We start from the raw sequence: 57,186 nt of genomic DNA, 5'->3' as shown, positions 1-57,186 counted from the left end.
AATCGCTCACCCTTCGCCACCTGCTTGACCCGATTCCGCGGTCATCGACGGTGCCGTCGATGTTTCCTCGTCGGGAACCGCATGCGCCATGCTCGCGCCGGGCTTGCGCGCGACCAGCTTGCTCGGATCGCGCATGTCGAACCGGATCCAGCCGCGCCCCAGCAGCGGCCGGGCGCCGTCCATCTCGGCGAACTTCAGCAGCGCCGCGGGCGCGCCGTCCTCGGGCAGCGCCAGCGTCTCCCCGCTCTCGAAGGTCAGGTCCCAGCGCCGGTTGCCGATCCACGTCGCCGCCTTCACCCGCGGCTTCAACGCCGGGGCCGCCGCCAGCAGCGTCTGGTACGCCGCCTCCTGCCGGTCCGCGCCCGGCCCGATCACCAGCGGCAGATCGGGGATCGCCGCCGGGTCGACCGGCTCCAGCAGCACCCCCGACGCATCGATCAGCGTCAGCCGGCCGCTGTCCTGCCACACCGCCGCCGGCGTCCGCTCGACGATGTCGACCAGCAGCGTATCCGGCAGCCGACGCGATACGTGCGCGTCCGCGATCCAGCCATAGCGCAGCAGCTTCTCGCGCACCGCATCGAGATCGACCAGCGGCATCGCCCGCGATTGCTGGTCGAGTGCCACCGCATAGACCGACATCCGGTCCATCCGCTTCAGCCCCGTAACCTCGATCTGCTCGACCCGGAAACCTGCGCGCCCCGCCCCCTCGGCGATTGCGTTGCCGATCATCCCGGGCACCCCGATCCAGCTCGCGACGACCAGCGCCACGACGCCGCCCGCGCCGGTGATCGTCCAGGTGGCTATCCGCCGCAGCATCGCCTCGCTGACCGGCAGCGCGCCGATCATCCGGTCGAGCCGCGAGACCTTCTTCACCGCCTGCTTGCGGCGCTGGGTCGGCCGCTTGGGCGGCGCGCCGCCGCGCTTGATCGTCTTGGTCACGGCGCCGGGTCCCCGTCCACGGCCGCGCCGATCGCCTCGTCGACGATCGCCTGGACCAGCGCGGGATAGCTCATCCCGACATGCCGCGCCTGTTCGGGCACCAGGCTCAGCGGCGTCATGCCCGGCTGGGTGTTGACCTCCAGCAGGAACAGCCCGTCGACCCCGCGCTCGTCGTCCCAGCGGAAGTCTGACCGCGACGCGCCCTTGCACCCCAGCAGGCGGTGCGCCTCCAGCGCCAGCGACTTGCACGCTTCGGCGATCTCGTCGGGGATCTGCGCGGGAAAGACATGCTCGGTCATGCCGTCGGTGTATTTGGCGTCATAGTCGTACCAGCCGCTCTTCGGCTTCAGCTCGGTGACGCCCAGCGCCCGCGTACCCAGCACCGCCGTCGTCAGTTCGCGTCCGCGGATATAGGGCTCGGCCAGCAGCTCGTCGAACTCCTGCCAGGGCCCGATCACGTCGCGGCCGATCGGGTTGCCGTAATTGCCGCCCTCGGTGACGATCGCGACCCCGACCGACGACCCTTCGTTGACCGGCTTCAATACATAGGGCCGCTGCAGCGGATCGGCCTGATGGATGTCCGCCGACTTGACGATCCGCCCGCCCGGCATCGGGATCCCGTGCGGCACTAACACCTGCTTGGTCAGCACCTTGTCGATCGCGATCACCGAGGTCGCGAGGCCCGAATGCGTATAGCGCAGCCCCATCAGGTCGAGCAGCCCCTGCACGCTGCCGTCCTCGCCCGGGGTGCCGTGCAGCGCGTTGAACACCAGATCCGGCCGCGCCTCCGCCAGCCGCGCGGCGACGTCGCGATCCATGTCGATCCGCGTCACCCGGTGCCCGAGCGATTCCAGCGCGTCGGCCACTCCCGCCCCCGACATCAGCGACACCTCCCGCTCCGCCGACCAGCCACCCATCAATACGGCGATATGGAGCGAGGTCACGCCATCACCCCCACCCGCTGGATTTCCCATTCCAGCGTCACGCCCGACTGCGCCTTCACCTTGTCCCGCACCTCTTCGCCCAACGCCTCGATCTCCGCGCTGCTCGCCGACCCCAGGTTGAGCAGGAAATTACAGTGCTTCTCGCTGACCTGCGCATCGCCACGCCGCAGCCCGCGGCATCCCGCCGCGTCGATCAGCGACCATGCCTTGTGCCCCGGCGGGTTCTTGAAGGTCGATCCCCCGGTCCGCGATCGCAGCGGCTGCGAGGCCTCGCGCTCGGCGGCGATCCGATCCATCTCGGCGCCGATGACCGCGGACTCGCCCGGCGTCCCCGCGAACACCGCCTCGACCACCACCGCACCCGCGGGCAGATCCGAATGGCGATAGGTATAGCCCAGCCGCGCCGCGGGCCAGGTCTCGACCGTCCCGTCGCGCAGCACCAGCGTGACCTCGACCAGGATGTCGCTGGTGTCGCGACCATAGGCGCCCGCATTCATCCGCACAGCACCGCCGACCGTCCCCGGGATGCCGCGCAGGAATTCGAGCCCCGCAACCCCCGCATCGCGCGCCGCCGACGCGACGCTGATCCCCATCGCCCCGCCGCCCGCACGCACGCAGCCGTCCTCGACCGACACCTTCGCCATCGCCTTGGGCAGCCGCACCACCACCCCCGGCACCCCGCCGTCGCGCACGATCAGGTTCGATCCGACCCCGATCGGCAACACCGGCACCACCGGGTCGAGGTCGCGGAGAAAGGCAGCAAGGTCCTCGATATCGGCCGGACGCAGCAATAATTCCGCCGGGCCACCCGTGCGGAACCAGATGAAGTCGGCGAGCGATCCGCCTGGCTCAGTCGTGCCGCGCACCCTCTGTTGTGCTCCCGCGAAGGCGGGAGCCCAGTTCTGGGTCCCCGCTTTGGCGGGAACACAAGGCAACAGATCACTCACCGCCGCGCCTCGATCGCGTCCGCCAGGCCGGCCGCCCATTTGGTGATGTCACCCGCGCCCAGGCACACCACCATGTCGCCCGCCTCGACCGTCGTCGCGAGTTCGTCCGCCAGCGCGTCGGCATCCGCCACCACCGCGACCGAGCGATGCCCGCGCCGTTTCAGCCCGTCGACGAGCGCACCCGCGTCGACCCCCTCGATCGGCATCTCGCCCGCCGCATAGACCGGCGTCACCAGCACCCGGTCGGCGTCGTTGAACGCGGTCTGGAACTCTTCCATCAGATTGCCGAGCCGAGTGAAGCGGTGCGGCTGCACCACCGCGATCACCCGCCCGCGCACGCCTTCGCGCGCCGCCGCCAGCACCGCGCGGATCTCCACCGGATGGTGCCCGTAATCGTCGATGATCGTCGCGACGCCGCCGTCCACCGCGACCTCGCCGACCTTGGTGAATCGCCGCTTGACCCCGCCGAACTTCGCGAAGCCCTGCTGGATCGTGGCGTCGTCGATCCCCAGCTCCAGCGCCACCCCGATCGCGGCGAGCGCATTCTCGACATTGTGGCGACCCGGCATCGGCAGCTCGATCCCCTCGATCGACCGCGTGCTGCCGTCGCGACCGCGGATGATCGCCTCGAACCGGTTGCCGCCCGGGAACGGCACCAGGTTGACCCCGCGCACGTCCGCCTGCGCGGAAAAGCCATAGGTCACCACGCGGCGGTCGCGCACCCGCGACAGGATGTTCTGCACCTCGGGATGATCGAGGCACAGCAGTGCCGCGCCGTAGAAGGGTACGTTTTCGATGAACGCGACGAACGCGTCCTTCACCGCCTCGAACGATCCGTAATGGTCGAGATGCTCGGGATCGATGTTGGTGACGACCGCGATCGTGCCGTCGAGCCGCAGGAAGCTGCCGTCGCTCTCGTCGGCCTCGACCACCATCCAGTCCGACGCGCCGAGCCGCGCGTTGGACCCGTAGCTGTTGATGATCCCGCCATTGATCACGGTCGGATCGACTCCGCCGGCGTCGAGCAGCGCCGCGACCATCGACGTCGTCGTGGTCTTGCCGTGCGTTCCGGCCACCGCGACGGTCGACTTCAGCCGCATCAGTTCGGCCAGCATCTCCGCCCGCCGCACCACCGGGATGCGCCGTTCCAGCGCCGCCTCGACCTCGGGATTGGAGCGCGTGATCGCCGTCGACGTCACCACCACCGCGGCATCGCCCAGATTGTCGGCGCGGTGTCCGATCGCGACCGCGATCCCCTTCGCGCGCAGCCCCTGCACGACATAGCCCTCGGCGACGTCGGATCCCTGCACGCTGTAGCCGAGGTTCTTCATCACCTCGGCGATGCCCGACATGCCGATCCCGCCGATCCCGACGAAGTGGATCGTGCCGATATCGGTCGCCACCCCCTTCATGAGTTCACTCCTCCCCGGCACGGGGAGGGGGACCGCGACCGCAGGTCGGGGTGGAGGGGGTTCTCCACGAACGCTACCTTCTGCGGCGAGCCCCCTCCACCATTCGCTGCGCGAACGGTCCCCCTCCCCGTGCCGGGAAGGAGTGAGTGGATCCTCATCATGCGAACGCCGCCTTCTTCTGCGGGATACCCACCGGCAACCGCGCGAGCGGCGCGTCGAGGCTCTCGACCAGATCGGCGAGGTCGCCGACCGCATCCGGACGCCCGACGCTCTTCGCGCGCCCCGCCGCATTCTCCAGCGCCGCAGGGTCGAGCCCCAGCTTCTGCATCTGCTTGGCGAGCTCGATCGCGGTGAAGTCGCCCTGCGCGATCGTCCGCGCGCCGCCCGCCTTGGTGATCTCGCGCGCGTTGGCGGTCTGGTGATCGTCGGTCGCACTGGGTAGCGGCACCAGGATCGCCGGCCGGCCCGCGGCGGTCAGCTCTGCGATCGTCGACGCGCCCGCCCGCGCGATCACCAGATGCGCCCAGCCGAGCTGTTCGGGCAGGTCGGGCAGATAGGTGGCGAGATCGGCCGCGATCTGATGCCGCGCGTAACTGGCGCGGCAGGTGTCGATATCCTCGACCCGCGCCTGGTGCGTCACCTGCAATCGCCGCCGGAACGACACCGGCAGCATCGCGAGGCCGTCGGGCACCACCTGCGACAACACGCTCGCGCCCTGGCTGCCCCCGGTGACCAGCACCCGGAAGATGCCGTCCTCTTCCAGCAGCGGAAACGGCCTGGCGCGGAGCCGCAACACCGCCTCCCGCACCGGATTGCCGACCAGATGCGTCCGGTCCGCGAGCTTCGCCGCAAGCCGCTCGGTCTGCGCATAGGATGTCGCGATCGCGTCCACCCGGCGCGACACCAGCCGGTTGACCCGCCCAAGGACCGCATTCTGTTCGTGCACCGCGGTCGGGATCCGCTCCGCGAACGCCGCCAGCAGCGCGGGCAGCGCTGGGTAGCCGCCGAAGCCGATCACCGCGGCGGGCTTGAAGTTGCGGTACAACTCGCGCGCCATCGCCCGGCCGCGCGCCATTTGACGCACCGCGCCGAACCAGCCCTGCGGCCGCTTCACCTGGAACCGGCCCGCGGGCAGCACATGGGTCTGCACCCCGTCGAACAGCCCCGGAAACCGCACCCCGCGCGCATCGCTGACCAGCGCCACGCGGTGCCCGCGCCGCATCAGTTCCTCGGCCAGTGCCGCTGCGGGCACCATGTGCCCCCCGGTGCCGCCCGCCGCCAGGACGTAATGCTTGCCCATCACCCGCCCCATTTCACGACCCCCACTTCACGACATAGGGGGATCGCGTCAGGAACGGGTTGCGCCGCGTGAACGCCAGCAGCAGCCCCATGCCGATCGACAGCGCGATCATCGACGATCCGCCATAGCTGATGAAGGGCAGCGTCATGCCCTTGGACGGCGCGAGCCCGGTGTTGACCGCCATCGACACCAGCGCCTGCGCGCCGAACTGCACCGCCAGCCCCGACGCGGCGAGCAGCTTGAACTCGTCCTGCTCGTCGAGCAGCTTGACGAACACCCGCACGACGATCGCCAGGAACACCAGCGCGATGATCGAACACGCGATCAGCCCGAACTCCTCGCCGATGACCGAGAAGATATAGTCGGTATGCGCCTCGGGCAGTCCGAACTTCGCGGTGCCGCCCCCGGGGCCCGTCCCGGTCCAGCCGCCCGCGGTCAGCGTCGAATGCGCGGCGTTGGTCTGGAAGTGATCGCCCGCGCCTTCGCCGTCCACACCCGGAAACAGGAATGCGTCGATCCGCCGCCGCGCGACCCCGTAGAACATGTACGCCGCGACCAGCCCTGCGGGCACCATCGCGACCAGCCCGACCAGCACCCGCGTCGGCGTACCCGCGATCATCAGCAGCGCCATCCATACCGTGCAGAAGATGATCGTCTGGCCGAAATCGGGCTGCAGCATCAGCATGCCGCCGACCATCGCGGTCATGCCGCCCGTGATCAGCACCGTCGGCAGCTCCTGCTCCTTCGATTTGAGCGACAGCACCCAGGCCACCGCGACGATGAACAGCGGCTTCAGGAACTCGGACGGCTGGAACTGCGCGAAGCTGACCCCCAGCCAGCGCCGCGCGCCGTTGACCTCGACTCCCACGAACGGCGTCGCCGCCAGCATCACCGCGAACAGCGCCGCGCCGATCAGCGCGAAGCGTCGCGCAGTCGCGACCGGCAGCATCGACACCCCGAACAGCACCGGCAACGACACTCCGACCCACATCAGCTGGCGCCAGAAATAGTAAAGCGGGGCGATCTTGTGGTGCTCGCCCGAATAGCGGACCGCACTGGCCGGCGACGCCGCGGCGACCGCGATCAGCCCGATCGCGATCAGGAACAGCGTCAGCAGCAGGAGCATCCGGTCGATGTCCCAGAACCAGGTGCCGAGCGCCGACCGGTCGCCGCGCCCGCCGCGCCGCTTCACCTTGGCGATCAGTCCGGCATTGCGGACGTCGGTCATCTAAGCGCCTCCACCGCCGCGCGAAATGCGGCCCCGCGCTCCTCATAGTCGCGATATTGATCGAAGCTAGCACAAGCCGGCGACAGCAGCACGACATCGCCGGCGACTGCGTTCCGCGCGGCCCGTGCGATCGCGACGTCGAGCGTCCCCGCCTCTTCGACCGGCACCTTGCCACCCAGCACCGCCGCGAACCGCGCCCCGGCCTCGCCGATCGTATAGGCGCGCACGACGTTGCCGAAATGCGGCGCGCACGCGTCGAGATCGTCGCCCTTGGCCTTGCCGCCGAGGATCCAGTGGATCTGTGGGTAGGCGGCGAGCGCGGGCGCGGTGCTGTCCGGATTGGTCGCCTTGCTGTCGTTGACGTAAGCGACCCCGCCGATCGTCGCGACCCGCTCCATCCGGTGCGGCAGCCCCGCGAAGCTCGCCAGCCCACGATCGATCGCCGCCTCGTCCAGCCCCAGCGCCTTCGCCACCGCGATCGCCGCCAGCGCGTTCTGCGCATTGTGCGGGCCCTGCAACGCCGGCCAGCGCGACTGATCGAGGCACACCCCCGGCGCGATCTTGGTCAGATGCTCGCCCCGCGCCGACAGGCTGCGCGCGATCGCGGCGCTCGGCGCGTCACCGATCGCGATCACCGCCTCCCGGGTCGGTGACTGCATCGCGAACAGCCGCGCCTTGGACGCGGCATAGGCGTCGAACCCGTCATAGCGGTCTAGGTGATCGGGCGTCACGTTCAGCAGCACCGCAACGTCGCAGTCGAGCGTCTCGGTCAGGTCGATCTGGTAGCTCGACAGCTCCAGCACATAGACGCCGCCGTTGGGCAGCGGCGCCTGCGCGAGGATCGGTAACCCGATATTCCCTCCCATCAACGTCGGCACGCCCGCGGTCTCCAGCAGGTGATGGACCAGCGCGGTCGTCGTCGACTTGCCGTTGGTGCCGGTGATTCCGACCACCTTGTGCGCCGGCAGGCCGACCCGCGCCTGCGCAAACAGCTCGATGTCGCCGACGATCGGAACGCCGGCCACCCAGGCCTCTTCCGCCAGCACATGCGTATTCAACGGCACCCCAGGTGACACGACCAGCGCGTCATACCCGCCAAGGTCGCCGAACTCAGCCACCAGCAAATCCTCCCCGGCACGGGGAGGGGGACCATCCGCAGGATGGTGGAGGGGGCCGTCCACGAGCGCGTCGCCCGGAGGAGAACCCCCTCCACCAGCTTCGCTGGCCCCCCTCCCCGCTCCGGAGAGGATCGCAGCACGCCTCGCCTCATCGCTATCCCAGGCCACCACCCCGGCACCCGCCGCAAGCAGCGCCCGCACCGTCGCCGCACCCGACCGCGCCAGCCCGAGCACCGCGTACCGCTTGCCCGCCCAGTCGCGCGCCGTGATCACCGCAGCTTCAACGTCGACAGGCCGGCCAGCGCCAGCACCAGCGCGATGATCCAGAACCGGATCACTACGGTCGGTTCGCTCCAGCCGAGCTGTTCGAAATGGTGGTGGATCGGCGCCATCCGGAACACCCGTTTGCCGGTGCGCTTGTAGAAGAACACCTGGATGATCACCGACAGCGCCTCGACCACGAACAGACCGCCGATGATCCCCAGCACGATCTCGTGATGCGCGACCACCGCGATCGTCCCCAGCGCGCCGCCGAGCGCGAGGCTGCCGGTGTCACCCATGAACACCGCCGCTGGGGGCGCGTTGAACCACAGGAAGGCGAGCCCCGCCCCCACCACCGCGCCGCAGAAGATCGCCAGTTCGCCCGCGCGCGGCACGTGCGGGATGCCCAGATAATCGGCGAACTTCACGTTCCCCGCGAGATAGACGATGACCATGAACGCGACGCTGGCGATGATCACCGGCATCGTCGCCAGCCCGTCCAGCCCGTCGGTCAGGTTCACTGCATTGCCGAACGCCACGATCGTGAAGGCGGCGAACACCGGATAGAACCAGCCCAGATCCAGATACAGCCGCTGGGTGAACGGAAAATACAGATGCGGCCCGTTCTGCGACATGATGATCGTCGCCGCGATCCCCGCGATCGCGAATTCCAGCAGCAGCCGGACCCGCCCCGAAACCCCCGCGCTGCTCGCTTTGCGCACCTTGTCGTAATCGTCGAGGAACCCGATCGCGCCGAACCCCAGCGTCACGAACAGACACGCCCAGACATAGGGATTGGACAGGTCCATCCAGATCAGGATCGCCAGGCTCATGCTGGTCAGGATCATCAGCCCGCCCATCGTCGGCGTCCCGCGCTTGGCTAGGTGGGTCTGCGGTCCGTCGGCCCGGATCGGCTGGCCCTTGCCCTGGCGCAGCCGCAGCCAGCCGATAAAGCGAGGGCCGATGATCAGCCCGATCATCAGCGCGGTCGCGACCGCCGCGCCGGTGCGGAACGACTGGTAGCGGATGAGGTTGAGCAATCCCTGGAAGCCCAGATGCTCGGCGATCCAGTACAGCATCTACGTCTTTCTGCCCCCGAGCCGTGCGATCAGGCGCGACAGGCCAATTCCGTTAGAACCCTTGACGAGCACCGCGTCGCCCGGCGCCAGCACCGTATCAATCCGGTCGAGCGCCGCCGCGGCATCGGGCACATGGACGACATCGATCCGTCCCTCAAGCCTTTCGGCCAGCACGCCCATCGCTTCACCGACCAGCAGCACCGAATCGACGCGTGCCGCCATGATCGGCTCGGCCAGTGCGGCGTGATAGTCGGCGGACGCGGTGCCGAGTTCGAGCATGTCGCCCAGCACCGCGACGTGCCGGCCTTTCTCCTCCGCGAGCACGCTCAACGTCGCGCGCATCGCCAGCGGGCTGGCATTGTAACTCTCGTCGATCACCAGCGCCTCGCCGCCCGCGACCTTCGCGATGAACCGCGCGCCGCGCCCCGCGAGCCCGCCGAGCTCCGCCAGCGCGAGCCCCGCCAGCCCGAGATCGGCACCCGCCGCATCCACCGCCGCCAGCACCGCCAACGCGTTCGACACCCAGTGCGCACCGGGCTGTCCCAGCGTGAACGACAGCTCGCGCTCGCGCACTCGTGCGGTGACGTAGCTGCCGCCGGTCTGCACCCGCATCACCTCGACGGCACGGACATCGGCATCCTTACCGGTCCCGAACGTCACCACCTGCGCCGCGTTCGCCAGCGCCGCCGCGGTCAGCCGGTCGCGATGTACACTGTCGGCAGGCACGATTGCGGTGCCGCCGGGCTCCAGCCCCTGGAAGATCTCCGCCTTGGCGTCTGCGATGGCAGTCTCGTCGGCAAAGAATTCCATGTGCACCGGCGCGATCGCGGTCACCACCGCGATGTGCGGCCGGACCATCCGGGTCAGCGCCGCCAGCTCGCCGGCGTGGTTCATCCCCATCTCGAACACCGCAAAGCGCGCATCCCGCGGCATCCGCGCCAGGCTCAGCGGCACGCCGACATGGTTGTTGTAGCTCTTGACGGACCGGTGGACCGCTCCCGGCCGCCCGCGATCGAGCGCCGCGAATAGCGCCTCCTTGGCACTGGTCTTGCCCACCGACCCGGTGACCCCGACGATAGTCGCCCCCGACCGCGCCCGGCTTGCGACCCCGAGCGCATCGAGCGCCGCGGCGGTGTCCGCGACCAGCACATGCGGCTCCGCGATGCGCTGCGATACGATCGCCCCCACCGCCCCTTGCGCGAACGACTGCTCAACAAACCGATGCCCGTCGGTCCTCTCCCCGGTCAACGCGACGAACAGATCGCCCGGCCCGACCTCGCGGCTTTGGAACGCCACGCCCTCGACGGCGAAATCACCCGACGCGCGGCCACCGGTAGCATCCGCGATCTCCGCAGAGGTCCAGAGACTCACCAATTCCTCCCCGGCACGGGGAGGGGGACCGCGCTCGCAGAGCGCGGTGGAGGGGGGGAGCCCCTAACGGAACGGCCGTGACCAGAACAACGTGAACGCAAGCGGAAAGCCCCCTCCACCACCCGGCGATGCCGGGCGGTTCCCCTCCCCGTGCCGGGGAGGATTAGGCAGGCACTCACGCCACGCACTCCCGCGCGACCGCGACGTCGTCGAACGGCAGCACCAGGTCGCCCACGATCTGCCCCTGTTCGTGGCCCTTGCCCGCGATCAGCACGATGTCCTGCGTCCCCGCCCCGCGCACCGCGGCGGCGATCGCCTCGCGCCGGTCGCCGATCTCCATCGCCGCCTTGGCACCCTTCAGGATGTCGGCGCGGATCGCCGCGGGATCCTCGCTGCGCGGGTTGTCGTCGGTGACGATCACCCGGTCCGCCTGCGTCACCGCGACCTGACCCATCGCCTCGCGCTTGCCGCGATCGCGGTCGCCGCCGGCACCGAACACCACGATCAGCCGCCCAGACGCGTGCGGCTTCAGCGCTGCGATCGCCGCCTCCAGCGCATCCGGCGTGTGCGCGTAATCGACATAGACCGGCGCCCCGGTGCGCGTGATCACCGCGCGTTCCAGCCGCCCGCGCACCGGCTGCAACCGCGACAGCGCCTGCAACGTCGTGGTCAGCTCGCCCCCGGTCGCGATCACCAGCCCCGCCGCGACCAGCGCGTTGGCCGCCTGATAAGCCCCGATCAGCGACAGCTGCACCTGGTGGTTCTTGCCCCCCGCCTCGATCGTCAGACCCTGCCCCAGCAGCGTCGGGTCGCGGCGCACCAGCCGCAGCGTCTCGCCGCGCTCGCCGATCGTGATAAGCTTGTTGCCGCGCGCCCGCGCCAGGTCGATCACCCGCGCCGCCTCGCGATCGTCGGCCCACACCACCGCGGTGCCGTCCGCGCCGAGCACCTCGGAGAACAGCCGCAGCTTGGCGGTCAGGTAGGCCGCCATGTCGCCATGATAGTCGAGATGGTCGCGGCTGAGGTTGGTGAACGCCGCCGCGGACACGCTCAGCCCCTCGGTGCGGTATTGCGACAATCCGTGGCTCGATGCTTCGAACGCGACATGGGTCACCCCCTCGCGCGCCAGCCCGGCGACGTTGGAGAGGAAGGTGACGACGTCGGGTGTCGTCAGCCCGGTGCTGACGCGATCGTCGGCGGTGGTGACGCCCAGCGTCCCGATCGACGCCGCGTGATGCCCCGCCATTCGCCAGATCTGCCGCGTCATTTCGACGCAAGACGTCTTGCCGTTGGTCCCGGTAACCGCAACGACGGTGCCGGGGAAGGGCGCAAAATAGGCGGAGGCAAGTCGCGCGAACCGCTCGCGCGGGTTGGCGTCGGCGATATAGGCCGCACCCTCGATCGCCAGCCCCGGCCGCGCGACGATCGCGATCGCGCCCGACCGGATCGCATCCGCGATGTAATCCTCGCCGTTGACCCGCGCGCCCTCGAATGCGCCGAAGATCGTGCCCGGCGCGACCTTGCGGTGATCGATCGCGAAGCCGGTGATCACCGCATCTTCGCTGCCGCCGGTCAGCGCACCCAGCTTCATCGCCCGATCCTCATCGGTCGCCGCTCACTGGCCGGTCGGCGGTCTGGTCGGATCCTGCCATAGCGTCGGCAGGATGTCGGACACGTCGACATCGCGCTGTTCGTCCGGCACCACCCCAAGCATCGCGCCCACTCGCGAGATCGTGCGTCCGACGACCGGCGCGGCGTTGTAGGCTGCGGTCTTCCACCCACCGGTCTCCTTGGTTCCGAGCGGCGAATCGAGCATCGCCAGCACCACATAGCGCGGCGCGTCCATCGGGAACGCCGCGGCGAAGGTAGCGACGTTACGCGACCGGTCGTAGCCGCCCGCGATCGCGGCTTCAGCGGTCCCGGTCTTGCCGCCGACCCGGTAGCCCGGCGCGTTACCCTTGCGGCCGGTGCCGCGCATCACGATCAGCCGCAGCATCTGCCGCATCCGCGCGCTGGTCTGCTCGCTGATCACGCGACGGCCGGCGGGCGCATGGCCGGGAGCGACCTTCAGCAGCGTCGCCGGCCGCCAGGTGCCGCCGTTGACCAGCGCGGCATAGGCGTTGGCGAGGTGCAGCGGGGTCACCGCGATGCCGTGGCCATAGGCGGTCGTCATCGTCGTCGTCCGCGCCCAATAGGTCGGCATCAGCGGCCGGCCCTTCTCGCGCAGTTCGATGTCGGGCTTGGTGTCGAAGCCCAGCTTGCGGAACATCGCCTGCATCCGCTGCGGGCCGATCTCGTCGGCGACGCGCGCGGTCGCGATGTTCGACGAATAGATCAGCGTCTCGGCCATGTTCAGCCAGCGCTTGGGATCGCCGCGCTCGTCGTGGATCGTATAGCCGCCGACCTTCAGCGGGTGGGTCGCATCGAAGCGCCGCGCCATCGAGGTGACGACACCGGTGTCCATCGCGGTCGCCATCGTGATCGGCTTGAAGGTCGATCCCAGCTCGAAGACGCTCTGCGTGGTGATGTTGCGCAGTTCCTCGCTGCCCGCCATCCCGACCCGGTTGGGGTTGAAGGTCGGCAGCGAGACCATCGCGATGACCTCGCCGGTATGGACGTCGAGCACGATGCCGCCGGCGCCGCGTGCGGAGAAGGTGCCCATCGCCCGCCCGAGTTCGCTTTCCAGCGCCGCCTGGACGCGGACGTCGAGCGACAGCGCCACCGGCTTGCCCGCCTGGGTCGGGTCGAGCAATTGCTGGTCGAGCACGCGCTCCATCCCGCTCATGCCGTGGCCGTCGGTGGACAGGAAGCCGAGCGCATGCGCCGCCAGCGTCGATTGCGGGTAGAGCCGCTGGGTCTCGCGCGCGAACACGATCGCGGGCTCGCCGATCGCATTGACCTGCTCGACCAGCGCGGGCGACGCGCGGCGCTGCAGATAGGCGAAGTTCACCTTGCGGGTCAGCAGGTCGTAATAATGCGCCTGGTCGCCGCCTTCCGGCATCAGCGCCGCGAGCCGCGCTGCGATGTCCATCGGGTCGCCGATCAGCTTCTTGGGGTGGATCGCGATCGTCCAGCTGTCGATCGTCCGCGCCAGCGGCGCGCCATTGCGATCGACGATGTCCCCGCGCGAGGCGAGCGTCGCGATCCGCGTGGTCGCCTCGGCGCCGGAGGTGATCGCGAGCATGCCGAGCCGCATGATCACCAGCAGAACCGCCGCCGCGAACAGCAGCATCAACATCATTAGGCGCGTGTGCGCCGTCGCGACCAGCGCATAGCGCTGGCCTGCGGTCCGCCGCGTCGGCACCGGGCGGGCCACCAGCACGGTCACCGCAGGCGAGCCTCGCTGCGTGCGTTCTTCAGGATGTCGCCCAGCGTGTTGTCCGACAGCAGCTTGCGGTCGAGCATCGCGACCGCCTGCGGCCGCACCTTGGCGACCGCATCACGACCGCGGGTCGCATCGTTGAGCTTGGCGATCATCGGCGCGCTCTTCTCGACCGCGGCGATCTTGAACACCGCGGGCTTGGCGAGCGGCATCGCCGCGGCGACCTGGACGATCTGCGGCGTCGCCGCCTGCGCCGGGGCTGGCGTCGCGGCGGGGACGGCAGTCGACAGCGAGGGCACCACCAGCGCTGCGGTCTGCACGCCCGGCTGGCCGGGCAACGCGACCTGGTTGACGTCGATCGACGCCAGCGCGGATTCGTTTGGGACGAACTGCGCCGCGGTCGGCGACGCCAAAGCCAGCGTGTCGCCGTTCCACTTCTCCAGCTGCGCCAGGTTCGCGCGCGTCTCGAATTCGGTTTCCAGCGCGCGGATGTCGCGCTCGGCGAGATGGATGCGGCCGTTGAGCACGTCGAGCTTCTTGCGCTCGGAGGCGACCTGCAGCGAGATCAGGTAGAATCCGAGCACGATCGCGACGCACGCCGCGAACCACCCGATCCCCTTGAAACGATACGCCGCCGTCATGCCCTTGCCTCCTGATGCCAAGCGGGCGCCGCCGTCCGCTCTGCCGTTCGTAATGTCGCCGATCGTGCCCGCGGGTTGCGCGCCACTTCCGCCTCGCCCGCGCGGACGCCCCGACCGACCTTCGCGAAGCTCGGCTGGGTGGCGACGCCCGCCTGGGGCAGATGGCGTGATCCGCCGGGCGTCGCGCCCGATCGTTCGCGCAGGAACCGCTTGACCATCCGGTCTTCGAGGCTGTGGAACGTCACCACCGCCAGCCGGCCGCCCGGCTTCAGGATCCGTTCCGCGGCCGCCAGCCCGTCGGCGAGTTCGCCCAGCTCGCGGTTCACATGGATGCGGATCGCCTGGAACGCGCGGGTCGCCGGGTCCTTCTTGTCATGCGGCTTGTGTCCCAGCGCCTTGCGCACCACCCGCGCCAGCTCGCCGGTGCGGGTCAGCGGGCGCGCGGCGACGATCGCGCGCGCGACGCGGCGCGACTTGGGCTCGTCGCCGTAATGATAGAGCACGTCGGCGATCTCGGCCTCGTCGGCCTCGTTGACGAAATCGGCAGCGCTGAGCCCTTCCTGGCTCATCCGCATGTCGAGCGGCCCGTCCGCCTGGAACGAAAAGCCGCGGCCCGCCTGGTCGAGCTGCATCGACGATACCCCGATGTCCATCGTCACGCCGTCGACCGGCGCCTCCACGACCCGGTCCATCGTCGAGAACTCGGCCTGGATCAGCGTCATGCCCTCGTCCGCCGCCGCCCGTCCGGCGGCGATCGCGTCGGGATCGCGGTCGAGAGCGATCACCCGCGCGCCACGCGACAACAGCGCGCGGGTGTAGCCGCCGGCGCCGAAAGTCGCGTCGATCATCACCGCGCCCGCGACCGGCGCCAGGGCCGCGACGACCTCGTCGAGCAGCACTGGGATGTGGGGCGCATCGATCGGGAAGGGGCTCACAGCGCTATCCCCTTTTCCTGGCAGAAGAAGCGGCACGCCGCCGCCATCCGGGAATCCTTCGCCTGGGTCGCGAGCAGCGTCTTCGGGTCCCAGATCTCGATCGTGTCGAACATGCCCCAGAAGAACGCGTGCTCGCCGATGCCGGCATGGAACCGCGGGTAGCCGGGCATGATGAAGCGCCCCGACCCGTCGAACGGCACCGCTTCGCCGTTGGCGCCGTTGCGCATGATGTTCGGGTCGACCTTGCCGTCCTCCCCGCGCGACAGTTCCAACCGGTGCTTCAGCTCGGCCTTGAGCGTCGCGACATAGGCGGGGTCGTACGCGACCAGGCAGGGCTGGTCCTCGTGCGCGGCGATGACGATGGTGCCGCCGTCCTTGCCATCGGCGCGCGGGCTGTTCTGAGCGAGCGTGGCGCGAAGCGCGTTCGGTATGGCGACCCGACCCTTGTCGTCGACAAGAGCGATACCGCTACCCTGATAGTCGCCCCTTTCCGTCACGCCGTACCTCGCCCGCGGCACGCACGATCATCCGCTTCGAACCACGACCATCGTCGCGATCCGACCCTTGCTCACGCAAACGGTAGAACGTGCCCCTTGTTGATCCTGCGTAACTCAGCAGGGTCCGGGACACAACGGGATATTTGGGGAAAGCCGGGGAAATCGAACTCAGATCGGGGCTAATCCGGGTAGTTCATGGGGATAGCCACATCGCTTGGCACGCACACACCCGACCATGACCCGCGCAATCTGCAGACGCCGCGCCTTCATCCCGCGAAATCCCCGGTTGGCCACCGACTCGCTCAATGTCGTGGCGCCTGAGTGTTGCCCTCGATCGTGCTCGGGGTGATACCCAGTTCGGCGAGCGGCTCGCCGGTAGACGCCGCCTCGGCGGCGTTCATCGCTGCGATGTTGGCGACCACGTCGGCACGCGCGGAGCCCGCGGTGCCGATCGGCCGCTCGCGCGTCGCGGTCCCGATGATCGCGCTCGCCAGCGCGATGAGCAGGACCACCGCGGCGAGGCCGACCATGCCGACCTTCACCCGCTGCGTCGTCTGGGAGGGTTCGCGGACCACCTTCATCTTGCCGCGCAATCGTACCGCACTATCCCGCACGTGTCGATCGGGTCCTATTCCAGTCCCTTCAGCGCGCGCCAGTCGGGATCGTACAAGGTCGACAAGTAACGAAAACCGGTGTCGCACAGGATCGTCGCCACTCGCTTGCCCGTTCCCAGATGCCGCGCGAGCGCCACCGCGCCCGCGACATTGATCCCCGACGACAGGCCGAGGCACAGCCCCTCCTCGTCGAGCAACCGCCGGACCCAATGATACCCTTCGGCATCGGAAATCCGGAACTGCGTGTCGATCGGCGCGCCCTCCAGGTTGGCGGTGATCCGGCCCTGCCCGATCCCCTCGGCGACCGACGAACCCTCCGCCTTCAACTCGCCATGCGCGTAATAATCGTAGAGCGCAGCACCGTGCGGGTCGGACAGTGCGATGCATACGCGCTCGTCCTTTGCCTTCAGCCCCATGCCGACCCCCGCGATCGTACCGCCGGTGCCGGCCGCGCAGGTGAAGCCGTCGATCCGGCCCTCCATCTGCGCCCAGATCTCCTCCGCGGTGCCGGTGATGTGCGCGCGGCGATTGGCGATGTTGTCGAACTGGTTCGCCCACACCGCCCCCGGCGTCTCCTCCGCGATCCGGCGCGAAGTGTGGACGAAGTGGCACGGCGACGAGAACGATGCCGCGGGCACCAGCACCAGCTCCGCGCCCAGCGCGCGCAGCGTGTCCATCTTTTCGCGGCTCTGCGTCTCCGGCATCACGATCGTGGTGCGATAGCCCTTCGCATTGGCGACCAGCGCCAGCCCGATCCCCGTATTGCCGGCCGTCCCTTCGACGATCATCCCGCCGGGGCTGAGCATCCCGCGCTCCTCGGCATCCTCGACGATCGACAGCGCCGCGCGATCCTTCACCGACGCGCCCGGATTTGCGAACTCGCACTTCCCGAAGATGTCGCCGCCCGCCGCCTCGCTGGGACCCTTAAGCCGGACGAGCGGGGTGTTGCCGATAAGCGATAACGTGTCGGGGATCGTAGCCATTCGCTTCAGATGGTGCACCCCGCCGCGCGGGGCAAGCAACGGAAGGTTGCTCGATACCAAGCTAGATACGCGTGCCGGAGTTTGCGGGAGGTTACGGGTTCAGACATAAGGCGAGCGAGGTGGTGGCAATGAGCGACAAGCTGAACTTCAAGAATCCGGAAACGGTTCGCCTTTTCCACGAATTGTCTCGGCGGACGGAGCGCTCACTTACCGCGACAAATGTTCCGTAAACTCGCCCCGCGGTTTATGGCCGCAACCGCTCCCGCCATCTGATCGCCCCTTCCGCCACACGCCGGCATCTGCCATGTTCATGATCCGTTCTCATCGGATCGAGTCGCGATGCTTGCCGTGCCTGCCCCGTCCCGCCCGCCGGCGCCCGATCTGCCGCCCCGGCCGCTGCGGTGGCTGTTCCTCGATCTGAATTCCTATTTCGCCAGCGTCGAGCAGCAAGTGCAGCCGTCGCTTCGCGGGCGGCCGGTGATTGTCGCGCCGGTCGGCAGCGACACCACCGTCGCGATCGCCGCCTCGATCGAGGCGAAGCGCTTCGGGATCGGCACCGGCACCCCGGTGTGGGAGGCGAAGCAGAAATGCCGCGAACTGGTCGTCACCCCCGCCCGCCATGATCGCTATGTCGAATTCCACGACCGCATAGTCGCGGAGGTTTGGCGCCACCTTCCCGTTACCCGGGTCTGCTCGATCGACGAGGTCGCTTGCCGCCTGCTCGACAACGAGAACGACCGCGACGCCGCGATCGCGCTCGCCCACCGCATCAAGGCAGGGATCCGCGCCAATGTTGGCGACTATCTCACCTGTTCGATCGGCATCGCGCCCAATCGGCTGCTCGCCAAGCTCGCCTCCGATCTCCAGAAGCCCGACGGGTTGATCGTGTTCGAGGCGGCGCAGCTGCCAGGCGACCTCTATCCGCTCAAGCTGCGCGACATCTGCGGCATCGGCGCGAAGATGGAACGCCGGCTCGCGCGCGACGGGGTCAACGACATCCGCCAATATTGCGAGCGCCGGCCGCGTGACGCGGGCAACGCCTGGGGAGGCATCGATGGTGATCGGCTCTGGTATCTGCTCCACGGCGTCGACCTACCCGACAAGCCGACCCAGTCGCGGACGATCGGCCACAGCCACGTCCTCTCCCCCACCAAGCGCGGGCCTGAGCCCGCCCGCCTCACCGCGCGCCGCCTCGCGCTGAAGGCGGCGAGCCGATTGCGCCGTAAGGGATACCGTGCGCGCCTGCTGGTCCTCCACGCGCGGTTCGAAGACGACAAGTCCGGCTGGCGGACCTCGATAAAGCTGCCGGTCACCGGCGACAGCTTCGTCGTGCTCCAGCATCTCGACGCGCTGTTCCCGCGGCTGCGCGAGGCGGGACGGTCGCGGCCGGGCGGCTTTCGCCTGCGGATGATCGGCGTCACGCTCGCCGAGATCGAGGCGGTCGGCGGCGACCAGGGATCGCTGTTCGCGCATCTCGACCCGACCGACCCGCTCGCGCGCGAGACCCGCGGGCTGGCACTGTCGCAGGCGATGGACCGGATCAACGAACGCTTCGGCCGCAACGCGGTCAGCGTCGGGCCGCTTGGCGGCGGGCGCCTCGACCGCGTCGGCACCAAGATCGCATTCGGCCGCATCCCGGAAGCCAGCGAGTTCCACGAATGAGCCGACCGACAGGTACGGACTACAGACCTTTTCCCGACCCGAGACCCCAAGAAGCTTGACGCTCCATGCTGCATGCGCGAAGCGTCGGATCGCTATGAAGAGCCTCCCAATCCTCGCCGTCACCGCCGCGCTGTTCGCGCTGGTCGCCTGCAACCCCAAGCCGAAATCGCCGGAGGTGGTCGATACCAACCCCGATCCGATGGCGAAGGAACTCGCCAATCGTGCACCCGTCGAATTGCCGCCTGCGATCAAGGCGGACAAGACGATGCGCTGCAAGGACAACAGCCTGCTTTACGTGACGTTCTTCGAAGGCAACAAGCTCGCCTTCGTCCGCACCGAAAAGGCCGGCGCGGTCAATCGCCTGACCGCGCCCGCAGCGGGGGAGCCGCTGGTCGCGGACGGCGGCTGGAAGATGACGGGCTCGCCGTCGCTGATCACGATCACCCAGCCGGGCAAGGGCTCGCAAACCTGCAAATCCTGATCACGGCAACGCCGCGATCCTTACGGCCGGTGGAGCGATCCGCCGGCCGTTTTAGCGCCTGCTGCCCGCACGGCGCTTGCCCCGGCCGGGCGCCGGGCGCACGATAGCGCGATGGCGACGATCGCGATCTACAGCCTGAAGGGCGGCGTCGGGAAGACGACCCTCGCGGTCAACCTCGCGTGGTGCGCCGCCACCCTGTCGTCGCGCCGCACGCTGTTGTGGGATCTCGATCCGCAGGCGGCGAGCACCTGGCTGCTCGGGGGTGCCGCTCCCGGCGATCACGCCCGCGCGATCTTCACCAGGGACGTTGCGCCCGCGGGCCGCGCTCGCGCCACCGCGATCCCGCGGCTCGACCTGATCGGCGCCGATCCGTCGCTGCGCGGGCTCGACCAGCTGTTCCACGATCTCGACAAGCGCAAGCGGCTCCACAAGCTGCTCGCCGGGCTCGAAGATTATCAGCGCGTGATCCTCGATTGTCCGCCCGGGCTCACCAATACCGCCGAACAGGTGATGCGCGCCGCCGATCTCATCGTCGTGCCCGTCATCCCGTCGCCGCTGTCCGAACGCGCGCATGACGAGGTCGTCCGCCATCTCGGCGGGAAGGTGCCGGTGCTCGCGGTCCACACCATGGTCGATCGCCGCCGCTCCCTTCACGCCGAGGCACTCGCGCGGAGGCCCGACTGGCCGGTGATCCCGATGGCGAGCGCGATCGAGGCGATGACCACCCGTCGTGCGCCGGTCGGCACCTATGCGGCCGCCAGCGCCGCGGGCAAGAGCTTCGCGCTGCTCTGGCAGGCGATCGAGCACCGCCTGGCGCGCTGATGGACCTGCTCGATCCGCAGCTCGTCCTCGGCGCCTATGCCGTGGGCGTCTTCCCGATGGCGGATCACCGCGACGCGTCGTCGGTCTATTGGGTCGAGCCGCGGACCCGCGCCATCCTGCCGCTCGACGGCTTTCGCCTGTCGCGCAGCCTGCGCAAGACGATCCTCGCCGATCGCTTCCGCGTCACCGCCGATGCCGCCTTTCCCGCGATGATCGAGCTTTGCGCGCAGAGCGTCCACGGCCGGCCCGAAACCTGGATCAACGCCGGGATCGAGCGGGTCTTCACGACGCTGCACGCGATGGGCTTTGCGCATTCGATCGAATGCTGGGACGGCGACGAGCTGGTCGGCGGGCTTTACGGGCTCGCGCTCGGCCGTGCCTTTTTCGGCGAATCGATGGTCAGCCGCCGGACCGATGCGTCCAAGGTCGCGCTGGCGTGGCTGGTCGCGCGGCTGAAGGCGGGGGGCTTCACGCTGCTCGACTGTCAGTTCCAGACCCCGCATCTCGCCTCGCTCGGCGCGATCGAGATCAAGCGCGACGCCTATGTCGCGTTGCTCTCCGCGGCGCTCGACGGGATCGTCGGCGCCTCCGCCGCGTCGTCGCCCTCGGTCACGGGCGACTTCTTCGCGCTCGATCGCGTGCCCGCCGGTGCCGACAGCGAGGTCGTGTCGGGCCCGGTCGCGGGCCACGACATCGTGCAGCTCTTGGTCCAGACGTCGTAGATCGGGTGCTGGACGACGTTCAGCTCGGGGCGTTCCTTGTACAACCAGCCCGAAAAGCTGCGTCGCCAGTGCCGGTCGACCCCGCGCACGTCGAGCTGCACGAACGCGCCGGTCAGCTGCTGTTGCTCCCACGGCGCGGTCTTCTCGCACGCGCGCAGCCGCACCACGACGTCGCCGGTCCGCGCCGCCTGCCCCGGCTTCAGCGTGATCTCGCGGCTTTCGCCGTTGCGCTTGTTGAGCAGCCCGACCACGGCGACGCGCTGCGCCATCGGCGTCCCGCCCGACAGCCCTGCATCCTCAACCGTCGCAACCGTCTCGATCCCCGCCGCGTCGCCGCTGGGCGGCACCTCCGCCACCACCAGGGGCGCGGCGCGCGTGGCGACCGGCGTGGGCCGGTTGAGCGCGCGGTAGCCGGCCACGCCGCCGATGCCGACCGCCGCGACGAGCACGCCCGCGGCCAACCAGCGGGTCATCATCCCTCGGGGGTCCAGGCTTCGTAGTCGCCCGTGGCGGCGGCACGATGGCCGCCCTTTTCCAGCGCGCCCTGCGGCCGATAGGCGAGCGGCGTGCCGGTGAGGTTGCCGACCGGCGGCTTCTGCCAGGCGCGTGCGGGCGGCAGCGCGCGATCGGGCACGTCGTCGATCTGGTGGTGCAGCCAACTGAACCATTCGGGCGGCACCCGGCTGGCATCGTTCGATCCCGAATAGATCACCCAGCGCCGGATCCGGCCGCCGGTATCCTTGCCGCCCGCCCAATAGGCGTTGCCGAGCGAATCCTCGCCGACCCGCGTCTTGCCGCGCAATCCGTAGAAGCGCGTGCCGACGGTGGCGCCGTTCCACCAGGTGAAGATCGAACCGAGGATAGTCATGCCGCCCGCTTACCCGCCCCGCTGGCGAGCTTCAACCATGATGAAGGGGTGAGAACCTGTCCACGCGAGCAACCGTTGCGCCTAACCCCCGCCCCGCTCCCAGCTGACCCGGTCTCCCTCGACGATCCCCAGCTCCGCCGCACGCCCGCCGACGATCTCCAGCACCGCGTCCACCGGCTCCCCCGACGCCACCGGCGTCTCGGAGAACGGCACCGTGTTCTCCGCGATCCGCGCGATCGTGCCGTCCGCCCGGATGAAGATGATGTCGAGCGCGGTCGGCGTGTTCTTCATCCAGAAATTGGCCTCGCGCGGCCCGCCGCCCGCCGCCGGGTATGGCCAGAACAACATGCCCCCGTCCGGCGTCAGGTCGGTGCGATACATCAGCCCCTTTTCCTGGGCCACGGGGGTCGACGCGCGCTCCACCACGAACCGGTGCTTGCCGTTCGCCGAGGCGATCGTGATCGCCAGGCTGCCTGCGGGCGCCACCGCCGCCTTCTCGCCCGAGAACACGCCCTGCTGCACCGCCAGCCCGGTGCCGCCGAGCGCCAGCGCCGCGATCACCGCGATCACCGCCTTCGCCATCCTCAATCCTCTTCGACGACGACCGCCAGCGGCCCCTTGCGCCCGGTCACGATCCGCACCCGCATCCGCTGGTCGGGCTCGACTGCCGCAATGTCGGCCCGGCGCAGCGTTTCCATGTGCACGAACACGTCGGCGCCATCGCTGTCGCGAACCAGGAAGCCATAGCCCTTCAGCCGGTTGAACCACTTGACCGTGGCGGGCTCGAACGGCCCCGCCGCGTCGATCAATGCGATCGGGTCGACCCGGTCGCCGTCGCTGCGCGCGCGCGGCTCGGTTTCCGGCACCGCACCCGACAGGTCGATCGAGACGATCTCGCGCGCCTGGTAACCGCGGCCCCGCTGCACGACGACCGCCTCGACCCGCGCGCCTTCGGGCAGGCTGCGCCGGCCATGCGCCTGCAAGACCGAGAAATGCACCAGCACGTCGCCGATATCGGGATCGTCGGCGACCGCGAACCCGAAGCCGCGGGTGACGTCGAACCACTTGATAACGCCGCTCACGACGATGGCATCGGCCGGGATCTCGCCGGTCGATGACGCATACTCGCCCTGTTGCGCGTCGCTACGCATCACTTACCCCTAGATGAACAAGCTAGCATGCTTCTTCGCGCCTGCAACGAAATAGCGGCCCATCACCCCTCCAGGCTCTCTGCGGACGGTTCGCTGCCCTGCGGCGCATCGACGATCCGGCGCGACAAATCCAGCGGGTGGCCCGCGCGTAGCATCGCGCCCAATTGCTTCTCGCGCCCCGCCCGATCCGCGACCGGCGCACCGAACGGCCCGATCCGACGGCGGCGTGCGAAGGTCAGCGCCGCGTCGATCGCGCGCGCCTGGATCCCCGGCGCGACCGCTTCGGCATCCTCCTCGCCGATCCGCGCCTCGCGCAGCGCTCCCGCCACCCGCCGCGCACCCAGCCCGCGCCGCCCCAGCGCCGAGGCGCGCGCCTCCGCATAGGCACGATCGTCGACATAGCCGAGCCCCGCCATCCGCTCCGCCAGCGCTGCCGGGTCCGCCGCCTCGCCGTCCCAGCCGCGCTCGCGGATCTTGCGCCGCAGATAGTCGGTCAGCTTGCCCCGCGTCGTCGCGAACCGCTCGACATAGCGCAGCGCCAGCCGCTCGAGCTTGGCGGTATCCAGCGGCGGAATGGGTCGGCGGTCCTGGGCCATGGCTACACTATGCCATGTTTGTGCCACAGTAGGACCGGAATTAGGACGCCGGCGCCCGGCAGAGGCAGGATAGCGAAGTCGCGCGATCGCGGCAGGACGGGATTTTAGCAATGACGGAGCAGCTACGCTCGACACCGACCCTCGACGATCTGCCCCGACGGCTGGCCGATTTCGGCACGCTCGGCGAGGCGCTCGACTATGCGGCGCGGGGCGTGCGTGGGCTGAACTTCCATGATGCGCGCGGTCAGCTGTTGCGCCCCTACCCGTTCGCCGAACTGCGCAACGACGCAATCGCGACGGCCAACCGCCTGATCGCCGCCGGCGTGAAGCCCGAGGACCGCATCGCGCTGGTAGCGGAAACCGGGCCGGAATTCGCGGCGCTGTTCTTCGGCACCGTTTATGCCGGCGCTTGGCCGGTGCCGCTGCCGCTGCCGACCTCGTTCGGCGGTCGCGATTCCTACATTGAACAGCTCCGCGTCCAGCTGACGAGCTGCGATCCCTCGATGCTGATCTACCCGCCCGAATTGGCGCAGATGGCGGCCGAGGCGGCGCGGCTGGCCGAGACGCAGGGGATCGACTGGTCCGATCTCGCGACCCGCGACGCGCCGTCCGCGACGTTGCCCGCGGCGGACGGCTCGGCGATCGCCTATCTGCAATATTCCAGCGGCTCGACCCGCTTCCCGCACGGCGTCGCGATCACCCACCACGCGCTGCTCAACAATCTCGCCGCGCACAGCCACGGCATGGAGGTCGGCGGCACCGATCGCTGCATCTCCTGGCTGCCCTGGTATCACGACATGGGGCTGGTCGGCTGCTTCCTGTCGCCGATCGCCAACCAGGTCTCGACCGATTACCTCAAGACCGAGGATTTCGCGCGTCGCCCGCTCGCCTGGCTCGACATGATCAGCCGCCACGACGGCACCACGCTCAGCTATTCGCCGACCTTCGGCTACGATATCTGCGCGCGCCGGATGTCGTCGCAGACCCGCGCCTCCGACCGTTTCGATCTGTCGCGCTGGCGGGTCGCGGGCAACGGCGCGGACATGATCCGCCCCGACGTGATGCAGAGCTTCGTCGACGCCTTCGCCGATGCCGGTTTCCAGGCCAGTGCCTTCCTGCCCAGCTACGGCCTTGCCGAGGCGACACTGGCGGTGTCGATCATGCCCCCGGGCGAAGGCATCCGCGTCGAGCTGGTCGAGGAGACCCAATTGTCGGGCGGCGACCCCGCAGGCGCCCATTTGCCCCGCCCGCAGCGCTTTCGCGCGATCGTCAATTGCGGCAAGCCGGTGCGCGATATGGCGGTCGAGGTACGCGAGGAGGACGGCACCCCGCTGCCCGACGGCGCGATCGGCAAGCTGTGGTGCAAGGGACCGTCGCTGATGGTCGGCTATTTCCGCGATCCCGACGCCACCGCCGCGTGCATGACCGACGGTTGGCTCGACACCGGCGACATGGGGTACATGTCGGCAGGCTATATCTACGTCGTCGGCCGCGCCAAGGACATGATCATCGTCAACGGCCGCAACCATTGGCCGCAGGACATCGAATGGGCGGTCGAACAGTTGCCCGGCTTCAAGGCCGGCGACATCGCCGCATTCGCCATCACCACGCCGGGCGGAGAGGAAACCCCCGCGGTGCTCGTCCAATGCCGCAGCAGCGACGAGGGCGAACGTGTCCGCCTGCGCGAGGAGATCCGCGAGCGGGTCCGCTCGGTCACCGGCATGAATTGCGTGATCGAACTGATCCCGCCGCGCACCCTGCCCCGCACCAGCTCGGGCAAGCTCAGCCGCGCCAAGGCCCGCAACCTCTATCTGAACGGCGACATCAAGCCCTACGACCTGGCGGCTTGAAAGCTCGTCGACCTTCCGCACTCTTCCACCCCGGCGAAGGCCGGGGCCCAGTTGGGAGCGGTCGGTAACGGCGGGAGCGCTTCGTCACGACGACCTTCGCGACTGGGCCCCGGCCTTCGCCGGGGTGGCTGCGTTATGCGGGTGCCCGTCCCCGACAGCAGCCGTCGGCTCGGAACCCCGCTTCCCATAGGCCGCAACCGCCTCACGATTAAACCACCCCGGACCCGAACAAGCGAAACGATCCGATAACCACCGTCATGGTAGGGCGCGATCGTGAGTAAACAGTCCCCCCCCGCCGCCGATCAGACGCAGATCGATTTCCCCACGCTGATCGGCCTGCGCGACGGCGCGGATGCGGCGCAATGGGGCCGGATCCGCGCCACCCAGCTCCATGCCGGTCGCCAGCTGGCGATGTTCCTGCTCGCGGCCAACCTGATCGGCGCGGCGATGACCGCGTCGTTGTTCGCCGGCGATCTGCCGACCTGGAAGCTCGGGGTGTGGGCAGCGCTGGTCGCGGTGATCGCGGTCGGAGTCGCGATGCGTCGGCTCGCGTCCCCGCATCGCGGCGACGGCTACGCCAACGTCCGCGACATCCGCACGACCGTGGTCGAAGGCGCGGCGCTCGCGGTCGCCTGGGCGATCCCGCCGCTGCTGTTCGAACCCTCGACCGGCTCGGCCTCGGCCTATGCGCTGTGGATGATCCTGTCGGTGCTGATGACCGCCGCCGCCGTCGCGATGGCGCCGCTCGCACTCGCGACGATCGTGTTCCTCGCCGGGCTGTGCATGGCGGTCGTGGTCAAGCTCGTGCTGATCCACGCCTATGCCGCCGCCGGCACCACCATCCTGTTCACCGCGCTGCTGATCATCGCCTGTATCGGCCGTGCGCGGTCGCTGGTTGCGATTCGCGCCTCGCAGATTGCGCTGGCCGAGCGCAACGAGACCGTCAGCCTGCTGCTCCGCGAATTCGAGGACAATGGCGCCGACTGGCTCTGGGAAACCGATTCGGCGCGCCGCGTGATCAAGGCCAGCCCACGCTTCGCCTTCGCCTGCGGCCTCGATCCGCTGACCATCGACGGCATGCCGTTCCTCCAGGTATTGGCCGGCCCGACCTGGGAGACCGGCAACTTTGCGGCCGGACTGCGCAATCTCGCCGATCGGCTGAAGGGTCGCGAAAGCTTCCGCGACCTGCGCCTCCCGGTCAACGTCAATGGCGAGGAACGCTGGTGGGAACTCGCCGCCAGTCCCCGCTACGACGAGGCCGGCGCGTTCTGCGGCTTCCGCGGCGTCGGCTCCGACGTCACCGAACAGCGCGCCTCCGCCGACAAGATCAACCGTATGGCCCGCTACGACACGCTGACCGGCCTGCCCAATCGGCTGATGGTCAACGAGACGCTGGTGCGCGCGATGAGCGAGGCCGAGAAATGGGGCGGTCGCTGCGCATTCATGATGATCGACCTCGATCGCTTCAAGGCGGTCAACGATACGCTCGGCCACCCGATCGGCGATCGCCTGCTGGGCCGCGTGTCCGAACGGCTCGCGCAGCTGATGGGCCCGAACGACACCTGCGGGCGGCTCGGCGGCGACGAATTCGCGGTCGTGGTCCAGGACGCTACCGATTTCACCGCGGTCGAACGCCTCGCGCGCAAGATCATCGACACCCTGTCGCGCGCCTATGAGGTCGATCAGCACACCCTCTATATCGGCGCCAGCATCGGCCTCGCGGTCGGCCCGCGCGACGGGCGTACCGCGGAGATGCTGATCCGCTCCGCCGATCTCGCGCTGTACCGCGCCAAGGATGCCGGCCGCGGCGTGTACCACGCCTACGAACCCGAATTGCACGTCCAGGCCGAGGAACGCCGCGTCCTCGAAATGGCGCTGCGCCAGGCGCTCGAGCGTGGCGAGATGCACCTCAACTACCAGCCGGTGGTCGACGCCGGCACCGGCCAGCTCACCGGCTTCGAGGCGCTGCTGCGCTGGATCAGCCCGCAATTCGGCAACGTCTCCCCTGCCAAGTTCATCCCGCTGGCCGAGGATGCGCGGCTGATCCAGCCGATCGGCGAATGGGTCCTGCGCACCGCGTGCGAGGAGGCGGCACGCTGGCCGTCGGGGATCCGCGTCGCGGTCAACGTCTCGCCCGATCAGCTGCAGAACCCGAACTTCGTCAACGTCGTCACCAGCGCGCTCGCCAATGCCGGGCTGTCGGCCGAACGGCTGGAGCTCGAGGTGACCGAGAGCGTGTTCATGCACGAGGGCCTGGGCGCGACCAAGGTGCTGGAGCGCGTCCTCGATCTCGGCGTCCGCCTCAGCCTCGACGATTTCGGCACCGGCTATTCCTCGCTCGGCTATCTGTCGCGGACACGCTTCTCGTCGATCAAGATCGATCGTAGCTTCGTCCAGAGCGCGTCGAAGGGCGGCAAGGAAGCGATCGCGATCATCCGTGCCGTCGTCGCGCTCGCGCAGAGCCTCGGCATGGCCACCACCGCCGAAGGCGTCGAGACCGAAAGCGAGCACCGCATGGTCCAGGATCTCGGCTGCACCAAGGTCCAGGGCTATTACTTCGGTCGCCCCCTCCCCGTCGAGGAAGCCCGCACCATCGCGCTGCGCCGCTGGGACGACGCCGCCGCGGCTGCTTGACTTGGCGATGGCCGACGCTTGGCGTCAGTGCTGTCCTACCGAACCGGTTTATGATCTAACCGCTTCCTGACGATCACATACCGCATCTGCTCGCGCCCGCGCGTGTAGGTGTGACTTTTGTGACTTTTGGAGAGGCATCATGGCACGCGACTTTGACATCATCGTCTATGGCGCCACTGGGTTCACCGGGCGGCTGGTGGCGGAGTATCTCGCCACTTCCGGCGCAACGCGGTGGGCGATGGCGGGGCGGTCGCTCGCCAAGCTGGAGGAGGTGCGCGATCTCATCGGTGCGCCAGCCGATACGCCGCTCGTCGTCGCCGACGCCGACGACGCCGCCAGCCTGTGCCGCATGTGCGAACGCACCGCGGTGGTGCTGACCACGGTCGGGCCCTACCAGCTCTACGGCAGCGATCTGGTCGCGGCGTGCGCATCGACCGGCACCGGCTATGTCGATCTGTGCGGCGAGCCGGCGTGGATGCGCCAGATGATCGACGCGCATCACGAAGAGGCGCAGCGGACCGGCGCGCGGATCGTGTTCTCCTGCGGGTTCGATTCGATCCCCTTCGATCTCGGCGTGCTGACGCTGCAGGATCATGCGAAGGCGACCTACGGACGCCCCGCCCCGCGCGTGAAGGGCCGGGTAAAGACGATGAAGGGCGGCTTTTCGGGCGGCACCGCGGCTAGCCTGAAGGCGACGCTCGCCGCCGCCGCGCGCGATCCGTCGCTCCTCAAGCTGCTCACCAGCCCCTTCGCGCTCACCCCCGGCTTCAGCGGCCCGCACCAGCCGACCGGGCTGATCCCCGAATATGATTCATCGATTCAGGCTTGGGTCGCGCCCTTCGTCATGGCGCCGATCAACACCAAGAACGTGCACCGCACCAACTTCCTGCTCGGTGCCGCCTATGGCGCGGACTTCGTCTATGACGAGATGATGGTCGCGGGACTCGGCGACATCGGCAAGGCCGCCGCCGACGCGATCGCCAAGTTCAATCCCTTCTCCGGCGACAAGGGTCCCAAGCCCGGCGAAGGCCCGAGCAAGGAAGACCGCGACACCGGCCATTACGACCTGCTGTTCGTCGGCCTCATGCCTGGCGGCGAACGGATCGACACCGTCGTCACCGGCGACCTCGACCCCGGCTACGGCTCGACCAGCAAGATGATCGCCGAAACCGCCCTGTGCCTTGCGGAGACGGAGAGCGCCGGCGGCGTCTGGACACCCGGCGCGCTTCTGGGCGCGCCGCTGCGCGATCGGTTGCAGGCGAGGGCAGGATTGACCTTCGAGACGGCCTAATTGCCCCCTGCTAAGGCGAGGGAGGATTAGTAGGTCACCGCCGCTTCTTCCCCTGGTGCCGGATATTCGCCGGCCGCCCTCGATGCTTGATCACGCGGTCGCTGCGCTTAGGCGGCGGCGCGGCGCCCTTGCCGCCGATCATCTCGAACCGCAGCGCCCCCGACACCGGATTCGCCTCCGCCAGCCGCAATTCGAGCCGCTGGCCGAGCGCATAGACGTCGCCGCTGGTCTCCCCGGTCAGCGTCCGCACGGCTTCGTCGAAGCGGAAATATTCGCCGCCGAGATCGCGGACCGGCATCAGCCCGTCGCCGCCGATCCCCTCCACGGTCGCGAAGAACCCGTAATTCTGCACGCCGGTGATCCGCACCGCAACGGTCTCGCCGACCCGTCCGGCCAGGAACGCCGCGACGTATCGGTCAGTGGTGTCGCGCTCCGCCTCCATCGCGCGCCGCTCGAACTGGCTGATCCGCTGCCCGATCGCCTCCATGTTGGCGGCATCCTCCGACGTCAGCCCGCCCGGCCCGAGCTTGTACGCCGACACCAGCGAACGATGGACGACAAGGTCGGCATAGCGCCGGATCGGCGACGTGAAATGCGCATAGCTGCCGAGCGACAGCCCGAAATGCCCGTGGTTTAGCGGCGCATAATAGGCCTGGGTCTGGGTCCGCAGCACCTGCTCCATCACCTGTGGCCGGAAATCGGCGTCGCCGACCCGGTCGAGGATCCGGTTGAAGGTCGCGGGTTTCACCACCTGGCCGAGCGCGAAGGCGACGTCGAAGCTTTCGAGATAGTCCTTCAGCGCGACCAGCTTCTCGCGGCTCGGCGGTTCGTGGACCCGGTACATCACCGGTGCCTTCTTCGCCTCCAGCGCCTTCGCCGCGGCGACGTTGGCCGCGATCATGTAGTCCTCGATCAACCGGTGCGCGTCGAGTTGTTCGCGCGGCGCCACCGACAGGATGCGCCCTTGCTCGTCGAGCACCACCCGGCGTTCGGGCAGATCGAGCGCCAACGGCTCCCGCGCCGCCCGCGCTTTGGACAGTGCGCCCCAGCAAGCCCAAAGCGGCTTCAGCGCGGCAAGCACGTCGCCCTCCCGCCCCGCGGAAGGGGAACTCCCGTCGATCAACGCCTGCGCATCCTCGTAGGCCACGTTCGCCAGCAACCGCACCACCGCCCGCGTAAAGCGCCACGACTTCAGAGCGCCCGACGGGGTGATCTGCAGGTGGCAGACCAAAGCCGCCCGGTCCTGGCCCTCCTTCAGCGAACACATGTCCGCGGACAGGATCTCGGGCAGCATCGGCACGACGCGATCGGGAAAATAGACCGAATTGCCGCGCCGCCGCGCATCGCGGTCGATCGCGGAACCCGGGCGCACATAGAAACTGACGTCCGCGATCGCGACCAGCGCCTGCCAGCCGCCGGCATTGGCGGGATCGTCGTCGGGCGCCGCCCATACCGCATCGTCGTGATCGCGCGCATCGACCGGATCGATCGCGACGATCGGCAGATGCCGCAGATCCTCGCGATCGTCGCCGAGCGGCAGCTTGGCGACCTCCTCCGCCTCCTCGATCGCTTCGGGCGCGAACTCGTCGGGAATGCCGAGCTTGTGGATCGCGATCAGCGAAAAGCTGCGTGGCGCGAACGGATCGCCGAGCCGCTCGACCACCCGTGCCATCACCCGCGGCGGCCGGCCCGCCAATTCCGCGAGCACGAGGTCGCCGGGCGCCGCGTCGCCGGCGTCGGACACCGCGATCTCGCGCCGGTCCTTCTTCTCGACGCCGGTCAGCCACAGCATCGGCCCCTCCTTGCGGAGCACGCCCAGGAACTGCTCGGATGCCTTGGCGAGCACCTTCATCGGGTGCGCGATCCAGCCGTTGCCGGCTTCCTCGGTCCGCGCGAGCACGCGTTCGCCGAGCCCGAGTGCGCCACGCTTGCGCTCCCGCACGCGGATCCGCGGCGGCGGCGTCTCCGCCTCCCAGCGATCGGGCACCGCCCAGACGTTGCCGCCATCGTCGACATCGACGATGCGCAGCACCGTGACCTTGGGCAGCCCGCCCATCTTGTGAAACGAGCGACCCGGCGCCGAATCGATCAGCCCCTCGTCGGCCATGTCCTTCAACAGCGCCTTCAGCAGGATCTTCTGCTGTGCACTCAGCCCGAAGGCTTTAGCGATCTCACGCTTTCCCGCCGGGCTGTCCGACGAGGCGAGGAAATCGAGGATCTGCTGGCGGGTGGGAAGACCGGTAGGATTACGCATCGACCCATACATAGGCACGCCCACCCCCGCCGTCACGGTTCACTTGTGCCGCGCGCCGCAGTAGGAGCCCCCAGGTGATCTACGATCTCCTCATCGTCGGCGGCGGCATCAATGGCTGCGCGATCGCGCGCGAAGCGTCGTTGCTTGGGCTGAAGGTGCTGCTGGTCGAGCGCGACGACCTCGCCAGCCACACCTCGTCCGCATCGACCAAGCTGATCCATGGTGGCTTGCGCTACCTCGAATATTACGACTTCCGCCTGGTTGCGCACGCTCTCCGCGAACGCGAACGGCTGGTGAAGGCCGCGCCGCACATCATCCGGCCGATGCGCTTCGTCCTGCCCAACGAACATGCGGTGCGCCCGTGGTGGATGGTCCGGCTCGGCCTGCTTCTCTACGATCTGCTCGGCGGGCGGATGACGCTGAAGCGGTCGCGCGGTCTGCGCCGGACCGACACCGCCTACACCGCGCCGTTGCAGCACGGCAAGCGTGGCTTCGTCTATTCAGACGCGTTCGTCGACGACTCGCGGCTGACCTTGTTCAACGCGGTCGATGCCGCTGACAACGGCGCCGAGATCCGCACTAGCACCGCGCTGGACAGTGCCCGGCGCGAGGGCGGGCGCTGGCATGCGCGCCTGTCCGACGGCAGCGAGATCGAGGCACGCGGGCTGGTCAATGCGGCGGGCCCCTGGGTCCACCAGCTGCTCGGCCAACTGGGTGTCAACAGCGCCAGCGGCGTCCGGCTGGTCAAGGGTAGCCACATCGTCGTCCCGCGGCTTTACGACGGCGACCACGCCTACATCCTCCAGCAGCCGGATCGGCGGATCGTCTTCGCGATCCCCTATCAGGATGATTTCACCGAAATCGGCACGACCGACATCCCCGTCGACAAGCCCGAGGATGCGCAGATCGACGCCGACGAGATCGCTTATCTGTGCGGCGCCGCCAACCGCCACTTCGTCCGCCAGATCGCGCCGGCCGACGTCACCTCGACCTGGTCCGGCGTCCGCCCGCTCTACGACGACGGCGCCAGCGAGGCGCGCGAGGTCACCCGCGATTACGTCCTCGATCTCGACACCAGCGGCCCGGTCCTGCTCAACGTGTTCGGTGGCAAGATCACCACCGCGCGGCATCTGGCGCAGGAGGCGCTGGGCAAGCTCGGCCCCGCGCTCGGCATCGTTGCGCACCCGGTCACCCCGGCACGCGTCTTCCCCGGTGGCGCGATCGGCGACATCGACCAGTTCGTCGCCAAGGTCCGCTTCACTTGGTCGTTCCTCGGCGATGCGCGCGCGGACCGCATGGCGCACGCCTACGGCAGCCTCTTGAGCGAGCTGCTCGCCGGCGTCGACGACGAGGCGGCGATGGGCGAGGATCTGGGCGGTGGCCTGACCGAGCTCGAGTTGCGCTGGATGCGCGACCGTGAATGGGCGCGCAGTGCCGACGACGCGCTCGATCGCCGCAGCAAGATCGGCCTCCACATCACCGCGGCCGAACGTGCGCGCGTCGAAGCCTGGTGGGCCGCCAATGGCTGACCGGCATCCTGTCCGGGTCGCTGCCTTCTACCGCTTCGCCCTGTTGCCCGATCCCGCCGCGTTGCGCGCACCGCTGCTCTCGCTATGCGAACGGCACGGCGCGAAGGGCACGATCCTGCTCGCGCCGGAAGGCGTGAACGGCACCATTGCGGGCACGCCCGCAGCGCTCGACGCCGTCCTTGCGCACCTCCGCGCGCTACCGGGGTGCGCCGATCTGGAGGCCAAGTTCGCGACCGCGCCGGTGCTGCCGTTCCACCGGATGAAGGTCCGGCTGAAGCGCGAGATCGTGACGATGGGCGCCCCCGGGCTCGATCCCGCCGCGGTCGGCGACTATGTCGCGCCATCGGACTGGAACGCGCTGATCGACGATCCCGAGACGCTGCTGATCGACACCCGCAACGATTACGAGGTGCGCATCGGCACGTTCGCCGGCGCGGTCGATCCCGCCACCGCCAGCTTCAGCGACTTTTCCGCATGGTTCCGCGACCACCGCGACGCGCTGCTGGCGGGCAAGCGCCGCGTCGCGATGTTCTGCACCGGCGGCATCCGCTGCGAAAAGGCGACCGCCTTCCTAAAGGCCGAAGGCGTGAGCGACGTCTTCCACCTCCAGGGCGGCATCCTAAAATATCTCGAGGAAGTCGAGCCGGCCCAGAGCCGCTTCGCCGGCGAATGCTTCGTCTTCGACCAGCGCGTCGCGGTCGGCCCCGGCATCGCGATCGGCAGCCACACATTGTGCCACGCGTGCCGCATGCCCGTCAGCCCCGAAGACCGCGCCTCCCCGGCCTATGCAGACGGCATCAGCTGCCCCGCCTGCCACGCCGCCCGCGACGACAATCAGCGGGCGGGCTATGCCGAACGCCACCGCCAGACCCTGCTGGCGCAGGCGCGCGGCGAGGATCATGTCGGGCGGCGTGTGGAGTCGGATTGAAGCATCGACCCGTCACGAAACCAGCCCCCATGTCCCCGCGAAGGCGCGAACCCAGTACTGGGCACCCGCCTTCACGAGACCTCTGCGAACCCCCTCCGTCATCCCGGACTAGTTCCGGGATCCACTGTTCCGCGCGGGCATAAGCCGTTGATTTTGCGGGACGGTGGATTCCGGAACAAGGCTCTCCTGAGCGAAGTCCAAGGGTCCGGGGTGACGAATGGATTTGGCGAATTCGGCGACTTTCGAAGAGGTCTCGCCTTCGCGGGAACACAAGCGTAGTTGATAACCGGCCTAGTAGCTCCGCCCCACCAGCACCCGCTCGACCGCCGGCTCGCCCGTGAACACGCAGTTCCCACTCGCCGCAGCCGCATCCAGCGGCACGTTGCGCACCGTCAGCTTCAGCTTCTTCAGCCGTTCCACGACCTTGTCGAGCGCCGCGCCGGTCGGCTTGGCCCACTCTACCATCCGCCAGCCCGGATTGCGCGCGCCCTCGGCGAAATGCGTTTCCAGCGCCGCCCAGTCCGCCGCGGGTGTGATGTTGGCGTCGAGCCGCGCCTTCGCCTCTGCATGCAGCGTCGCCTGGATCTCGCCCAGCAACCCCGCCGCGGCGCCTTCGAACTCCGCCCGCGCTACGATCGCGCTGTCGAGCTTGCCGTCTTCGCGGTACAGCCGGTCGCGGCGGATCACCGAGACGTTGCCGCCCGCCATATCGCGCCCGCCGACCTCGACGACGATCGGCGCGCCCTTTTTGACCCAGCCCCAGCGCTTGGTCGTCGACTTGGCCGGCTTGAGATCGAGCAATGCGCGCACCGTTTCGCCCAGCGCGCTCGTCGCCGCCAGCGCCGCCTGCAGTTCCTTGCAATAGGCGATCAGCGCGGCGTCCTCGTCATTGTCGCGCAGCATCGGCACGATCACGATCTGCCAGGGCGCGATCCGCGGCGGCACGCGCAGTCCGTCATCGTCGCCATGCACCATGATCACGCCGCCGATCATCCGCGTCGACACGCCCCAGCTGGTCGTGTTCGCCAGCTCGAACTCGCCCGCATTGTTCTGGAAACGGATGTTCTGCGCGCGCGCGAAATTGGTGCCGAGAAAATGCGAGGTGCCCGCCTGCAGCGCCTTGCCGTCCTGCATCATCGCCTCGATAGAATAGGTCGCGACCGCGCCGGGGAACCGCTCGTTCTCGGGCTTCTCGCCCGCGACCACCGGCAGCGCGAGGCAATCCTCCGCGAAGCTGCGATAGACCTCGAGCATCTTCAGCGTCTCTTCGCGCGCCTCGTCGGCGGTCGCGTGCGCGGTATGCCCCTCCTGCCACAGGAACTCGGCGGTGCGCAGGAACATCCGCGTCCGCATCTCCCACCGCACCACATTGGCCCATTGGTTGATCAGGACCGGAAGGTCGCGCCAGGACTGCACCCAGCGCGCGAACGCGGTGCCGATCACCGTCTCGGAGGTCGGGCGCACCACCAGCGGTTCCTCGAGCTTCGCCGACGGATCCGGCATCAACCCGCCCTTGCCGTCCGCGATCAGCCGGTGATGCGTGACGACCGCCATCTCCTTGGCGAACCCCTCGACATGCTCGGCCTCCTTTTCGAAATAGGAGAGCGGGATGAAGAGTGGGAAATAGCAATTTTCATGGCCGGTCGCCTTGATCCGGTCATCGAGCAGCCGCTGAATCCGCTCCCAGATGCCGTACCCCCAGGGCCGGATCACCATGCACCCCCGTACTCCCGACTCCTCGGCGAGATCGGCCTCGGTGATGACGGACTGATACCAGGCGGCGAAATCCTGATCGCGCGTGACGGAAAGAGCATGCTTCATGGCGCCGACGCCTAGCCAAAGCGGCCGGCGGCGTCACCCCCGAGTGGGTGTGTTGGGACGCAGCGAGTGCGGAAGGCGAGCAAAACTCCTGACACTCGCGGGGAGGAATTTGGTGGTCGCGACGCCCGGGCACGCTAAGCCCCGGCGCGTGACCACCGACCGGATCCTTCCCGCGATCGCGATGCGGCTGACGTCTGTGCTGGTGTTCGCGTCGATGAACGTCTGCATCAAGCTCGCCGAACGCGGCGGCGCCAGCGTGTCGGAGATCCTGTTCTTCCGCCAGTTCGGCGCCTGCCTGCTCGTTGCCGCGGTGATCGCGGCGGGGCCGGGGCTCGCATCGGTCGCGACGACGCGCCTGCCCGCGCACGTGCTGCGCGCCGTCGTCGGGCTGACCGCGATGGCGTTCACCTTCAACGGCATCGTCGCGCTGCCGCTCGCGGAGGCGACGACGATCGGGTTCACGGTGCCGATCTTCGCGACGGTCCTCGGCGCCCTGGTGCTCCGCGAACCGACCGGGTGGCATCGCTGGGCGGCGGTGGCGACCGGCTTCGTCGGCGTGCTGATCGTCGCGCAGCCGAGCGGCAGCCACTTCCCGCTATGGGGTGCCGGCTGTGCGCTGGCAGGCGCATTCGGCACCGCAACCGTCACCATCCTGCTGCGCCGGATCGGGCGCACAGAGAGCGCGCTGACGACGGTGTTCTGGTTCTCGGCACTATCGGTCCTGCCGCTGTCGCTGCTCTATGCTGGGGCGGCGCAGGCGCACCCGGTCGCGACATGGTTCTGCCTCGCCGGGGTCGGCGGCCTCGGCGGCATCGCGCAGATCGCGATGACGAGCTCGCTCCGCCTCGGCCCGGTCTCGGTGGTGGTGCCGATGGACTATTCCAGCCTGCTATGGGCGACGTTGTTCGGCTGGCTGGTGTTCGACGTGCTGCCCGCGTCCGCAACCTGGCTCGGCGCGCCGATCATCGTCGCGAGCGGCCTCTACATCGTGTGGCGCGAACACCGCCGCCGCCGCGTCCTCACCGAAGAGGCGACGGCGGGGAGCGGGTGACTGGTCCGCTTCCCCCGTAAAGGCCGGGGTCCTCTGTCCTACAGCACCGCCACCATGGTACGCGCCCTTCACTGCCTGGCCAGGCGGCACGCTCTTTCGCATCGTCGACCCGCGTTCCCCACGCACGCGCGTATAGGTGCGACTTTTGTGACTCTTCGGCGCGATCGTTTCGGCTATTCCGCCGCCTCCGCCAGTGCCCGTTCCCTCCACACCAGCACCGGCTTGCGCGCTGCCAGCGTCTCGTCGAGCCTGCTGCGCGGTGCGAAATGCGGGGCGGATTTCAGCGCCTTGTCGCCGGCCTTTGCGCGCTCCGCGACCGAACGCAGCGCGCCGATGAACTGGTCGAGTGCCGCCTTGCTCTCGGTTTCGGTCGGCTCGATCAGCATCGCGCCATGCACCACCAGCGGGAAATACATCGTCATCGGATGATAGCCCTCGTCGATCAGCCCCTTGGCGACGTCGATCGTGGAGAAGCCCGCCGCGAGACCGTCGTCGCTGAACAGCGCCTCGTGCATGCACGGCCCGCTATGCCCGAACGGCGCGTCGAGCGTGCCGTCGAGCGAGCGCAGCACGTAATTCGCGTTGAGCACCGCATCCTCGGCGACCTGGCGCAAGCCGTCGGCGCCGTGGCTGAGGATGTAGGTCAGCGCGCGCGTGAACATCCCCATCTGGCCGTGGAATGCGGTCATCCGGCCGAACGTCAGCGGGTGTTCGTCGCCCGCGGTCTCTTCCTCGACCAGCGTGAGATGCCCGTCCGCATGCCGCGAGGTAAACGGCAGCGGCCCGAACGGCGCCAGCGCCTCCGACATCACGACCGGGCCAGATCCGGGACCACCGCCGCCGTGCGGGGTCGAAAAGGTCTTGTGGAGATTGATGTGCATCGCGTCGATGCCGAGATCGCCCGGCCGCACCCGGCCCACGATCGCGTTGAAGTTGGCGCCGTCGCAATAGACATAGCCGCCGATCGCATGGACCGCGTCGGAGATTGCCTTCATGTCGCGTTCGAACAGTCCGCAGGTGTTCGGATTGGTGATCATCACCCCCGCCACGTCGGGCCCGAGCCGCGCCTTCAACGCCTCGGTATCGACCCGCCCCTCGCTGGTCGCGGGGATATCCTCGACCTGGAACCCCGCGAACGCCGCGGTCGCCGGGTTGGTGCCGTGCGCGCTTTCGGGCACCAGGATGACCTTGCGGTGGCCCTCGCCCCGCGCCTCGAGCGCCGCCTTGATCGCGAGGATGCCGCACAGTTCGCCATGCGCGCCAGCCTTGGGGCTCATCGCGACGCCGTGCATGCCGGTCAGTGTGATCAGCCACCGCGCCAGTTCGTTGATCACGCCGAGCGCACCCTGCACCGTGTCGACCGGCTGGAGCGGGTGGATGTCGGCGAAGCCCGGCAGCCGCGCCATCTTCTCGTTCAGTCGCGGATTGTGCTTCATCGTGCACGACCCCAGCGGGAATAGCCCCAGATCGATCGCGTAGTTTTGACGGCTGAGCCGGGTATAGTGCCGCACCGTCTCCGGCTCCGACAGACCCGGCAGGCCGATCGGCTTGTGCCGGAACAGCCCGCCCAACTTGTGCTCCTGCATCTCGCCAGACTGGTCGGCGAAATCCACACCGGTCGTCTCGCCGTCGCCGATCTCGAAGATCAACGCCTCTTCAAGCATCAGCGCCTTGTTGCCGGTCGAGGTCGCCGCCGCGCCGTCGCCCTTTTCGGGCGCGCCGGGGCGCCAGCCGCTTGCGTTGATCGTCATGCCAATACCTCCTCGAGCGCCGTCGCCAGCGCCTCGACATCCTCGGGGGTGGTTGTTTCGGTCACCGCGACCACCAAACCGTTCGCGAGTTCCCCCTCACCGGGATAGAGCCGCCCCAGCGACACCCCGGCGAGGATCCCACGATCGGCGAGCGTGCGCACCACCGGCCGCGCCTCGCTCGGTAGTTCGAGCGTGAATTCGTTGAAGAACGCGTCGTTGACGACCCGCACGCCGGGCACCTTTGCCAGCCGCGCCGCCGCTTCGGCCGCGCCCTGGTGGTTGATCGCCGCCAATGTCCGCAGCCCCTTTTCGCCCAGCAGCGTCATGTGCACGGAGAAGGCCAGCGCGCAGAGCCCGCTGTTGGTGCAGATGTTCGACGTCGCCTTTTCGCGGCGGATGTGCTGCTCGCGGGTCGACAGCGTCAGCACGAAGCCGCGGCGCCCGTCGGCATCGACCGTCTCGCCGCACAGCCGCCCGGGCATCTGCCGGACATATTTGTCCTTGCACCCGAACAGCCCCACATACGGCCCGCCGAACTGCAGCCCGACGCCGATCGACTGGCCCTCCCCGACGACGATGTCCGCGTCCATCTCGCCCGGCGAGCGGAGCGCACCGAGTGAGACCGGCTCGGTAACGACCGCGATCAGCAGCGCCTTGTGCTCGTGGCACTTGGCGGCGAGTGCCGACATGTCGGCTACCCGGCCGAGGATGTCGGGATATTGCACCACCACGCACGACGTATCGTCGTCGATGCGGTCGGCGAGCGTCGCGAAATCGGTGTCGGGACCGAGATCCGGCACCGCGGTCTCCAGCTGGTCGCCGGTGAACTTCGCCATCGTCTTCGCGACCGAGACGTAATGCGGGTGCAACCCCGCCGACAGGATCGCCTTGCCGCGCCGGGTGATCCGCCGTGCCATGCCGATCGCCTCCCAGCATGCGGTCGAGCCGTCGTACATCGACGCGTTGGCGACGTCGGTGCCGAGCAGCCGTGCGACCTGCGTCTGGAACTCGAACAGCATCTGCAGCGTGCCCTGCGCAATCTCGGGCTGGTACGGCGTGTAGGCGGTCAGGAACTCCCCGCGCTGGATCAGGTGATCGACCGAGGCGGGCACGTGATGCCGGTATGCGCCGCACCCGAGGAAGAACGGCGCCTCCCCCGCCGCGAGGTTTTGCCGGGCGAGCGCCGACATGTGGCGCTCGACCGCCAGTTCGCTGGCATGCATCGGCAGGTCGCGGATCGGGCCGTCGAGCCGGGCCTCCTCGGGCACGTCGACGAACAGGTCGTCGATCGAGGATGCACCGATCACGGCGAGCATCGCGTCGCGGTCGGGCTGAGTAAGCGGCAGGTAACGCATCATATGATCTCCCCCCTCCCGCGTGCGGGAGGGGTCGGGGGAGGGAAGTTTCTAAAGCTTCTCGACGAACGCCGCATAGGCGGCCTCGTCCATCAGCGTGTCGAGCTCGCCCGCATCGGACAGCGTAATGCGGAAGAACCAGCCCGCGATTTCGGGATCGGTGTTCACCAGCGCGGGTTCGTCGGCGAGCGCCGCGTTACCCTCGACGACGGTGCCCGAAACCGGCGAGTAGACGTCCGACGCCGCCTTCACCGACTCGACCACTGCGGCCTCGTCGCCCTTGGCGATCCGCTTGCCCGCTTCGGGCACATCGACGAACACGATGTCGCCGAGCTGGCCCTGTGCATAATCGGAGATGCCGACGGTGCCGACATCGCCGTCGACGTCGATCCATTCATGGTCTTCGGTGAAGTAACGGCTCATCTACTTGGCTCCTGCTCGGACATAGCGGTGGGGAACGAAGGGCATCTCGGCGACCGTGGCGCGGTGGACCTTGCCGCGTTGAGCGATCCGCACGACCGTGCCCGCGGTGGCGAGTGCGGCGGGAACATAGGCCATCGCGATCGGCGCCCCCAGCGTCGGCGCGAAGCCGCCGCTAGTGACCTTGCCGATCTCGCTGTCGTCGTCGTCCACCACCGCGGCGCCTTCGCGAACCGGCTGGCGACCTTCGACGATCAACCCGACGCGCTTCGCCACCGGGCCTTGCTCGCGCTCCATCAGGATGCGGGTAGCGCCCGGGAAGTCGGCGGCTTCGCGGCGACGCTTGCTGCCGATCGCGAAGCCGAGTCCGGCCATGATCGGTGTCACCTCGGGATCCAGATCGTGACCGTAGAGCGGCAGATCCGCCTCCAGCCGCAGCGAATCCCGTGCGCCAAGCCCGATCGGCTTCACCTCGGGCTCGTCGGCGAGCAGCGTGGCGACGCGGTCGGCGGCCTCCGCGGGGATCGAGATCTCGAACCCATCCTCGCCGGTGTACCCCGAGCGACTGATATAGGCGTCGGCACCCGCGATCGTGAACCGCCCGCCGCGCATGAAAGTCAGCGCCTCGAGCGGGTAGTCGCCGCCGACGTGCCGCTTCAGCACCGCGAACGCCTGCGGCCCCTGCAACGCCAGCAGCGCGCGGTCGTCGAGATGATTGATCGTGATCGCGTCGGGCAAATTCTCGCGCAGATGCGCCAGATCGTCATATTTGGTCGCGCCATTGACGACCATGTAGATTCCGCCTGGCCAGCGCGAGATCATCAGGTCGTCGAGGATCCCGCCACCTTCGTCGAGCAGCAACGAATAACGCTGAGCGCCGAGCGTCAACCCCGCGACGTCGGCCGGGATCAGCGCCTCGAGCGCCGCGTCTAGGCCATCACCAGACAGCAGCAACTGGCCCATGTGGCTGACGTCGAACAGCCCGGCCGATTCGCGGGTCCACAGATGCTCGGCCATGATGCCGTCATACTGGATCGGCATCTCGTAGCCCGCGAACGTCACCATCCGCGCACCACGCGCCCGATGCCATGCGTCGAGCGGCAACAGCTCGGTCTCGGGTGCGACGTAATCGTCGGCTTGGTCGATGAGGTTGCTGTGGTCGCTCATGCCGGCTCTCCGTCGAAGGGACGACCGCCTTCGGGCCCGCAGACCCGGCAACGATCGATACCCCCTCTGTCGCGGAAACCTGAGAGCTTTCGCCGCGACGCCCGGAGGCGCGCGGCTTACCCCTTCGGTGGGCGGATCCTGAAAGAACCAGCCGCTTTCCAGAGTGTCGATTCGGCCCGCGCGGTCCGTTTGCCTGAGAGATTCCGGGGTGGTTGCTCCTTCGGCGGCCCATTGATGGGCTCTCTCCCGCGCGGTCCCATGCCGGTTGCCCGGCATCGACGCGTCAGGCTCTGGCGTGCCGTCCCGACCGAGTCAATCGGTCATCGGGGCACCTCGCATCAACGCGTCGCGTTATATTTCAGCTGTTCGTTGGTGAGCTGGAAACCGACCAGCGCCTCGAAGCTGGCCCGCAGCACCGCGGCCCGCACTTCGGGGCGCGACAACGGGTCGACCGCCGCATCCTGATCGCCCGCCTTGCGGCGCTTGGTCAGCTGGTTGCGGACCTCTTGGCTCAGCGTCGCCGCGGCGCGGGTGATCTGGGTCGAGGCGGTGCCGCTGGTGTGCCCGCGCGTCTGCCCCGCGTCGAAATGGACCCCTACGCGTCCGATCCGCTTGGCGACCACGGCGTTGCCGCCGCGCACCACGGTGATGAAGAACGGCAGCGTGACGTCGCGCGCTGCGCCGGCGCGGGCGCGGCGTGCATCGACATCGAAGGTGACCGTCGTCACGATCTGCTCGCCCGCGTCGTTGCAGGTCGACCGCAGGTTGCTGATCGTCGCGGTCAGATCGATCGCATTGCTGTCGGTGCTGGTGACCGGATCGAACAACGTGACGTCACCGGTGCCCGCCGGCAGTGCGACCACCGGGCAGGCGGATCGCACCGCGTTGATGCCGCCGCTCGGGTCGATATCCCCCTTGCTGGAGCATCCACCGAGGACGAGCGCGAGGGCGGAGCAGCCGATCGGGATGATTTTCACGGGAACGCGTACCTTTTCGAACGGCCTCGGCCGGGCGTGGGAAACTGCGACGATCCGCCGCTCCACTCGTGCGCAGCATCATAGGAAGCGGCTTCACCCCGCGCAAGCAATCGCGTAGAGCAGACCCCATCATGGCATTGACCGAGAAACCCGCCCTCGACCTGCTGATCGCCGCGCCGCGCGGCTTTTGCGCCGGGGTCGACCGCGCGATCCGCATCGTCGAGCTCGCGATCGAAAAGCACGGCGCACCCGTGTTCGTGCGGCACGAGATCGTCCACAACAAATTCGTCGTAGACAGCCTGAAGGCGAAGGGCGCGGTCTTCGTCGAGGAACTGGACGAGGTGCCCGACGGCGCCCCCGTCGTCTTCTCCGCGCACGGCGTGCCGAAATCGGTTCCGGCGGAGGCCCAGGGCCGCGGCCTCGACTATCTCGACGCGACCTGTCCGTTGGTTTCCAAGGTTCACCGCCAGGCTGAACGGCTGGTGGCGAGCGGCCGGCACATCGTCTTCATCGGCCATGCCGGCCATCCCGAGGTGATCGGCACCTTCGGCCAGGTGCCCGCAGGCTCGATGTCGCTGATCGAGACGGTCGCGGATGCCGAGACCTTCGCCCCCGCCGATCCCGCCAACCTCGCCTTCCTGACCCAGACCACGCTGTCGGTGGACGACACCGCCGAAGTCGTGCGGACGCTGCAGCACCGCTTCCCGGCGATGCAGGCGCCGCGCGGCGAGGACATCTGCTACGCGACCTCGAACCGCCAGGCCGCGGTGAAGGCGATCGCCGCAAGCTGCGATGCCTTGCTCGTAATCGGCGCGCCGAATTCGTCGAATTCGGTGCGACTGGTCGAGGTCGCGGAACGCGAGGGCACGCCGGCGCGGCTGATTCAGCGCGCGGCCGATCTCGACTGGAGCTTCCTCAAGGGCGTCGGCACGCTCGGCCTCACCGCCGGGGCATCCGCGCCCGAGCTGCTGGTGCGCGAACTCGTCGCCCGTCTCGCCGAGCGTTACGAGATCCGCGAACGCGAAGTAGAAACCACCCGTGAGACGATCGCCTTCAAGCTGCCGCGCGGCCTCGACGCCGCCGCATAGATGGCGGTCTATACCCATGTCTCGGCAGAGGCGCTCGGCGCCTTCCTGGCGCGCTACGATCATGGCGAACTGGTTTCGGCCAAAGGGATCGCCGAAGGGGTCGAGAACTCCAACTACATGGTCGACACCACGCGCGGCCGCTACATCCTGACACTCTACGAAAAGCGCGTCGCGGCGGGCGACCTGCCCTTCTTCATGGCGATGCTCGATCACCTCGCCGCGCGCGGCAATCTCGTCCCCCGCGCCTTTGCCGACCGTGACGGCACGCTGATCCAGACGCTGGAGGATCGTCCCGCCTGCCTGATCGAATTCCTGCAGGGCGTGTCGGTGTCCTTCCCGACCCCGGCGCAGGCGCAGGCCGCCGCCGCCGCGATGGGGCAGATGCACCGCGACCTCGCCGACTTCACCGGGACCCGGCCGAACGCGCTCGGGGTCGGGAGCTGGCGACCATTGCTGGAACGCTGCGGCCGCGATCTCGACACGATCGCGCGGGGGCTGTTCGACCGCATCGACACCGCGCTGACTACGGTCGAAGCCGAGTGGCCCGCCGACCTGCCGGTCTCCGCGATCCACGCCGATCTCTTCCCCGACAACGTTCTGATGCTTGGCGACCGGGTGACCGGGCTGATCGACTTCTACTTCGCCTGCACCGAGATCCGCGCGTACGACTTCGCCGTGCTGCACACCAGCTGGGCCTTCGACTCGACCGGCGTGCCACTCGATCCCGCGGTCGGCCGCGCGCTGGTCGACGGCTACGCCTCGGCATTCCCGATCTCGGCCGCCGAGCGCGCCGCCTTGCCGGTGCTGGCGCGCGGCGCCTGCATCCGCTTCCTCCTTACCCGCGCCTGGGACTGGCTCAACACCCCCGCCGATGCGCTGGTGACGCGCAAGGACCCGCTGGCCTATCTGCGGCGGCTCGACGCCTATGAAGCCGGGACGAGTTTCTCATGATCGATGTCGAGATCGCCACCGACGGCGCCTGCAAGGGCAATCCCGGCCCCGGCGGCTGGGGCGCGGTGCTGCGTTTCGGCACCGCGGAGAAGGAGCTGTCGGGCGGCGACCCCAACACCACCAACAACCGCATGGAACTGACCGCCGCGATCGAGGCGCTGAACGCGCTGGTGCGGCCCTGTTCGGTCAAGCTGTCGACCGACAGCCGCTATGTGATGGACGGCCTCACCAAGTGGGTCGCCGGCTGGAAACGCAACGGCTGGCGCACCGCCGACAAGAAGCCGGTCAAGAACGCCGAACTATGGCACGCGCTGATCGCCGCAGCGGAACCCCACAAGATCGAATGGATCTGGGTGAAGGGCCACGCCGGCCACCCCGACAACGAACGCGCCGACAAACTGGCGAGCGACGCGGCCGTCGCGGCGACGCCGGGGCGGCGGTAGGATCGTCTGACCGCGGTTCAGCGTCGATGACCGCCACTGATGCGCGCCGCGAAGGCGAGAGCGCAGTAGTTGCCCCCCCTCGCGGGGACACATGGGACGGTACGCCTTACAGAGGCAGTACCGACGACGCCCGCTAGACCTGTAACTTCGCCTCAAACCGCGCCGGCGAATACTGCTCCAGATCGATCCCCCCGATCGCAGCATCCGGCGCCCGCCCCAGCAGCAGCGCCGCACCGACCATCGCCGCAGCGGGAGCGGTCTGGATCCCGAAGCCCCCTTGCCCCGCGCACCAGAAGAACCCAGCCACGGTCGGATCGTAGCCATAGACCGGCCGACGGTCCGGCGCGAAGCTGCGCAGGCCCGCCCAACGGCGCTCGACCGCGGCGACGCGCCAATCGAGCACCTGTTCGAACCGGTCGATCGCAACGGCGACGTCCAATTCCTCGGGCTGGGCGTCGCCCGGCTCCGCGGGGATCTCGTCGTGCGGGCTGAGCCACAACCGGCCTCCCGGTTCGGGCTTGAAGTAGAAGCGCCCACCGATGTCGGCGACCATCGGCAAGCCATCGGGCGCCGCGGGATCGGTGCGCAGCTGTACCATTGTGCGGCGATACGGCGCGATGCCGATCGGGGCGGCGCCCGCGAGCCGCGCCACCGGGTCCGCCCACGCCCCCGCCGCATCGACCAGGATTCGCGCCTGGAACGCCCCTGCGCGCGTCGTCAGCGTCCACACGCCGTCGCGACGCTCGGCGGCCAGCAGTGCCGCACCGGTGGCAAGCACGGCGCCGCCGCGCCGCGCCACTGCAAGCGCCGCCGCATGCAGCGCGGCAACGTCGATATAGGCGCAGCTCGGCTCCCACACGCCGAGCGTCCATTGCTCCCGCAAGCCGGGGACCGTCGTCGCCGGATCGACCCGCTCCAGCACGACGTCGGTGTCCGCGAACGCCGTCACGAAGTCGTCGATTGCGGCGGCGTCAACCGCGGTGCCGATGTGCAGCGATCCCATCGGCGACAGGAACCCGCCGCCGTCGAACGCGGCGCGCGAGGCGCTCGTCAGCGGCTGGATCGCGGGACCGCCATAAGTCTCCGACCAGAACGCCGCCGACCGTCCGGTCGCGTGATAGCCGGGCATGTCCTCGGCCTCGAGCAGCAGCACACGGCCATCCGGCACCAGTTCGGCGGCGAGTGTAGCGCCCGCGATCCCGGCGCCGATGATCGCGACGTCGTGGATCACCGCGCCGGCGCCCTCAGGTCGAGAAAGCCATCGATCGCGGCCAGCGCGCGATCGCGGACGCCATCCGCCTCGCGTAGGATTTCATGCGCGGATCCGTCGCCGAAGCGGAGCATCTCGACATCGGGCAACGCCGCCGCGACCGCCGCGGCAGCGCGCGGATCGACCAGCGCATCCGCATCGGCGACCAGCATCAGGACGGGCGTCTTTACCGCTTGCAGCCGCGGATCGGCGCGCTGCTGACGGGTCGACGCGAACGCCGCGACCAGCCACGCCCAGCTCGGCGGCCCCAGGCGGAGCGTCGGCGCCCCGCGATACCAGTAAATCTCATCCTCGTAGCGCGACTTGTCCTTGGTCAGCAGCGGCTGCCGATCGATCGCGCCGGGCCGCTCGTGCCCCTTCCACGCCGGCCGCGCCGCATCGCCCAGCGAGCGCATCGCCCGAGCCAGCCGCTCGCCCCAGATCGCTCCGACGGGCGATCTCAGGCCCAGCATCGGCGCGATAAGGACGGCGGCATCGGGATCGATCGCTCCCTCGACGATTGCACGCAGCACGAGGTGTCCGCCCATCGAATGACCCATGACGACGTGCGGCCCCGGCGTCGCGGCGCGCCAATCGTGCCACAGGACGCTCAGATCGTCCACGAACGGCGCGAAGCTCGACGCATGCCCGACATGCGGGTCGGCAGTCGTCCGCCCCGAGCCGCCCTGTCCCCGCCAGTCGAACGAGGTCACTGCCCAGCCGGCATCGTGCCAATGCGTCATCGCCTCGAGATACTTCTCGATGATGTCGCCGCGCCCGCCCTGGAACAGGACGGATCCGCGTACCGTGCCCGCAGGCACAGGCCAATCAAACCGACGGAGTGGCCAGCCATCGGATGCCGTCCACGACGACATCGCCGCCTCCGCCGGCAAGGCGCGGCGGAAACGGGCCGGATCGGGCGGGCTCTGATCGATCATCGTCATCATGGTTACGTTTTCGAAAGCGCTGACGTCTACGACGACGTGATGGCGTGGAATGATTATCTCGGAGCGTTCGCGATCGTCGCCCTGGCGTCCCTGCTGTTGTCGGCGGGTATCCAGGACATCCGTACCCGCGAAATCGCCAATTGGAAGAGCGGGGCGATCGTCGCGCTCGCGCCGGTCTGGTGGCTGGCACACGGCCTGTCGCTCTATCCCGATGTGGCGGTCCAGTTCGCGCTCGCCGCAGTGGTGCTCGCGATCTTCTTCGCGGCGTTCGCAATGGGGTGGATGGGCGGCGGCGACGTCAAGCTGATCGCCGCGCTGGCGCTGTGGCTGCCGGTCGGCACCTTCATGACGATGATGATGGTGATGTCGATCGCCGGCGGCGTCGTCACCCTGGCGATGATCGTCGAGGGCAGAGTGCGCCGAGCCTCCGGTGCGATCGAGGTGCCGTATGGCGTCGCGATCGTCTTCGCGGCACTGATGTCCATCCGCGAACCGATTTTTAACCGTTTTCTGTGAAATGCTTAATCCCGGATCAACCTACGGCGCTCCGAAAGGCCCGATGAGACATGGATAGTCGCAAGATAGTTCTGCTGGTAGGCGCATTGTTCGTCGCCGCCATCACGGCATTCTTCGCCCGCACGCTCATCGCGGGGAGCGCGGCACCGCAGGCCGCCGCAGCAGGCGTCACCGCGCCGGTCGATGGGCCCGAGGTGCTCGTCGCCACGCGCGCGCTGCCGGTCGGCACGATCCTCGACGCCACCGCGTTGAAGTTTCAGCCCTGGCCGAAGGAGCTGGTCGACGGCGCCTATTATTTGAAGGCGCAGACCGATCTCCGTACGCTTCAGGGCACCGTGGTCCGCAACGCGATCACCGCAGGTCAGCCGCTCACCCAGGGCGCGCTGGTCAAGCCCGGCGACCGTGGTTTCCTCGCCGCGGCGCTCGGGCCCGGCATGCGCGCGGTGACCTTTCCCGTCTCGGCCCAAACCTCAGTCGCGGGCTTCGTCTTTCCCGGTGACCGCATCGACGTGGTGCTGACCTCGACCGTTCCCGGCGGCGGCGACGGCGCCCCGCTGAAGGTTTCGGAGACGGTGATGCGCAACGTCCGCGTCCTCGCCACCGATCAGCGCACCGACAACAGCGTAGGCGAAGACGGCAAGACCGTCGTCCGCACCTTCGGCACCGTCACGGTCGAGGCGACGCCGAAGCTTGCCGAACAGCTCGCGGTCGCACAGACGCTCGGCGCACTTTCGCTCTCGCTTCGTTCGATCGCGGACAACAATGCCGAACTCGAGGAAGCGATCGCATCGGGCCGCGTGAAGGTCCCGGCCAATGGCGACGCCAAGGCGGAAAAGGACATGCTCGTCCAGCTCGCCAGCCAGCCGAACACCGGCCGCTCCACCTTCGCCACCGGCGCCGACGTCTCGCGCTACCAGCGCAGCACCGTGCCCGGCAAGCCGCCGGTCGCCACGATCGCGCCGATCGTCGAGGGGCCTACAGTCCGGGTCGCTCGCGGCAATACCGTCGAGGTCGTGCCGGTCGGTGCACGCAACAAGAACACCATCATCTCCGCGACGCCGCCCGCACCCAGCATCCACGGCGCGACGGCAAACAGCCCGGCTCAGGGGAACAACTAAGATGCGCATCTCGCTTTCCCCAATCGGCATGCCGCTGGCCGTGGCGCTCGCCGCCGCTGCCGTCGTCGGCGCCGGCGCTGCCCCCGCCCAATCGGGCCGATCGACCGCGGCGCGCCCGACTGCATCAGTATTTCAAGTCAACACCGGCCGCGGTCGCCTGATCACGCTGGCACGCCCGATGTCCGACGTGTTCGTCGCGGATCCCGGCATCGCCGACGTCCAGGTGCGCTCGCCAACCCTACTCTACGTCTTCGGCAAGAAGGCCGGCGAGACGACGATCTCCGCGACCGCGAAGAGCGGTGCGGTGGTGTATGCGACGACCGTGCGGGTCGGCGACAATTACGACTCGATCGGGTCGATGTTGAAGCTGGCGATGCCCGATGCGAAGGTCGTGGCGACGCCGATGAACGGCCTGGTTCTGCTCACCGGCACCGTCGCCGGGCCCGAGGACGCAGCCGAGGCCGAACGCCTGGTGCAGGCGTATGTCGGCGACTCCGCCAAGGTGCTCTCGCGGCTGCGCACCGCGACGCCGCTGCAGGTCAATCTCCAGGTCCGCATCGCCGAGGTGAGCCGCAGCTTCGTCAAGAACATCGGCAACAACCTCACCAGCCGCGACACCACCGGCGGCTTCCAGTTCGGCATCCAGAACGGCAATGCCGGCACGATCAATGCCGCGAGCACGGCCGGCCAGCCGACCGTCGACGTTTCCAGTTCCTACGGCCTTCCCGCAGGTTCGGTGAAGCTGCCCTTCGATCCGTACAGCGGCAAGCTGTCGAACCCGAACGCGGTCCAGAACACCTTTAAGCAGGGGGCCCAGCGCACCACGCTCGGCCTCGCCGGTCGGCTACTCGGTCTCGACCTGCTCGGCACGATCGATCTCGGCGAGACGTTGGGACAAGTATCGACGCTCGCCAATCCGAACCTGACCGCGCTGTCTGGTGAGACCGCGACCTTCCTGGCGGGCGGCGAAGTGCCGCTGGTGATCAGCCAGGGTTTCGGTACGCAGACAGTCGAGTACAAGCAGTACGGCGTCAGCCTCGCCTTCACCCCCACCGTCCTGTCCGACGGCCGGATCAGCATGCGCGTGCGCCCCGAAGTCTCGCAGCTCACTGCCGCGGGATCGGTCACGCTCGGCGGCACCGTCATCCCCGGACTCAGCACCCGCCGGGTCGAGACCACGCTGGAGCTTGGTTCGGGGCAGAGCATGATGATCGGCGGCCTGCTGTCGAACAGCCACGACAATTCGATCGACAAGACTCCGGGCCTCGGCGACGTGCCGGTGCTCGGCGCGCTGTTCCGCTCCAACGGCTGGAAGCGCAACGAGACCGAGCTGGTCGTGATCATCACGCCCTATCTGGTCAAGCCGGTCGACAATATGGGCGACATCGCGCTGCCGACCGACGGCTACAAGGCACCGACCGACCTAGGTCGCGTGCTGCTCGGCCAGGTCGGTGGCGGGGTCACGGGCGGTCGCCGCCCGGTGCCGACGATGGCGACTGAAACCGCACCGCCCACGATCGGCGCCAACGCACCCGCAGCGCCCATGCCGGTGGCCGAACCGCGCAAGCAGGTCGCCGACAAGCCCAAGTCGAAGAAGGGTGCGACTCCCGCACCCGGCTTCTCCAACTGATCCGAGGTCAAGCCACGATGATCAAGCGTACGCTCCTCCTCGCCTCGCTGGCACCGGCCACGCTGGTCGGCGGCTGCATGGGCACCCAGAACCGCGGACTGGAATCGGTCCATCAGCCGGTGGTGTCGCGCAGCGATTACGCGCTCGACCTCGCGACTGCTGGCGGCAGCCTCGCGAGCGGCGAACGTCAGCGCCTCGCCGGCTGGCTGGATTCGATGCATCTGAGCTTCGGTGACCGGGTCGCGATCGACGATCCCGCACGCGAAGCCGGCAAGGCCCGCGGCGAGATCGCGGGCGTCGTGGCGGGCTACGGACTGTTGCTGAGCAGCGACACGCCGATCACCGCCGCCGCGGTAACCCCCGGGTCAATCCGCGTGGTGATCAGCCGGATGCGCGCCGGGGTGCCCGGATGCCCCGATTACAGCCGCAACTCGAGCAACGAGTTCGACAGCAACACCTCGTCGAACCAGGGCTGCGCAGTCAATTCGAACCTCGCTGCGATGATCGCGCGGCCGGAGGATCTCGTCCACGGCCGCTCCACCCAACAAGGTGAGGACTCCGCCGTGTCGAGCAAGGCGATCGCCGAATACCGCAAGGCGACGCCGACCGGCCAGGGCAACGTGGTGAAGTCCGAAAGCTCGAAGGGCAACTAAGATGAACGCACCTTGGAAATCCGCCGGCGCCGGCACCCGCGAGCCCTTTGTCGCCTATGTCTGCGACGAGACCACTGCGGAGGCGATCCGCCCGATCGCAGCCGAACTCGGCTGGTCGATCGACAAGATCAACAAGGGCGGACTGCGCAACGCGATCCAGTCGCTGTCGGTCTCGGCCTCGCCGTTGATCCTGTTCGTCGACCTCGCCGAATCGGGCGATCCGCTGAACGACATCAACGCACTTGCGGAGGTCTGCGAGCCCGGTACGGTGGTGATCGCGTCGGGGCAGGTCAACGACGTCCGACTGTACCGCGACCTGGTCGCGAGCGGAATCCAGGATTACCTGCTCAAGCCGCTCCATCCGGATATGCTGCGCGAGGCGTTCAGCCACGCGCAGGCGATGCTCAACGCGCCCAAGCTGGCCGACGCGGTGGTCGATCGGCCGCATTTCTCGACCGCGATCATCGGTGCGCGCGGCGGCTGTGGCGCGTCAACGATCGCCACCTCGCTCGCTTGGCTGATGTCCGACCGCGAGAAGCGTGCCACCGCGTTGCTCGATCTCGACATCCACTTCGGCACCGGTGCACTGACGCTCGATCTCGAGCCCGGCCGCGGGCTGACCGACGCAATCGAGAACCCCAGCCGGATCGACGGCCTGTTCATCGAACGTGCGATGGTGAAGGCATCCGAGAAGCTCGCGGTGCTGTCGGCGGAAGCGCCGATCAACGCGCCGTTGCTGACGGACGGTGCCGCCTTCTACCAGTTGCAGGAGGAGATGCGCGCGGCATTCGAATGCACCATCGTCGATTTGCCGCGCGGCATGCTGGTCCAGCATCCGCACCTCATCAGCGATGTGCAGGCGGCGGTGATCGTCACCGAGCTGACGCTCGCCGCGGCGCGCGACACGATCCGGCTGCTGTCGTGGTTGAAGACCAACGCCCCGCAGACCAACGTCGCCGTGCTCGCCAACAAGATGCACGCATCGGGCCAGCCCGAGATCAGCCGCAAGGACTTCGAGGGCTCGATCGAGCGCAAGATCGATTTCGTCGTGCCGTTCGACATCAAGCTGGCGTCGCAGGCAGCGAAGCTCGGCAAGCCGCTGGCGGAGGCGGGCAAGAACGGCAAGACCGTCGCACAGATCGTCCAGCTCGCCCAGCGCATCCTCGACACCGGCGAGACCGCCGCTGCCGACGGCGCGTCGGGCAAGTCGGCGCCCAAGGGCAAGTCGCTGATGGGCAAGATGGGCCTCGGCGCCTTGCTGTCCAAGCGCCCCGCCAAGACGTGACCCCCGCCGTGCCTCCCTTGGGCGCCAAGACCGGAGACAATGTGGCCCGATGACCCTGATGTCGCTCCTGCTGATGTCGACCGGCGCGCTCGCGGTGCTGGGGATTATCATGTTCGCGGTCGCCGGCCCCTCGCCGGCCCGTGCGCAGACCCGTCGCCTGACCGCGGTGCGGGCGCGCCACGTCGAGGGCGTCGTCGTCACCGACGCGCAGATGCGGCGCATCAAGGCCAATCACAAGACCGCCGCCGATCTCGCGGTCGGCCGCCTGCTCCCCAATCCCGCGCTGCTGGCGAAGCGCCTGGCGATGACCGGCAAGCCGTGGACCGTCGGCAAATACGGTATGGCGAGCCTCGGCATCCTCGTCGTCGTCGCGCTGCTGCTGTGGCTTAAGGGCCTGCCGCTGCTGCTCGGCATCTTCCTCGGCCTGTTCGTGGGCGCCGGGCTGCCGCACTTCGTCGTCGGCTACATGATCAAGCGCCGGATCGCCAAGTTCACCGCCAAGTTCCCCGACGCGATCGAGCTGCTGGTGCGCGGACTGCGTTCCGGCCTGCCGATCACCGAAACGATCTCGGTCGTCGCCAACGAAGTCGACGGGCCGGTCGGCGTCGAGTTCAAGATGGTATCCGACAAGATGAAGATCGGCCGATCGATGGACGCGGCGCTGCAGGATACCGCGGACCGGCTCGGCACGCCCGAGTTCCAGTTCTTCGTCATAACCATCGCCATCCAGCGCGAGACCGGCGGCAACCTCGCCGAGACACTCGCCAATCTCGCCAACGTGCTTCGTCAGCGCGGGCAGATGAAGCTCAAGATCAAGGCGATGTCGTCCGAATCCAAGGCATCGGCCTACATCATCGGATCGCTGCCGTTCATCGTCTTCGGCATGATCTGGATGATCAACGACAACTACATGCAGGGCTTCTTCGTCGATCAGCGGCTGATGGTCGCGGGGATGGGCGGGATGGTGTGGATGTCGCTCGGCGCCTTCATCATGTCGCGCATGATCAACTTCGAGATCTGAGGTAGGATGATGGGCCAGACGGCCGGACCGACGATCCTCGGGGTCGATGTAATCTGGGTGGCGACGCTGTTGTCGGGCGTCGCGGCGTTCGCGGTGCTGCTCGCCATCTATGCGATCATGACCGTCCACGATCCGATGGCGAAGCGGGTAAAGGCGCTGAACGATCGTCGCGAACAGTTGAAGGCGGGCATCACCGCATCGACCAAGCGCCGCGCCAAGCTGGTCCAGCGCAACGACACCGCGGATCGGATGCGGACGATGCTGTCGTCGCTGAAGGTTCTGCAGGACAGCCAGGTGAAGGCCGCGCAGATCAAGCTGCTCCAGGCGGGCATCCGTTCCAAGGATTGGGCGGTCGCGGTGATCTTCGGCCGGTTGGTGCTGCCGATCGTGTTCGGCGGCCTGATGCTATACCTCGTCTACGGCACCTCGATGTTCGCGGACTACAGCCCGCTGAAGCGTTACGGGATCGTCGCGATCAGTTTCCTGCTGTCGTACAAGGCGCCCGATTTCTACCTGAAGAACAAGATCCAGAAGCGCTCCGACGCGATCCGCAAGGGGCTGCCCGATGCGCTCGATCTGCTGGTGATCTGCGCCGAGGCAGGCCTGACCGTCGACGCCGCGTTCCACCGCGTCGCCCGCGAACTGGGCCGCGCCTATCCCGAGCTCGGCGACGAATTCACGCTGACCGCGATCGAACTGGGCTTCCTCACCGAACGGCGGCAGGCGTTCGAAAATTTGGCGATGCGCGTGTCGCTCGACGCGGTGAAGGGCGTGGTCACGACCATGATCCAGACTGAAAAATACGGCACGCCGCTCGCCTCCGCCCTGCGCGTGCTGTCCGCCGAGTTTCGCAACGAACGGATGATGCGGGCCGAGGAAAAGGCTGCGCGACTGCCCGCGATCATGACCGTGCCGTTGATCCTGTTCATCCTGCCGGTGCTGTTCGTCGTCATCCTCGGGCCTGCGGCCTGCTCGATCTCCGACGCCTTCAAGCACTGATCCGGACCCAAAACCGCGCGACGTCGTTGAGCCTCCGTAACAGGAGGTTCGACGATGCTCTTCACCACCCCGACCCAATTCGCGGCACTGATCTGCCTGTTCGTCGCCGGCTGGTTGCTGGGGCTGGCGAGCCATCCGGGCGGGCGTAAGTGGAAGGACCGCTACCTTGCCGAACGCGACGCGCATGCGGGCGTCCGCAAGGACGGCGATGCCCGAGTGTCGGACGCCAACCGCAGGATCACCGAGCTGGAGCGCGAGAACGCCCGCCTCGCCAGCGCCCCGCCGGTCGCAGCGGCACCGGTCGTCGCCCCGGTGACGGAGCGCGTGGTGGAGCGCCGCGACACCGTGGTCGCGCCGAGCAGCGGGCTCGGCACCAGCCGCCGCGTCGTCCGCACGCCGGGCGAACGCCGTGGATGGTTCGACTTCGGTGGGCCGTCGGTCATCCGCTGACGAGGGCAGCGCGCGGCGTCCGGCGACGGAGCGCCGCGCCGACCGCGACGAAGCCGATGATCATCATCGCCCAGGTCGCGGGTTCCGGCACGGCATCCGCGACGAGGTCTACCGTGACCCGATTGTAGCCATGGCCTTCTTCATTGTCGGCCTCGCTGGCCAATGTGTAACCGAAGATGCCCTGCGTCAGATCTTCTCGGTCGAAGCCCAAGACAAAGCCGTCGATGCCCTTCCAAGGGCCAAGAACCCCGCCAGTAACCGATCGTAACAAGATGATGCGGCCACCGAAAACCGTCGCCAGGATCGTGTCCGCGACGGTGAAGCCTTGCGTGGGCGTTTCGAGATCGAGGGCGAGAACGCGGCTCAGTGCGTCCTCGTCGTCGATCTCCAACCTGGCGGTGCCGGCGAAGGTGGAGATCGGGCCTTGGGTGTTCGCGACGAAGCGGTACGTCTGTATCGATGTCGCAGCAATGGCCGATTGCGGCTGCAAGATTATGAATAGAAGGGTTGCCACGTAAGCTAAGCGACGAATCATTTCTTCTCTCCGGGTTCTTGTCGGAGATCGGTTATGGTCGTGGCTATGTCCAGACACTTAGTTACGGCTGCGGTTACTACTTAGTTTTGCGGTCGATTGACTGGTGCGCATGGGCACTATTTAGAAGATCACGCCGCCATTCAAGTATTTGATCTGTTCAGGCGCGATGGTCGATTGACCCTCGGGCGGCTGCACGGCCTCCCGGATTGAACCAATGTCGCCGATAGTTTATCATTGCTCCACCAGATAAGCGGCCGGAGCCCCCGTGGCTTGTGCTCCCGCGAAGGCGGGAGCCCAGTACTGGGTCCCCGCCTTCGCGGGGACACAATGGGCGGCGGGCGCTACGCCCCCGCCCTGCCTTCAGTTCGGGCGGCCGAGGCCGGCGATGGTGCGGTCGACGAGGGCCTTGTCGGCGACGGCGCCGTGTTGGTCGGCGATGATCGCGGCGGCGGCGCGAGCGGCGGCGTCTGCCGCCTTGGCGCGGACCTCGGCAATCGCCCCGCGTTCGGCGGCGGCGATCTTGTCTTCGGCCATCTTCTGGCGGCGGGCGACGAGATCGGTCGAGTCCGCCTCGGCCTTTGCGAGCATTGCCGCGGCTTCGGCTTCGGCGTGGGCGACGATCGCCGCGGCGTCACCGGCGCTGGCGGCGTTGCGCGCCTTGGCGTCGGCGAGCATCGCCTCCGCCTCCGCGCGAAGCTTGCGCGCCTCGTCGAGATCGGTGCGGATCGTCGCGATGCGCTGGTCGAGCATCCGGCCGACCAGTGCGGGAACCTTCTTCCAGACCAGGATCGCGATCACGACCAGCATCGACAGCGCGACCCAGCCCGGCGCCGAAATGCCGAGCGCGGTCGGCGCGTGATGCAGCTCGGCGGTGCCCGCGACCGCCTCCGCTACGTTGGCGTGGGCATCAACCATGCGCGAGTTCCGCCTTCACCTTCTGTTCGACCACCGCGCGATCGGGCACGACGCCCGACAGCTTGGCGACGATCGCCTCGACCGCGTCGATCGTCGCGGTCTCGATCTCGGCAAGCGCCCGGCCCTTGGACGTGGCGATGCCGGTGGTCGCCGCGTGGAGGCGGTCGGCCGCGGCGGCATCGCCCGCCTTGGTCTTGGTCTCCGCAGCAGCCGTGGCGCGCGCCTTGGCCGCCCCGACCGTCTGCGCCGCCTGCGACCGGGCGGTATCGAGGCCGCTCTGATAGGCCTCCTCCGACGCCCGTGCCGCATCGCGGGCCGTCGTTGCCGCGGCGAGATCCCCGGTGATGCGCGCGTTACGATCGTCGATCGTCCGCTCGATCCTGGGAACCATCGCCTTGCCGATCCCGAAATAGATCAGGCCGAACACGATCACGAGCCAGAACAGCTGTGACGCGTAGATTTCGG

The 57,186-nt window shown here is 68.5% G+C and carries 52 protein-coding genes, 2 pseudogenes and 2 riboswitches (1 of these 56 only partly in view); of the genes and pseudogenes, 21 read left to right on the top strand and 33 right to left on the bottom strand.

Translation table 11 applies throughout. The features are described 5' to 3' along the window. Positions 1-6: 6 nt before the first annotated feature. From ACT009_RS15985 to ACT009_RS15910, 16 genes are all read right to left on the bottom strand, one after another. Entirely contained in the window at positions 7-939 is a 933-nt protein-coding gene (locus ACT009_RS15985; protein WP_445192044.1) for a cell division protein FtsQ/DivIB, read from the bottom strand. Further along, positions 936-1,883, bottom strand: a complete 948-nt coding sequence (locus ACT009_RS15980; RefSeq protein ID WP_445192043.1) for a D-alanine--D-alanine ligase — start codon at positions 1,881-1,883, stop codon at positions 936-938. The genes ACT009_RS15985 and ACT009_RS15980 overlap by 4 nt, the downstream gene beginning before the upstream one ends. Further along, positions 1,880-2,749, bottom strand: a complete 870-nt coding sequence (gene murB, locus ACT009_RS15975; RefSeq protein WP_445192042.1) for a UDP-N-acetylmuramate dehydrogenase — start codon at positions 2,747-2,749, stop codon at positions 1,880-1,882. The genes ACT009_RS15980 and murB overlap by 4 nt, the downstream gene beginning before the upstream one ends. Positions 2,750-2,826: 77 nt before the next feature. Further along, positions 2,827-4,242: a UDP-N-acetylmuramate--L-alanine ligase gene (gene murC / locus ACT009_RS15970; protein ID WP_445192041.1), complete on the bottom strand. Its 1,416-nt coding sequence runs from the start codon at positions 4,240-4,242 to the stop codon at positions 2,827-2,829. 157 nt (positions 4,243-4,399) lie between these two features. Then, entirely contained in the window at positions 4,400-5,554 is a 1,155-nt protein-coding gene (gene murG, locus ACT009_RS15965) for an undecaprenyldiphospho-muramoylpentapeptide beta-N-acetylglucosaminyltransferase (RefSeq protein WP_445192040.1), read from the bottom strand. 1 nt (position 5,555) lies between these two features. After that, positions 5,556-6,770, bottom strand: a complete 1,215-nt coding sequence (locus ACT009_RS15960; RefSeq protein WP_445192039.1) for an FtsW/RodA/SpoVE family cell cycle protein — start codon at positions 6,768-6,770, stop codon at positions 5,556-5,558. Then, positions 6,767-8,161 carry a UDP-N-acetylmuramoyl-L-alanine--D-glutamate ligase gene (murD, locus tag ACT009_RS15955; RefSeq protein ID WP_445192038.1) on the bottom strand — a complete coding sequence of 465 codons (1,395 nt, stop codon included), beginning with the start codon at positions 8,159-8,161 and terminating at the stop codon, positions 6,767-6,769. The genes ACT009_RS15960 and murD overlap by 4 nt, the downstream gene beginning before the upstream one ends. Continuing rightward, positions 8,158-9,228 carry a phospho-N-acetylmuramoyl-pentapeptide-transferase gene (mraY, locus tag ACT009_RS15950; RefSeq protein ID WP_445192037.1) on the bottom strand — a complete coding sequence of 357 codons (1,071 nt, stop codon included), beginning with the start codon at positions 9,226-9,228 and terminating at the stop codon, positions 8,158-8,160. The genes murD and mraY overlap by 4 nt, the downstream gene beginning before the upstream one ends. After that, on the bottom strand, positions 9,229-10,599 hold the full coding sequence (locus ACT009_RS15945; RefSeq protein ID WP_445192036.1) for a UDP-N-acetylmuramoyl-tripeptide--D-alanyl-D-alanine ligase: 1,371 nt from the start codon (positions 10,597-10,599) through the stop codon (positions 9,229-9,231). 175 nt (positions 10,600-10,774) lie between these two features. Further along, positions 10,775-12,190 (bottom strand): UDP-N-acetylmuramoyl-L-alanyl-D-glutamate--2,6-diaminopimelate ligase, encoded by a 1,416-nt coding sequence (locus tag ACT009_RS15940; protein WP_445192035.1) that lies wholly within the window; start codon positions 12,188-12,190, stop codon positions 10,775-10,777. A gap of 24 nt (positions 12,191-12,214) precedes the next feature. Further along, a complete protein-coding gene (locus tag ACT009_RS15935) occupies positions 12,215-13,927 on the bottom strand; it encodes a peptidoglycan D,D-transpeptidase FtsI family protein (protein ID WP_445192034.1) in 1,713 nt (570 codons plus the stop codon). After that, positions 13,924-14,562, bottom strand: a complete 639-nt coding sequence (locus tag ACT009_RS15930) for a hypothetical protein (protein ID WP_445192033.1) — start codon at positions 14,560-14,562, stop codon at positions 13,924-13,926. Before ACT009_RS15930 ends, ACT009_RS15935 begins: the two co-directional genes overlap by 4 nt. Beyond that, the gene (rsmH, locus tag ACT009_RS15925; protein ID WP_445192032.1) at positions 14,559-15,497 is read right to left on the bottom strand and encodes a 16S rRNA (cytosine(1402)-N(4))-methyltransferase RsmH; all 939 of its coding nucleotides are present in this window, start codon (positions 15,495-15,497) and stop codon (positions 14,559-14,561) included. Before rsmH ends, ACT009_RS15930 begins: the two co-directional genes overlap by 4 nt. Next, the gene (locus tag ACT009_RS15920; protein WP_375421721.1) at positions 15,494-15,994 is read right to left on the bottom strand and encodes a division/cell wall cluster transcriptional repressor MraZ; all 501 of its coding nucleotides are present in this window, start codon (positions 15,992-15,994) and stop codon (positions 15,494-15,496) included. Before ACT009_RS15920 ends, rsmH begins: the two co-directional genes overlap by 4 nt. Positions 15,995-16,296: 302 nt before the next feature. Further along, positions 16,297-16,575 (bottom strand): hypothetical protein, encoded by a 279-nt coding sequence (locus ACT009_RS15915; protein WP_445192031.1) that lies wholly within the window; start codon positions 16,573-16,575, stop codon positions 16,297-16,299. 47 nt (positions 16,576-16,622) lie between these two features. Further along, positions 16,623-17,591 (bottom strand): cysteine synthase A, encoded by a 969-nt coding sequence (locus ACT009_RS15910; RefSeq protein ID WP_445192030.1) that lies wholly within the window; start codon positions 17,589-17,591, stop codon positions 16,623-16,625. 339 nt (positions 17,592-17,930) lie between these two features. Here ACT009_RS15910 and ACT009_RS15905 point away from each other — a divergent pair, with 339 nt between their 5' ends. The 4 genes from ACT009_RS15905 to aat all read left to right on the top strand — a co-directional run bounded on the left by ACT009_RS15905 (position 17,931) and on the right by aat (position 21,278). Further along, complete coding sequence (locus tag ACT009_RS15905) at positions 17,931-19,253, top strand: Y-family DNA polymerase (RefSeq protein ID WP_445192029.1); 1,323 nt, start codon at positions 17,931-17,933, stop codon at positions 19,251-19,253. A gap of 94 nt (positions 19,254-19,347) precedes the next feature. After that, entirely contained in the window at positions 19,348-19,734 is a 387-nt protein-coding gene (locus tag ACT009_RS15900) for a hypothetical protein (protein ID WP_445192028.1), read from the top strand. A 111-nt stretch (positions 19,735-19,845) separates the two neighbouring features. After that, on the top strand, positions 19,846-20,556 hold the full coding sequence (locus tag ACT009_RS15895; protein ID WP_445192027.1) for a ParA family protein: 711 nt from the start codon (positions 19,846-19,848) through the stop codon (positions 20,554-20,556). Next, positions 20,556-21,278 carry a leucyl/phenylalanyl-tRNA--protein transferase gene (aat, locus tag ACT009_RS15890; protein WP_445192026.1) on the top strand — a complete coding sequence of 241 codons (723 nt, stop codon included), beginning with the start codon at positions 20,556-20,558 and terminating at the stop codon, positions 21,276-21,278. Before ACT009_RS15895 ends, aat begins: the two co-directional genes overlap by 1 nt. Positions 21,279-21,313: 35 nt before the next feature. Here the strand turns inward: aat and ACT009_RS15885 are convergent. The 5 genes and pseudogenes from ACT009_RS15885 to ACT009_RS15865 form a co-directional block, all read right to left on the bottom strand. Then, positions 21,314-21,547: pseudogene (locus ACT009_RS15885) on the bottom strand (DUF2155 domain-containing protein); the annotation flags it as partial. A 203-nt stretch (positions 21,548-21,750) separates the two neighbouring features. After that, complete coding sequence (locus ACT009_RS15880; RefSeq protein WP_445192025.1) at positions 21,751-22,146, bottom strand: NADH:ubiquinone oxidoreductase subunit NDUFA12; 396 nt, start codon at positions 22,144-22,146, stop codon at positions 21,751-21,753. An 81-nt stretch (positions 22,147-22,227) separates the two neighbouring features. Beyond that, entirely contained in the window at positions 22,228-22,728 is a 501-nt protein-coding gene (locus ACT009_RS15875; protein ID WP_445192024.1) for a DUF192 domain-containing protein, read from the bottom strand. A gap of 2 nt (positions 22,729-22,730) precedes the next feature. After that, positions 22,731-23,297 (bottom strand): cold-shock protein, encoded by a 567-nt coding sequence (locus ACT009_RS15870; protein ID WP_445192023.1) that lies wholly within the window; start codon positions 23,295-23,297, stop codon positions 22,731-22,733. A gap of 62 nt (positions 23,298-23,359) precedes the next feature. Further along, positions 23,360-23,893, bottom strand: a complete 534-nt coding sequence (locus ACT009_RS15865) for a regulatory protein RecX (protein ID WP_445192022.1) — start codon at positions 23,891-23,893, stop codon at positions 23,360-23,362. A gap of 110 nt (positions 23,894-24,003) precedes the next feature. Between ACT009_RS15865 and ACT009_RS15860 the strand changes: the two genes are divergently transcribed. The 3 genes from ACT009_RS15860 to ACT009_RS15850 all read left to right on the top strand — a co-directional run bounded on the left by ACT009_RS15860 (position 24,004) and on the right by ACT009_RS15850 (position 29,668). Then, complete coding sequence (locus ACT009_RS15860; RefSeq protein WP_445192021.1) at positions 24,004-25,743, top strand: fatty acyl-AMP ligase; 1,740 nt, start codon at positions 24,004-24,006, stop codon at positions 25,741-25,743. A 273-nt stretch (positions 25,744-26,016) separates the two neighbouring features. Further along, a complete protein-coding gene (locus ACT009_RS15855) occupies positions 26,017-28,377 on the top strand; it encodes a putative bifunctional diguanylate cyclase/phosphodiesterase (RefSeq protein WP_445192020.1) in 2,361 nt (786 codons plus the stop codon). Between the two features lie 139 nt (positions 28,378-28,516). Beyond that, on the top strand, positions 28,517-29,668 hold the full coding sequence (locus ACT009_RS15850; RefSeq protein ID WP_445192019.1) for a saccharopine dehydrogenase family protein: 1,152 nt from the start codon (positions 28,517-28,519) through the stop codon (positions 29,666-29,668). A gap of 34 nt (positions 29,669-29,702) precedes the next feature. On the opposite strand, the gene ACT009_RS15845 is transcribed toward ACT009_RS15850, so the two are convergent. Further along, on the bottom strand, positions 29,703-31,922 hold the full coding sequence (locus ACT009_RS15845) for a ribonuclease R family protein (RefSeq protein WP_445192018.1): 2,220 nt from the start codon (positions 31,920-31,922) through the stop codon (positions 29,703-29,705). A gap of 74 nt (positions 31,923-31,996) precedes the next feature. Here ACT009_RS15845 and glpD point away from each other — a divergent pair, with 74 nt between their 5' ends. Next, positions 31,997-33,451, top strand: coding sequence for a glycerol-3-phosphate dehydrogenase (gene glpD, locus ACT009_RS15840; protein ID WP_445192017.1), 1,455 nt, complete (start codon positions 31,997-31,999; stop codon positions 33,449-33,451). After that, the gene (gene trhO, locus ACT009_RS15835; RefSeq protein ID WP_445192016.1) at positions 33,444-34,379 is read left to right on the top strand and encodes an oxygen-dependent tRNA uridine(34) hydroxylase TrhO; all 936 of its coding nucleotides are present in this window, start codon (positions 33,444-33,446) and stop codon (positions 34,377-34,379) included. Before glpD ends, trhO begins: the two co-directional genes overlap by 8 nt. Positions 34,380-34,670: 291 nt before the next feature. Here trhO and ACT009_RS15830 read toward each other — a convergent pair whose 3' ends face one another. Beyond that, on the bottom strand, positions 34,671-36,200 hold the full coding sequence (locus tag ACT009_RS15830) for an aminoacyl--tRNA ligase-related protein (RefSeq protein ID WP_445192015.1): 1,530 nt from the start codon (positions 36,198-36,200) through the stop codon (positions 34,671-34,673). Positions 36,201-36,381: 181 nt separating this feature from the next. On the opposite strand from ACT009_RS15830, the gene ACT009_RS15825 reads away from it, so the two are divergent. Next, the gene (locus ACT009_RS15825; protein WP_445194122.1) at positions 36,382-37,251 is read left to right on the top strand and encodes a DMT family transporter; all 870 of its coding nucleotides are present in this window, start codon (positions 36,382-36,384) and stop codon (positions 37,249-37,251) included. A 173-nt stretch (positions 37,252-37,424) separates the two neighbouring features. Here the strand turns inward: ACT009_RS15825 and gcvPB are convergent, their stop codons facing one another. From gcvPB to ACT009_RS15800, 5 genes are all read right to left on the bottom strand, one after another. Continuing rightward, positions 37,425-39,002 (bottom strand): aminomethyl-transferring glycine dehydrogenase subunit GcvPB, encoded by a 1,578-nt coding sequence (gene gcvPB, locus ACT009_RS15820; RefSeq protein ID WP_445192014.1) that lies wholly within the window; start codon positions 39,000-39,002, stop codon positions 37,425-37,427. Beyond that, the gene (gcvPA, locus tag ACT009_RS15815) at positions 38,999-40,357 is read right to left on the bottom strand and encodes an aminomethyl-transferring glycine dehydrogenase subunit GcvPA (protein WP_445194121.1); all 1,359 of its coding nucleotides are present in this window, start codon (positions 40,355-40,357) and stop codon (positions 38,999-39,001) included. Before gcvPA ends, gcvPB begins: the two co-directional genes overlap by 4 nt. 51 nt (positions 40,358-40,408) lie before the next feature. Next, positions 40,409-40,780 (bottom strand): glycine cleavage system protein GcvH, encoded by a 372-nt coding sequence (gene gcvH / locus ACT009_RS15810; RefSeq protein ID WP_445192013.1) that lies wholly within the window; start codon positions 40,778-40,780, stop codon positions 40,409-40,411. Then, complete coding sequence (gcvT, locus tag ACT009_RS15805; protein WP_445192012.1) at positions 40,781-41,944, bottom strand: glycine cleavage system aminomethyltransferase GcvT; 1,164 nt, start codon at positions 41,942-41,944, stop codon at positions 40,781-40,783. It abuts the gene before it with no gap. 56 nt (positions 41,945-42,000) lie between these two features. Beyond that, positions 42,001-42,115: riboswitch (glycine riboswitch) on the bottom strand. Then, positions 42,116-42,203: riboswitch (glycine riboswitch) on the bottom strand. Positions 42,204-42,282: 79 nt separating this feature from the next. After that, positions 42,283-42,921 carry a hypothetical protein gene (locus tag ACT009_RS15800; RefSeq protein WP_445192011.1) on the bottom strand — a complete coding sequence of 213 codons (639 nt, stop codon included), beginning with the start codon at positions 42,919-42,921 and terminating at the stop codon, positions 42,283-42,285. A gap of 131 nt (positions 42,922-43,052) precedes the next feature. Here ACT009_RS15800 and ispH point away from each other — a divergent pair, with 131 nt between their 5' ends. The 3 genes from ispH to rnhA are packed head-to-tail and all read left to right on the top strand — an operon-like array spanning position 43,053 to position 45,403. Beyond that, a complete protein-coding gene (gene ispH / locus ACT009_RS15795) occupies positions 43,053-44,009 on the top strand; it encodes a 4-hydroxy-3-methylbut-2-enyl diphosphate reductase (protein ID WP_445192010.1) in 957 nt (318 codons plus the stop codon). Then, the gene (gene thrB / locus ACT009_RS15790) at positions 44,010-44,960 is read left to right on the top strand and encodes a homoserine kinase (protein WP_445192009.1); all 951 of its coding nucleotides are present in this window, start codon (positions 44,010-44,012) and stop codon (positions 44,958-44,960) included. Next, positions 44,957-45,403, top strand: a complete 447-nt coding sequence (gene rnhA, locus ACT009_RS15785) for a ribonuclease HI (protein ID WP_445192008.1) — start codon at positions 44,957-44,959, stop codon at positions 45,401-45,403. Before thrB ends, rnhA begins: the two co-directional genes overlap by 4 nt. 133 nt (positions 45,404-45,536) lie before the next feature. Here rnhA and ACT009_RS15780 read toward each other — a convergent pair whose 3' ends face one another. Both ACT009_RS15780 and ACT009_RS15775 read right to left on the bottom strand, forming a co-directional pair. Continuing rightward, positions 45,537-46,634, bottom strand: coding sequence for an NAD(P)/FAD-dependent oxidoreductase (locus ACT009_RS15780; RefSeq protein WP_445192007.1), 1,098 nt, complete (start codon positions 46,632-46,634; stop codon positions 45,537-45,539). Further along, positions 46,631-47,599, bottom strand: coding sequence for an alpha/beta fold hydrolase (locus ACT009_RS15775; RefSeq protein ID WP_445192006.1), 969 nt, complete (start codon positions 47,597-47,599; stop codon positions 46,631-46,633). Before ACT009_RS15775 ends, ACT009_RS15780 begins: the two co-directional genes overlap by 4 nt. A 39-nt stretch (positions 47,600-47,638) precedes the next feature. Between ACT009_RS15775 and ACT009_RS15770 the strand changes: the two genes are divergently transcribed. Genes ACT009_RS15770 through ACT009_RS15735 form a run of 8 tightly spaced genes read left to right on the top strand, consistent with a single transcriptional unit; the run spans position 47,639 to position 55,271 of the window. Next, positions 47,639-48,115 (top strand): A24 family peptidase, encoded by a 477-nt coding sequence (locus tag ACT009_RS15770; protein WP_445192005.1) that lies wholly within the window; start codon positions 47,639-47,641, stop codon positions 48,113-48,115. A 50-nt stretch (positions 48,116-48,165) separates the two neighbouring features. Next, positions 48,166-49,233, top strand: a complete 1,068-nt coding sequence (gene cpaB / locus ACT009_RS15765) for a Flp pilus assembly protein CpaB (RefSeq protein WP_445192004.1) — start codon at positions 48,166-48,168, stop codon at positions 49,231-49,233. A gap of 1 nt (position 49,234) precedes the next feature. Beyond that, complete coding sequence (locus tag ACT009_RS15760; RefSeq protein WP_445192003.1) at positions 49,235-50,863, top strand: type II and III secretion system protein family protein; 1,629 nt, start codon at positions 49,235-49,237, stop codon at positions 50,861-50,863. A 17-nt stretch (positions 50,864-50,880) separates the two neighbouring features. Beyond that, positions 50,881-51,516: a CpaD family pilus assembly protein gene (locus ACT009_RS15755; RefSeq protein ID WP_445192002.1), complete on the top strand. Its 636-nt coding sequence runs from the start codon at positions 50,881-50,883 to the stop codon at positions 51,514-51,516. Between the two features lies 1 nt (position 51,517). Next, on the top strand, positions 51,518-52,801 hold the full coding sequence (locus ACT009_RS15750) for an AAA family ATPase (protein ID WP_445192001.1): 1,284 nt from the start codon (positions 51,518-51,520) through the stop codon (positions 52,799-52,801). A gap of 49 nt (positions 52,802-52,850) precedes the next feature. Next, positions 52,851-53,822 (top strand): type II secretion system F family protein, encoded by a 972-nt coding sequence (locus ACT009_RS15745; RefSeq protein ID WP_445192000.1) that lies wholly within the window; start codon positions 52,851-52,853, stop codon positions 53,820-53,822. Between the two features lie 6 nt (positions 53,823-53,828). After that, positions 53,829-54,821, top strand: coding sequence for a type II secretion system F family protein (locus ACT009_RS15740; protein WP_445191999.1), 993 nt, complete (start codon positions 53,829-53,831; stop codon positions 54,819-54,821). A 54-nt stretch (positions 54,822-54,875) separates the two neighbouring features. After that, complete coding sequence (locus ACT009_RS15735) at positions 54,876-55,271, top strand: hypothetical protein (RefSeq protein WP_445191998.1); 396 nt, start codon at positions 54,876-54,878, stop codon at positions 55,269-55,271. Here ACT009_RS15735 and ACT009_RS15730 read toward each other — a convergent pair. The 3 genes and pseudogenes from ACT009_RS15730 to ACT009_RS15720 form a co-directional block, all read right to left on the bottom strand. Beyond that, a pseudogene (locus tag ACT009_RS15730) lies at positions 55,261-55,368 on the bottom strand (PEPxxWA-CTERM sorting domain-containing protein); the annotation flags it as partial. The gene ACT009_RS15735 and the pseudogene ACT009_RS15730 sit on opposite strands and share 11 nt — an antisense overlap. Before the next feature lie 798 nt (positions 55,369-56,166). After that, positions 56,167-56,721, bottom strand: coding sequence for a F0F1 ATP synthase subunit B family protein (locus ACT009_RS15725; RefSeq protein WP_445191997.1), 555 nt, complete (start codon positions 56,719-56,721; stop codon positions 56,167-56,169). Continuing rightward, positions 56,714-57,186 carry the 3' portion of a F0F1 ATP synthase subunit B family protein gene (locus ACT009_RS15720; RefSeq protein ID WP_445191996.1) on the bottom strand. 22 nt of this gene lie beyond the right edge of the window, so the window shows 473 of its 495 coding nt (coding positions 23-495); the start codon falls outside the window, past its right edge; it ends in the stop codon at positions 56,714-56,716. The genes ACT009_RS15725 and ACT009_RS15720 overlap by 8 nt, the downstream gene beginning before the upstream one ends.

This window comes from Sphingomonas sp. Tas61C01 (assembly GCF_052567495.1).
The sequence above is the reverse complement of the archived record's forward strand: the minus strand, read 5'-3'. Positions and strand labels throughout refer to the sequence as shown.

Bases quoted from the DNA above. Each gene is read 5' to 3' on its own strand.
- murC (WP_445192041.1), bottom strand. From the start codon at position 4,242: ATGAAGGGGGTGGCGACCGATATCGGCACGATCCACTTCGTCGGGATC.
- murG (WP_445192040.1), bottom strand. From the start codon at position 5,554: ATGGGGCGGGTGATGGGCAAGCATTACGTCCTGGCGGCGGGCGGCACC.
- ACT009_RS15960 (WP_445192039.1), bottom strand. From the start codon at position 6,770: ATGACCGACGTCCGCAATGCCGGACTGATCGCCAAGGTGAAGCGGCGC.
- mraY (WP_445192037.1), bottom strand. From the start codon at position 9,228: ATGCTGTACTGGATCGCCGAGCATCTGGGCTTCCAGGGATTGCTCAAC.
- ACT009_RS15940 (WP_445192035.1), bottom strand. From the start codon at position 12,190: ATGAAGCTGGGTGCGCTGACCGGCGGCAGCGAAGATGCGGTGATCACC.
- ACT009_RS15930 (WP_445192033.1), bottom strand. From the start codon at position 14,562: ATGACGGCGGCGTATCGTTTCAAGGGGATCGGGTGGTTCGCGGCGTGC.
- ACT009_RS15915 (WP_445192031.1), bottom strand. From the start codon at position 16,575: ATGAAGGTGGTCCGCGAACCCTCCCAGACGACGCAGCGGGTGAAGGTC.
- ACT009_RS15910 (WP_445192030.1), bottom strand. From the start codon at position 17,591: ATGGCTACGATCCCCGACACGTTATCGCTTATCGGCAACACCCCGCTC.
- ACT009_RS15905 (WP_445192029.1), top strand. From the start codon at position 17,931: ATGCTTGCCGTGCCTGCCCCGTCCCGCCCGCCGGCGCCCGATCTGCCG.
- ACT009_RS15900 (WP_445192028.1), top strand. From the start codon at position 19,348: ATGAAGAGCCTCCCAATCCTCGCCGTCACCGCCGCGCTGTTCGCGCTG.
- ACT009_RS15895 (WP_445192027.1), top strand. From the start codon at position 19,846: ATGGCGACGATCGCGATCTACAGCCTGAAGGGCGGCGTCGGGAAGACG.
- aat (WP_445192026.1), top strand. From the start codon at position 20,556: ATGGACCTGCTCGATCCGCAGCTCGTCCTCGGCGCCTATGCCGTGGGC.
- ACT009_RS15880 (WP_445192025.1), bottom strand. From the start codon at position 22,146: ATGACTATCCTCGGTTCGATCTTCACCTGGTGGAACGGCGCCACCGTC.
- ACT009_RS15875 (WP_445192024.1), bottom strand. From the start codon at position 22,728: ATGGCGAAGGCGGTGATCGCGGTGATCGCGGCGCTGGCGCTCGGCGGC.
- ACT009_RS15870 (WP_445192023.1), bottom strand. From the start codon at position 23,297: ATGCGTAGCGACGCGCAACAGGGCGAGTATGCGTCATCGACCGGCGAG.
- ACT009_RS15865 (WP_445192022.1), bottom strand. From the start codon at position 23,893: ATGGCCCAGGACCGCCGACCCATTCCGCCGCTGGATACCGCCAAGCTC.
- ACT009_RS15860 (WP_445192021.1), top strand. From the start codon at position 24,004: ATGACGGAGCAGCTACGCTCGACACCGACCCTCGACGATCTGCCCCGA.
- ACT009_RS15850 (WP_445192019.1), top strand. From the start codon at position 28,517: ATGGCACGCGACTTTGACATCATCGTCTATGGCGCCACTGGGTTCACC.
- ACT009_RS15845 (WP_445192018.1), bottom strand. From the start codon at position 31,922: ATGCGTAATCCTACCGGTCTTCCCACCCGCCAGCAGATCCTCGATTTC.
- trhO (WP_445192016.1), top strand. From the start codon at position 33,444: ATGGCTGACCGGCATCCTGTCCGGGTCGCTGCCTTCTACCGCTTCGCC.
- ACT009_RS15830 (WP_445192015.1), bottom strand. From the start codon at position 36,200: ATGAAGCATGCTCTTTCCGTCACGCGCGATCAGGATTTCGCCGCCTGG.
- ACT009_RS15825 (WP_445194122.1), top strand. From the start codon at position 36,382: ATGCGGCTGACGTCTGTGCTGGTGTTCGCGTCGATGAACGTCTGCATC.
- gcvPB (WP_445192014.1), bottom strand. From the start codon at position 39,002: ATGACGATCAACGCAAGCGGCTGGCGCCCCGGCGCGCCCGAAAAGGGC.
- gcvPA (WP_445194121.1), bottom strand. From the start codon at position 40,357: ATGCGTTACCTGCCGCTTACTCAGCCCGACCGCGACGCGATGCTCGCC.
- gcvH (WP_445192013.1), bottom strand. From the start codon at position 40,780: ATGAGCCGTTACTTCACCGAAGACCATGAATGGATCGACGTCGACGGC.
- gcvT (WP_445192012.1), bottom strand. From the start codon at position 41,944: ATGAGCGACCACAGCAACCTCATCGACCAAGCCGACGATTACGTCGCA.
- ispH (WP_445192010.1), top strand. From the start codon at position 43,053: ATGGCATTGACCGAGAAACCCGCCCTCGACCTGCTGATCGCCGCGCCG.
- thrB (WP_445192009.1), top strand. From the start codon at position 44,010: ATGGCGGTCTATACCCATGTCTCGGCAGAGGCGCTCGGCGCCTTCCTG.
- rnhA (WP_445192008.1), top strand. From the start codon at position 44,957: ATGATCGATGTCGAGATCGCCACCGACGGCGCCTGCAAGGGCAATCCC.
- ACT009_RS15775 (WP_445192006.1), bottom strand. From the start codon at position 47,599: ATGATGACGATGATCGATCAGAGCCCGCCCGATCCGGCCCGTTTCCGC.
- ACT009_RS15770 (WP_445192005.1), top strand. From the start codon at position 47,639: ATGGCGTGGAATGATTATCTCGGAGCGTTCGCGATCGTCGCCCTGGCG.
- cpaB (WP_445192004.1), top strand. From the start codon at position 48,166: ATGGATAGTCGCAAGATAGTTCTGCTGGTAGGCGCATTGTTCGTCGCC.
- ACT009_RS15760 (WP_445192003.1), top strand. From the start codon at position 49,235: ATGCGCATCTCGCTTTCCCCAATCGGCATGCCGCTGGCCGTGGCGCTC.
- ACT009_RS15755 (WP_445192002.1), top strand. From the start codon at position 50,881: ATGATCAAGCGTACGCTCCTCCTCGCCTCGCTGGCACCGGCCACGCTG.
- ACT009_RS15750 (WP_445192001.1), top strand. From the start codon at position 51,518: ATGAACGCACCTTGGAAATCCGCCGGCGCCGGCACCCGCGAGCCCTTT.
- ACT009_RS15745 (WP_445192000.1), top strand. From the start codon at position 52,851: ATGACCCTGATGTCGCTCCTGCTGATGTCGACCGGCGCGCTCGCGGTG.
- ACT009_RS15740 (WP_445191999.1), top strand. From the start codon at position 53,829: ATGATGGGCCAGACGGCCGGACCGACGATCCTCGGGGTCGATGTAATC.
- ACT009_RS15735 (WP_445191998.1), top strand. From the start codon at position 54,876: ATGCTCTTCACCACCCCGACCCAATTCGCGGCACTGATCTGCCTGTTC.
- ACT009_RS15725 (WP_445191997.1), bottom strand. From the start codon at position 56,721: ATGGTTGATGCCCACGCCAACGTAGCGGAGGCGGTCGCGGGCACCGCC.